This window comes from Lysinibacillus sp. UBA6686, from assembly GCF_002455205.1.
Classification (GTDB): Bacteria; Bacillota; Bacilli; order Bacillales_A; family Planococcaceae; genus Lysinibacillus; species Lysinibacillus pakistanensis.
Genome location: NZ_DKJS01000002.1, coordinates 1 through 51,286, shown reverse-complemented (window position 1 = coordinate 51,286; position 51,286 = coordinate 1). Strand labels below are relative to the sequence as shown.

Genomic DNA, 51,286 nt, shown 5'->3' with positions numbered 1-51,286 from the left:
TCCACTTTTTATACTAACCTCAAAAAGTCGCTCGGCTCGATAGAAAAACTGCTCAGATGAACCCAAAAGTCGCTCGGCACGACAGAAAAACTGCTCAGTTGAACCCAAAAATCGCTCGGCTCGACAGAAAAGTTGCTCAGATGAACCCAAAAGTCGCTCGGCACGATAGAAAAACTGCTCACGCAAACCCAAAAGTCGCTCAATTAATCAGATACATTTAAAAATTAAACAAGGGGTCACATCTAACTAGGTGTGGCTTTTTATCATGCATTTACTAAGATTAGGAGAATGATTAATGGTTTAAGGACCATGACAGTAATTAGAGAGGTGGTACTATGCAATTTACAGATGGTACATGGACATTCGATACTGAGATAATCGATGCAGTTGCTAAGAATCAGCAAAGAGATGAGCAGGAGCGCGAAATGCTGAATGCACTTGCTCGCTACGCTTACACTCGATACAAGCAAATTAGGGATCAAGTGAATCCACGGAAATGTAAATATATGAGAATCGATCAAGTGAAGGAACAATTAAAATCCCCTGCAAAACGACAAAGAGTTTCTAATTTGTTAAATATTACCGAAGAGGAAGTGTATTACATCGTAGATTTTGTTAAAAAGTATTTAAAATATGTTAAGTAAAAATTGAGTTAGGAATAGAAAAACTTCTAAAAGCAGGATTCCCCTTCCAAAGAGAATCCTGCTTTTTAGTATGAAGTGTTAAAGGGAGGGCATTATGCCGTTTCTTTAACGAGAAGAAGATAACCTTTTAAATAAAAAAGCCTGATCTAATGTCGCCAATCCTTGAGGCCAAGGCACCCATATTTGTACTCAAACTAATAGGAGATTGCTGTCGATAGGATGCCATTGCTTTTGTCTTTGTCGCAGCATTGTTCCCAATTTTTGAGGTAGCACTTTCATTTGCTACAGTGTTGCTAAGGGCAGTCAATAAAGCATTAGACGTGGATAGGGTGTTTGGATTCGAAAGCCCTAAACTGTTAAAAATCTGTTGTTGAATTGTCGATACATTGCTGCCATCCAATGTTGTTGGATTGAGACCATAAAGATAATTATTGAGACCATTTGATTTTTTTAGTTCATTGATGATGGATTGTTTCTGTATGTCAGAAATAGTATTAATGCCATTGCCTAAAAGAGCTTCAGTTAATACTTCCTTAAAGGCAATTTTTTGTTCTGCAGATAAATTTAATTTCTTATTATCAGAAACATCTTGTAATAGTTTTTGTGTAATCAATAAATTCTCACTAGATAATGAGCTTATCGTCAAGGAAATTCACCTCACTTTATGTAGATATATATCTTCTTCATAGTCTATTATCGTCTTTTTGGTTGAAATTTTCCATAGTTGAAACAAAATATGGAAGGCAATCGTATTATAGGTAATGGGGGTGTTTAGATGAAATATTTATTCATTGGCACAATTTTATCCATCATAGGTGTCTCGATATCGATGCTTCTATGGGGGATGGAAAGAGCCTATTTCATTTCAGGAATCATTGGCTGTGCGTTAATTGTAATTGCAATGGTTATGTCAGGCTCAATGGTGAGTGGCGATCGTATGCGTGCAAACTTAGCTACTGAAACAAGGGAGCATAGGGATGAGAGAAATAAATTTACTGCTAATTCATTTCTAATGGCTATCCCCAATATATTGATTGCTGTTATATTATACTATTATTTTGTAAAATAAGTTTGTTTAATCCAAACAATCAACTAAAAATCCCTCTAAAATTGGTTCATCCATTTTAGGGGATGAAATGTATATCTACAGTAATTGGTTTATCTAAGATGCCAACTTTTAATGTTTGTTGTCTAAGAAATTTGCAAATAATCAACCAAATTTTCATGTCCCCACTATCCACCAAAGGCTATCATTTCTCTTCTCAGCATTCTATATAGTATTATTATCTTTAGGATAAAGGAGTGTGAGATATGAGATTCATTAAATTCCTATTAATATTTCTAATTTTCCTTGGCGTTATTGGTTACGGAGTGTATCACTACGGTACGAAGTTTGCCTCCGATAAAATAGTGGAGACGGTTTCAACAGAATTAAAGAATAGTGGTGAAATCGAAGAAATTAAGAATACGATTGAAAGTGATCCTGAACTAAAATCGTTTATGGAGGAGGCAAAAACGGCTGACAGCAGTAAATTACCGTTTACAACAAAAGAAGAGGCTACCAAAGTCTTAATTCAAAAAGTGGGAATCTCGGAGCTGAACACTATTCGAGAAAAAGTGCAAAATGGTTCAATGACAAGGGATGAGGTTCTTCAGGAAGTTCAAGGAAAATTAACAGACGAAGAGATTATGGCTTTAAAAGTGATTGTTTATAAGGAATTGTATAAATAGATTGCGTAGATTGTAGACAAACACATGTTTGTTTACAGTCTTTTTTTGTGCAAAGATAATGTTGAAAACGGATGCTAGCTCCAAAAGGTAATAGAATGCTATTTATTGTATAATTGTAACGTAAATCTAGAATGGAAAAGAGGAAACGAATGCCTACTATACTTGTTGCTGACGATGATGCGAACATTCGCGAACTCGTCTGCTTATTTTTGCGCAAGGATGGATTCACAACAATCGAAGCAAAGGATGGTAAAGAGGCGCTGACCATTTATCACACAACGCAAATTGATCTTGTAGTACTTGATATAATGATGCCGACGATGGATGGTTGGGCTTTATGTAAGGAGCTACGTAGAGTAAATACTGAACTCCCGTTACTTATGCTGACTGCAAGAGGTGAAACGTGGGAGAAGGTGAAAGGTTTCGAACTAGGAACGGATGATTATTTGACAAAGCCCTTTGATCCGTTAGAGTTAACGGTGCGTATAAAAGCATTACTAAAGCGCTACAAAATTGGCACAACACAGACTATTAGGCTTGGTACTATTACACTTGATCGTCAAACGTATAAGGTTATGAGAGGAGCCGAGTCTATTTCGCTGCCGCTCAAAGAGTTTGAATTGCTATACAAGCTTGCTGAAACACCGGGGCAAGTCTATACACGGGAGCAGCTGATCGATCAGGTTTGGGGGCTTGATTTTACAGGAGATAATCGAACAATCGATGTACATATAAAGCGCCTACGGGAGAGATTCGCAACTTCAACAGAATTTCAAATAGAGACGGTACGTGGGCTTGGCTACCGACTCGAGGTTACTGGATGATTCGATCTTTATATACACGTGTCGTAGTAACGTTCTTAGTTGCCGTAATAGGTGGTACAATCATTTCCTTTTTCGTGGCAACATGGATATTTAAAGATAAATTGAACGAAAACTTGCAAATCCCCTTACTGAACTTTGGACAGGACATTGCGCTAATCTTTGATACATTACCGTATCATGAAGCGGAGAAATTCGTAAGCGAAATGAATCAGCTCAAATCTTATCATATACGCATTTATGAAGAAACGGGGCAGTTTCAAAGTTTCGGAGAGTCGGACGGCGATAAATTTGCAGATGTGACAAATGAAGAGGTCAGCAAAGTATTGTCTGGAGAGGTTGTTCAAGTGGAGTCAAGTGGTGTTTCATCTATTCTCTTAGGAATGCCTTTAACAACTGAAATGGGTACCAAAGCGATGTTTGTAGAACCAATCTCCTTACCTTCTACCTCGTTTGCAATAAAATTGATATTGAATTTTTCAACATACGCCCTTGTATTAGGAAGCCTAGTGTTTTTAGTAGCGGCGATGTTTTTTGTAAAGCCAATCAAAAAATTAACAAAAGCTACTAGGCATATAGCAGGAGGAGATTTCAATGTCGAGCTGAATATTAAGCAAACGGGTGAGCTAGGTACCTTGGCTCGGAGCTTTGAAGAAATGGCACACGATTTACAGCAGCTTGAGCAGATGCGAAGAGATTTTGTATCCAACGTCTCTCATGAAGTACAGTCGCCACTTACTTCAATATCCGGTTATGCTATAGCACTGAAGCAAGTCGACCTCTCTGAAGACGAGAAAAGCCGTTATCTCGATATTATCATTGCTGAAGCCAATCGAATGTCCAAGATGAGTGATAGCCTGCTAAAGCTGAGCTTGCTTGAATCGAAGGCCCAGCCATTACAGCTTGCCTCATTTAGTCTTGATGAACAAATTAGACGAGTTATCATCGCCATTCAGCCGCAATGGTCTGCTCGCAACATCCATTTTAATGTCAATTTACAGGCTGTCCGCCTAATGGCAGATTATAATCAATTAAATCAAGTATGGACAAATATTCTTACCAATAGCATCAAATTTTCAAGTGACGGTGACATAATTGATGTCAGCATAGAACAAGAGGCCAATCACGTAATAGTGCGAGTAGCTGATATGGGCATTGGAATTTCTTTAGAGGATCAAAAGCGTATATTCGAGCGGTTTTTTAAGGCTGATCGCTCCCATAGCCGTAAGTATGAGGGTAGTGGTATGGGATTGGCTATTGTGAAACAGATTGTATCACTTCATCAGGGAGACATCCAAGTGCAAAGCCAACTCGGGCAAGGAACAACTTTCATTGTCACATTACCAATTATAATACCAACAGCATAAAACCAATTCTAAATGTTACGACTTGTGCACATAGGTTGTAACATTTTTTTGCTGTTCATATTGCGTTCATATTGTTGTCATAGAGAATACATCTTCATCATATATACTTTCGTTAACAGCCCATAAAGAAGCTGGAATAAGCCACCAGGAATCATCATGGTGTTATGAAAAGGAGGGAAAGCACGAGTACAGGTGAAAAACGACCTCAACGGTTTTCTAACCTCTCGTGTCTACAGATGAATAAAGTATTAAAAATTATACTTAAATCAATTGGCATAATAGCTGTGGCAATTGTCCTTGTACTAGCGATTGTATTTATCGTAAATATTGTTTGCAACAAAATAGAACAAGGAAAAATAGAATCCTATGGTCAGCTTGTATCCGTAAACGGACAAAATATGAATGTCACAATTCAAGGAAATGGTGAAGAAACAGTGGTACTTCTACCAGGTTTTGGAACAGCGGCCCCGGCACTTGATTTTAAGCCGCTTGTGAAAGAGCTAGCTCCATATTATAAGGTCGTCATCATTGAGCCTTTTGGATACGGTTTAAGTGATGATACCGATACAGAACGAAGCACGGACAATATTGTAAGTGAAATTCATGAAGCCCTACAACAATTGAATATTGACCAATATATGCTTATGGGTCATTCCATTGCAGGTATTTACGGATTAGATTATGTTAATAAATATCCAAGCGAGGTCAGTGCATTTGTAGGTATTGACAGCAGTGTACCAACACAGGGTGGTATGGATACAAAGTTTCCTATAAAAACATTTCAATTTCTTAAAAAATCAGGTATAGGCAGATTGATGTTAAAACTAGAAGATACAGATCCATATGCAGGACTACCCTATGATGACGAAACAAAAGAGCAAACGAGAATGATTACGCTTAAAAACTTTTATAATACCAGCACCTCTAATGAAATGAAAAACTTTTATAAAAACTTTACTGCAGCTGAAAATCTAACATTCCCTAAAGAGCTACCGCTTATTTTATTTGTGACAGAAGACGAAACTGTTGAAAACTGGATAAATCTGCACAAAGAGCAGGTCAAACACTCAGTACATGGAAAAGTGATGACACTTGAGGGAGGACACTATTTACACCATACCAGATCTAAAGAAATAGTTGAAAATCTTAGAACGTTTATGGAAGAAGTAAAATAAGTGTACTGAAAGATCCCTTTAGACATCTAGAGTAACCTTTGAAAGCATTCAACGAATTCAATTTGTTGAATGCTTTATATTTTTTAATTGATAAATATTATAGCCAAAATCACAAATGGCTACTAGATAAAGTATTGCACCTAGCCAAAGTATGGATGATTCGTAATTAAACCAAATGATTTCTCTAATAGTAATTAGCCATATTGTCGTTGCAATAAAAAGTGTCGTATCATAAAACATTGAAAGCGGCCGTTTATGTGTTTTGAAAGCAAAATGGAAGAAAACAATTCTCAAAATAATTAATAGTATTAAATATGAAAAAAAGACAATGGTAGAAGTAATTGGATTTATCATATTTTTACCCCTCATTTATTAGTTTTATTAACACGATCCCCATTCGATGAAGTTTATGTTTGAATAATATGAATAGTATCAAGATTAAAGTAATTCCTTATTTTACATCTCCTAATATTTTAAAGCTATTCCTTTATTTTATTGGAAAATAAAGGGGATGTATAGTTTTAAAATATAATAATCCATAATTAAATGTAAAAATTAACATAAGGTAAAATGAATGGAGTTTAATCTGTTATTTCTATTGATAATCAAAAAGAGAGCTCGAAAATGAGCTCTCCTATTCTTAACGACGATGTTCAATAAGGTCTATTGCACCTAATACAATATGCGCTAAACCGAAACCGAATACAGTATTGGCAATCATTTTGTTAGAACCACTTTTTTGCTTTAATGCATAACCAGTAGCAGTAACAGCAGACCCTAAAATTGTTGGGATTAATCCTTCACGAATATTATTCATAAAATATCCCTCCATCGTAGTTAATAGGTGTGTTTGCACCACTATTACTATTCGCTACAGACTAAAAAGTTATACTAATAAATATGAAAAGCCCATAACATGATTGAGGCGCATATTCTCAAAGGCTAAATATGTCATGAGATTTCATCAAGAGGAATTATTTTACTACTTTCGCATCATTGAGTATTTAAACAGCTAAATTGGTAGTGATTTTTCGAAATGACAAAACATCCTATTTATCCTATGATATAGGTAGATTGGGGGATATTACATTGAATGACTATATAGAGCAGGTGAATGAAATATTAAAAGAAACTCTAGCGTTTTTTAGGAATTTGAATAGTGATAATACTGATGAAAATGATTTAACTACAAAGCGTTTAGAGGATGGTTTAGAAATTCTCCGAAACGCAGAAGGGAAATTAAATGAGCTAAATCCAGGAAGCATGATGAAAGACTATCATGACAAGATTACATTAGCATTTGACAATAAAATAAATGCAATAGAAAATATAATGAATTTGCTTCATATTAATAAAATAGGCTCAGAAGAATTAAAATTACTGCTAAAAGAGCTTCAAAAAAGTTAACAACCGTTATACAAATTTAGAATATTATCCCTATTATGTAAAAAGCATATATTATCATAAAGTCAAAGGCACATAATGAATTATATTTAGGACAGTCATATGAGATAATACTTGATAAATTTTACCTATTGCAAACAAGTATTGGATGAGAGAAAAATGTATTTTACAAATACTTCTCATGTTCAGAAATTGTTCAGGCCGCTACGTTATACTAGCAATGTCTTTTCAATTCCTATTTCTACAACCAAGCAAGTTGGGCCAGGTACTCAATTCGATTGAGCCTGGTCTTATTTATTTATACATAGTCGTAAATGATTATCTATTGGATAGGATGCAACAGAAGGGATAATTCAGATTAACATTTGGAGGATTTGTAGAGCATATGCCTCTGACGGGATTCGAACCCGCACTCCTTTCGTAAGCATAGGCTAGGGGGAACACGCTTCCCTACGGACTTTCACCGGCTAGGAATTTCACCTGCCTCAGCTCATTTGCTTTTCGGTGCTTCTGAAACCCTTGCCTTGCGACCCGGTATCTACAATGTTTTCCGGCGCTCTTCCCTTCTATAGCTACAGAGGCAACTAATTATATTTTAAGTATACATATTTTCCAGTAAAAGGGGAATGGGAATAACGTACAGTGGGAAGATTGTGTATGAATACGTAATAAGGGGAGGAGCATTTTTAAAAAGAGGGGTAGCTTTTGAAAATACAGTAAAGACTTCTGGGTATTTCCAAAGGCCTAACAAATTTCTATTTCTTCATTTTACGAATATATGCTAGTTGTCCAATATGGTAAGCATTATGAGTTGCAGCATTAGATATGATTGCCCACCATTCAGCCATCACAGGATATCCGTTTACAATCGATAAAAGTTGTTCTTCCTCAATAAACTCTTGCCATTGAAGTAGTATTTTTAACAGCTTTTCCTTTAATTCAAAGAAAGTATCCTCATCCCTAACATGAAAAGTATCAGCATTGTTATTGGTTTGTGAACAGGCATTAACATGATTTTCTTTATACCGTAATTGCCAAGTTTCATTCCAATAAATTAGATGTTGGACAATTTCAGCAATACTATGACTTGAATCATCAGGTTTCCAAAAAGCTTCTTCTTCCGTTAATCCATCAGTTACTTCATAGAATGAGATATACCAACTACGATCATTAGCATTAGCTAGAAGTTGATCTAACAATATAGTCTTAGCACCAATCATTCACTTTTCACCCCCTTAATCATATACTTTTTAGAATAGTATATCATTCAGTTTTAGGTTTGAAATAGAAGGAAAATGACAATTTGCGTTTTAGAGTTTTAACAATCGATTGTTAGAAAGTTTTTAGTACTAAGACTTGATTCATTTACTGAACACACAAAAAAGACCAGGTTCATAAATATGGTCCTGGTCTAACGTAAAAAATATTAAATGTATTTATTATTCTTTAATGTTAATGATTTCGTATTCATCTATTTCTTTTCTACTCGCTTCTCTATGCGATGACTCTATAGTGTCTTGCAAGTGTAAGGCGATTTTTATTAATACAAATGCTATAAAAAAGGCAGCAAATAATACAAAGTATGCAGTCGCTTGAGTACCGTTAATTATGTAATTATAAGCATCTCCACCAACCCAGGCATTGCGTGATTTAAGTACACTGGATTCAGGGTTTGAATAGAAAAATAATCTATAAAATCCCATGAAGAAAAAAATAATACTAAGTATAAGTGATGTAATTGAGAGACCTTTCATGACAACATCTCCTTTCTATATATGTAATTAATATACCAATAATACCTATTGTTGTCACTAAATAATAAATTTGTATGCTATTGATATTTAAAGTAAACTTATTGGATTTTAATAAAAATGCAAAATGATAAATAATAAAAATTCACATTTAAAAACACTCAGCATAACAGGTGGAGAGCTGAGTAAAAAAGTCTGTCCAAAATTAAGCAACAAGGTAGATGCTACAAATTAAGGTGGGGCCGATAAGCAAGCCGAGCGACTATTGTCCTTACCAGAGCGGTTCTTGCTGTCATCCGAGCGATTTTACTTCTGACCGGAGCGGTTCTTGCTGTCATCCGAGCGATTTTACTTCTGACCGGAGCGGTTCTTGCTACAAGCCGAGCGATTTCACTTCTTACCAGAGCGGTTTTTGCTGCAAGCCGAGCGATTTTACTTCTTACCGGAGCGGTTCTTGCTGTCATCCGAGCGATTTTACTTCTTACCGGAGCGGTTCTTGCTGCAAGCCGAGCGATTTCACTTCTTACCAGAGCGGTTTTTGCTGCAAGCCGAGCGATTTTACTTCTGACCGGAGCGGTTCTTGCTGCAAGCCGAGCGATTTCTCTTCTGACCAGAGCGATTCTTGCTTGGCATCGTAATTATTATTAAAGTATTAAATGTAGCAATGTTTTTTGATCAAACACTAGGGGGATCAAGTGAAGATGTTAAGAAGAAAGAAAATCTGATCAACAATTTCTTCACTCGCAATTGGTATTTTTTCAATCACTGAATTGCTAGAAAAATCACGGAAAATTAACTTTTAATCTTATTTTCTCCTAGAGCAGATTAGTTCGAATATATCGTTAAAAATTATTATAATATGTTAAATATTGTAATTTAACACTGTCGAATTTTCCTATTTAAGGGTATAATATCTGTAGAGATTTTTCTTAAAATAGTAAGTGATTTGGAGGAGAATTATGTATGGCTATTTACGGTATTGGAGCTTCATATAGTGGGAAATTTGATAAAACGAATGCATTTATTGAAAATAATTGTGCTTGTATAGGCTGGAGTGTAAATGATGCTCCTGCACTTCATCAAATCTTAAAGAAAATTAAGATAGGTGATTTTATTTATATTAAATCGATGTCCATAACTACGAAAGAGTTACATATTAAAGCAGTGGGTATTGTAATGGATGATAGTATAGAAGAAAAGTCAGATTTAGGACTTGGTATTACAGTTAAATGGCTCTGGAAGAATGAAGAAAAAGTACGTGTTTCATTGACAGAAGAAATGTATAAATATAATGTATATAACAATACTTTGTATGAAGAGTATTTCCATATAGTTCAACGTAAAGTACTTGAACTTGCATTAAAAAATAACTCATGAGCATTCCACAAAATATAACTCAAGAACATCTTTTACAAGCCATTGCATACATTCAAAAGCATCGCGTTCAGCCCCTGGATGATCAACAAAATATAGTATTTTTAAGTGGGTAAAGTATCCCCGAAAATAATTATGCCAATGGTGAGAAATAAGATCACACTAATTAAATGGGGTAGCATCAGAAAAAAGCGGATTAACAACGTTAAGTGAAAAATCTTCCAAAACAACGCTATGGGAACTTTAAATTTCAGCATTTTAATACGTTATTATGTAAAATTTTGGATTGATTATTATTTTCACAGGGTATTTTATAAACTAAAACGCACTTGAATTAACACAAGGTTTATTGTTATCTTTGTAGAATCTTTATATAATAAATTGCGGTGAAATTCAATTATATAAAGGGAGTGTAAAGGTGGACCTATTACTTTGGATAACTATTGGTTTCATTATAATTGGATTTGTTGTTCTCACTTCTATGAAAAAAGGTATGGAAAGTAAGGTCGCTTTTATAAAAGCAAATATGGAAGACGAGGGAAATTCATCAAAAGCCAAATCCGTAATTTGATGGTTATGGAGTACCACTGCTTGGGGGATAGTGAGTATGTTTCTTGTTGTTTGGTGTTTTCACAATCACTTTGGATAATTGTTGGCTTCAAATGTGCAAAAAAACAGGTATTTTTGTATTAATTGTCTGAAGTATTACTGTAATGTCTATTCTTGAATAACTCCTAAACAGTACAAAGAAATAACAAAACTAGATTTTGAAATGCAATCATAGGCTTAGCGTTATTTCTATTGTCTAAATCTGGAGGAAATCCTTTCCTTCTTGACGAAATGTAGTGAAATGAGAGGAGAGGATTTTATGGGAAATGTAAAATGGGATTATCAAACTTATACATGGGATTCTGAAAATGCAGAAATCTTAATTAATGAGCTAAACAGATTAGGTAAAGAATATTGGGAAGTAGTTACCTCTGTTCCTAAAGTGACTGGATAGAATGATAAAGTTGTATTTGTTTTAAAGAGAGTTATGTTTAAATTTTTTTAAATCCATGTGTCTTCCATAAAAAATGGAAGACATTTTTATATGCCATGAGAAAAGGAAGGTGTCAGATGAAACAAATCGAACGATTATTAATTTTAGGAGTGTCTAGCTTTGTTACGTATTTTTTAGGTGGTTGGTCCATATTACTAACTCCTCTGATTATTTTAAATGCTTTAGACTATGCAACAGGTTAACTGGCGCAAACGTTCATCTTATAAAGCTTTTCGAGAAAAAGTAATCTAATAAGTACTGTACCTGTTGAATGTAATCGAATAATTATCAATGACCAGCAAAGCTATTTTTAGCCGAACTGGTCTTTTGTGTGATATAGCATTTATTTGTGTTGAAATATAAAAAATAGAATACTTGTCAAGGGAATTTAAGGTAATTTGAAAATGTAAAAACATTATATATTATTACACTTACAAATATTATTAAACCGATAAGCAGTGTAATTTTTATTAAAGTATTAAATGTAGCAATGTTTTTCTCATCATACACTGGGGGGCGATCAAGTGAAGATTCAAATATCCTCGGTGAAGGAAAATCCTCATCAACAATATCTTCACTCAAAATTGGTATTTTTTCAACTACTGAATTGCAATATTCACAAACAGTTAAGCTATGTCCATCTTGTATATACTTTTTAAAAGAATTTTGGGCTAAGCAATTTGGGCAAGTATTCAATTTCATTCTCCTTTCTATCTAGTTTACTATTTATCATTCTAGGTATTTTATTTTTAATTGTATACAAAAATTAGATAACAGTATCTAAAATACCAATAAATGAAAATGTTAGTATCTGATTTTATTGTAAGTAAGAAGGTTATTCACCATGCTTTGTAGAAATATCTGTAAAAGGTTGTGGAGATCATAAGTTACGAAACAATAGTGCCAGTACGTTTTTTAGACCAGATGATTTAGCGATTATAGGTTTATCTAGTTTATTTTTGACTCATGAGGAACATGAGGCATTAACAGATGAAATTGCCCTAAATCTTTTACGAGAACAAGGTTATAACGTAATCAGGATGATTCATAATGATGAAAATATAATATGTGTTAATTTTGGTGAACAATTTTAGTGGCTATCTCATTAGGTAGCCTTTTTTGTTTCAATAAGAAAGATATTGAGAGTATTGTTAGAAAATTAATAGCTTTATTAATAATTTTCAAAAAGCAACCAAAGCAACAAAAAAGCAACCAAAATTCTGAATGCAAGTGAATAACGGTGAAATCGAAACATTATACAATGACGAAAAACCTTGCTATAATAACCTTTGCGAATACATATGAAAGAGGGTAAAAGCATGAACGCGTACGATGAATATATGAAGCAGGTTGTAAAGCCGATGCGTGAGGAGCTGGTTGGGGCTGGCTTTACGGAGCTGACGACGGCTGATGCGGTGAATGAATTTATGGCGGAGACGAAGGGGACTTCGTTGGTGGTGATTAACTCGGTTTGTGGTTGTGCGGCGGGGCTGGCACGTCCGGCAGCTCGTGAGGCTGTGACGGCGGTTAAGCCTGATCATCTGGTAACGGTTTTTGCAGGTCAGGATCCGGAGGCGACTGCAGCGATGCGTAGTTATTTTGAGGATGTCCCACCGAGCTCACCTTCAATGGCGATTTTAAAGGATGGAGAATTAGCATACTTTATTCCACGTGAACAAATTGAAGGGTTTCCAGTGGAACAAATCGTTACTCATTTAACAGGTGTTTTAGAGCAAACATGCGAGAAATAAAGACTATTGTTACGACAGCGGGCAGACCAGACGATGTATCGATGGCGCTCGCTGCTTTTGCTTGTAATGAATTAGGGGCTTTCTTTGAGCCACGAAAAAAACGCTCTATTCGTAAAATCTCGGAGGAACATCAGGCACATGTAATAGTTGCTGGAAAAAATCGCTTTGAATACTATGCTTTGGGCACAAATGAACCATTTTTCTTCCATCCCAATTCAGCAGCATTTCGCTTAAAGCGTGTAGCTCGTGGAGAAGAGGAGCCATTTTTAGAAGCGGCACAGCTGGAAATAGGCGATTCATTGCTTGATTGTACACTTGGACTTGCTGCGGATGCTATGCTTGCCGCATATACAGTTGGTGGAAAAGGGCGTGTCGTAGGGCTTGAGGCAAATCCAAATGTGGCGTTTATTGTCAAACAGGGGATGCAAGCCTATGATACAACAGAGCTACCATTAACGGCGTGTATGCGTCATATTGAGGTAGTTCAAGATGAAGCCATTCGTTACTTGAAAAAATTGCCGGACAAATCTTTTGATGTTGTCTATATGGACCCAATGTTTGAGGAGATTATTGATGAAGCTACTAATTTTGAGGCGCTCCGAATAGCTGGAGAGCATGCTTCATTAACAGATGAATGGGTATGTGAAGCAAAACGTGTGGCGAAAAAACGGGTTGTATTAAAAGCTCATTTTCGTTCAGAATGGTTTGCCAAGTATCAGTTTCAACGATATGAGCGATTGACGGCAAAATTTCATTATGGTGTGATGAACACCTCTAACTAATAAAGAAGGAGCATTTAGTAATATTTTTGCTAAAGCTCCTTCTTTTTATTTTATAATTCAAAATATGGTAATATATAAAGAATAAGAGAATCCCATTCTTTATAAAGAAATTGCTTGAAAATAAATACGGAGGTGATTTCTATAGATTCAAAAGATACACCACAAGAAAAAAGAGAACATTTAAGACAAAAAGAGTTAAAAAATAATCCTTTAGGCTCTTTAAATGAAGGATTAAACCGTGCAGAAAATGGAAATCTAGTGGATGTTTCTGGTGGCATGGGTTGGAAAGGTATGGTTTTTTTAATTGTAGTGCTGTTTATTGGTTATATTATTTATAGTTACTTCTATACGTAAAAAACTTCCTATTATAAAGATGAAAGGAGAAATTAACTATGACACCAGAGAAAATTCCTCGTTAAGCTCGTGGACCACCTTGGGCAATTATCATCGCCATCCTATACTACATTTAAAAGGAGAGACTTGATAATGGGTCCAAGTAAAATGACTAGAGAAGATAAAATGAATATTGTAATGACGATTGTTGATCAGCTTTTAATGAAATATGGTGAAAAGGTAAAAGCAATTGGATTGTATGGTTCTTTGGCTAGAAAAACAGATGGGCCATATTCTGATATTGAAATGAAATGTGTACTCCATTCTTTAAAGGAGAGTTTTTCCTATGAGTGGACAGCAGGGGATTGGAAAGCAGAAATCAACTTTGATGATGGGGAATCGATTTTAGCAGAAGCAGCGAGTGTAGATGAAGAATGGCCACTAACACATGGTCAATTTTTTGATATTCTTCCTCTCTATGACCCGGATTCATTTTTCCATAGCCTTAAAGATAACATAACGACCATAGATTCATCTGTTTTTAAAGAAGTGATTTGCCAGACATTAGTGGAAGAAATGTATGAGTACATGGGAAAAATCCGAAATATACAAGTTCAGGGCCCTGACTCATTTTTACCAATTTTAGCGATGAATCTAGCAATGGGTGGTGCCATGATTATTGGCTTACACCATCAACGATGCTATACTACCTCTGCCCAGGTTCTTCCGGAAGCCCTAACATTTACAGATAAGCCAAAAGAATTTGCTAGTTTATGCGAAATGGTGATGACCGGCAATCTTTCGAATCCACAGCATATTATTCTAGTCTGCGAAAGATTTTGGGAGTCACTCGTATCATGGTCTACACAGCACGGATATAAGATGAACGTTTCACAGGGAATACCCTGGTAATTTTAATTCTTTACTCTTTGGAAATAATATGTTATAATTAATACCGTGCTATTTTAGGTGGCATATTTCCGTAATCTGGCATTCTGCTTTTTGTTTTTGAGGATACTTATTCACACTGGCGCATGCTTTGGGGCTGCAAGGACGCAAAAGAAGGTTGGGTTTGCGTTGCTTAAGTTAGAAGGCACACAGTGGAATTTTACCGCGGTGATGAAACAATTATGTTTCAAGATAATATTCCCCAGATGATTGGGTTGAGACTTTTTACAATTTACGAAAATGTTACCTATTAAATACTAAAGGGGTGGCTTCGCAATCGCGAGGCTACCCCTTGTCCAATTTAGAAGCCTTTCGCTCAGATGAACGAAAGGTTTTTTGATGTTCATTGGTATATATTACCGTTTACTCCAATTCTACTTTACGTCATAATGTAGTTAGAATTTTAATAAAATTTTGATAAGGGTGAGGATGCAATGAGAGATGTAAACACAATATCAATGACTATTATTGAGCAATTAACAAAGAAGGCACAGGATCTAGAGGAAAGCATTGACACACTTATAGCACTATATTGTCAAGAAAGGATGATTTATCGATTATCGATTTCTTCCTATCAAGATCAATTTTGGCTTGCAGGAGATTCTTTATTGTTTGCTGTAACAGAAGGTTTTATAAAACCACCAAAAAATACTAAACTTGCAGCTAAACCAGTTGCTTATCAAATAGATATTATAAAGCAAGCATTCAAGGAGATTTGTTCAATGGAGGGGCAAGAAGATGGAATTGAATTTTTATGGGATGAAGTGACGATCTCTTCAGAAAATGGCGGTCTGTTTATTAAAATACCAGCGATCCTGGCTCATTTGAAAACATACATAACATTGCAGGTTTACTTTAGGGAAAATACTCCAGTGGCATTTAAAACAATGGCTTATCCAACATTGCTCCAAACGGCTTCCCCTATACTGATAATAGAAGCTCCTGAGCATGTGATTGCATCTAAATTTGTAGAAATTTATAAAACACCTACTTTAGATACGACAATTAATGCCATTCAGACAATTTTTGCATTGATTAATACACAGACAATAGAGGGGCGGGTCCTACAGGAATGTATTGCTACTTTATTTGATCAACAGCGACTCACTATAAAAAAGGACCATGCATTTTTTATGAGACAATACCTGCAACAAGCCACATCTGAAATAGTTACAAGGCAAGTACAGAAATTCCTAAGTCCCGTCTACGATGTGATTTTACAGGAAGAAGAATTTTTTAAGCATTGGGATTGTAAACAACTAAAATGGCATTAAAAAAGGTAAAGTCCGTGATTTTGCGGACTTTTTTGTATAAGAGATAATGAATTATTTTGTGTAACGTTAAATTTAAACAAAAAGCCTAATAGCCCCACCATTAATCGTTTCCAATACCAAAAGCCCCGGTACTTATAACCTAGCAATATGAATTTATTGGAATAATGAAGAAGTCCGATTTCTTGATTTTAATGTTGAGAAATTGGGCTTTTTTATTTAAAAAATAAATCCTGAAGTAACAACATTAATGCGAGCATTAAGAAAATGTTCATCTTCAGAGTTTTTGCTACTATGTTTTGATAGAATAGATTTACCAAACTTTTGAATTTTTGGAGCGAATACAATTGAAAATTAACAAAGGAAATGTCTAAAAGTTTTTAGATTGGACATATGATAAGGTCTTAATGTATTAGGTCATATCCTACTAAAGACAAAGTATCTGATCGTTTATTTTGTTATTGTTTTGATTTGCCCGTCCAAAACTATATGAATCTGACGTCAGAAGAGCCCGCATATGAAAGATAAAAAATAAGGAGCCTATATAATGAATGAGAAAATACTAATTATTGAAGATGAAAAAGAAATTACTGATTTAATAGAAATGTTCTTACAAAATGAAAATTTTCAAGTATTTAAGTGCTATTCTTTACGGGACGCTCTTATGCTTATTAAAAACGAAAGCTTTGATTTGGCAATTTTAGATGTGATGTTACCAGATGGAAATGGGTTTGAATTGTGTAAATTAATTCGTGAAAAACATACTTATCCTATCATTATGCTTACTTCTAAAACAGAGGGAATAGATCGTGTTACAGGATTATCATTGGGAGCAGATGATTACGTTACAAAACCTTTCTTGCCACTTGAATTAGTAGCAAGGGTAAAGGCTCAATTAAGAAGAGTGCATCATTATGATGGGAAAGAAAACAATACATCGGAAACCATTATGGTAATGGGCCTTTTTTTAAATAAAACTTCCCATGTATGTAATTTAAACGACAAAATAATTAAGTTGACACCGACAGAGTTTTCTATATTATGGCTTTTATGTAAGAACAGAGGAAAAGTTTTTAGCGCAGACGAAATCTTTCGTCAGGTATGGGGTGAGAAATATTTTAAAAACAGTAGAAATACAGTAATGGTTCAAATTAGGCATATAAGAGAGAAGCTAGATGATACTGGAAATAAGCCGAAATTTATAAAAACTATATGGGGAGTAGGATATATCATTGAATAAGAAGTTTTCAAAAAAATATAAACAAACATTATTGCTTCGGCATTTAATATGGGCAATTACTGTATTAGTTATTTTTGCAATTGGCTATTTCATCATAATGATTGCATGTTCAGACAATTTCTATATTCTTCTTGAAAAAATGATAGGCTACAATTTAGCGAATTTAATTCATCGCTATGAACCGGCATTTATTCTCTTTATTATTGTAACATCACAATTATTGGTATGGATTGGAGTTGAATGGAATTCCTCACGCAAGATTATGAAAATCATGGACAGTCTGGACTCTATATTAGATAATTCTGCAGACGATATCGTATTGCCTGTAGAATTTTCGGATTTGCAAAATTGGCTCAATCTTTTAAAAACTCGAAATAGAGAACAACAGCATTTAATGGAAATTGAGGTGCAGAAAAAATCTGATACTCTTACCTATCTTGCTCATGATATAAGAACCCCGCTTGCTTCTGTTGTCGGATATCTAAGCCTTTTATGTGAAGCACCAGATATGCCACCAGAAAACCGGAATAAGTTCATAAGAACAGCTTTTGAAAAAGCATTGAAATTTGAAAATTTGATAGATGAATTTTTTGATATCACACGTTACAGCCTATCAGACAAAGCATTAGTAAAAAAAGAGACTGATTTGTGCTTTTTAATTGAACAAATAGCTGATGAATTCTATCCGTTTCTACAACAAAAAGGACTATGCTTAGATTTAGATCTTGCTGACGATTTATTTATTGCTGTTGAGGCGGAAAAAATTGCAAGAGTCTTTAACAATGTGATAAAAAATGCAATCGCATATAGTTACCCGCAAACTGTTATCGAAGTAACAGCAAAGAAATCAAGCGAATGTATAATCGCAAAAATTAAAAATCATGGTGAAACTATTCCGAATGATAAATTAGAACGTATATTTGATAAATTTTATCGTACAGACGAATTTGAGAAATCTGATATAGGCGGTGCAGGACTTGGATTAGCAATTGCAAAGGAGATTATGAGAATACATAATGGAACAATTAACGCAGAAAGCTTTGAAGAAAATACTGTTTTTACGATTACTTTGCCTATCAATAATAATAGGCCAGAAGGATAAGAAAAAAATAAGATTTTCAAAAGAAATATAAAATCAACGGTTTATTTTTATGGAGTATGATTGTACCAAATAAAAGTAAACCGTTTCTATATGGTACTTTCATGTGGAGGAATTATGGGGAATAAGATTAGTAAAAAAGAAAGAATATTGAGGTATTGCATTTTTGCGCTTTTTATACTTTATATCATTATTTTGCTTCGTATTACGCTTTTTAAACAAGCAAGCATGTATAACTTATTCGCCGCCATTGGTGCAAGTGAGCGGACAATAAGTATCATTCCTTTCAAGTCAATTTTTGATATGATTAGTTCTGACATTTCATTAATACGAATTTTGGAAAATGTCCTTGGGAATATTATTATTTTCATTCCTTTTGGATTACTACTACCAATTATTTTGAAAAAGGAATATAAGATTATTGTTTTGTGCGGTGTTATTTTTAGTGTCTTTATCGAAATAATACAGTTTATTTTTGGATTAGGAAGCACAGATATCGATGATTTACTATTAAACACAATAGGAGTCATCATCGGATATCTGTTGTTTATAACGATAAAGAACAAAGCAAAATCAAATTTATCATTTCTTGTTTCCGTAACAGTGTTTGTATTTATATCAGGAAGTATTACCTTGGGCATTTTGTTTGTAAACAATACGGATTTATTTTTAATATCTCCAAAGGAAACTACTGTTGAAAACAGAGAACTCGTTCAAGATTTTATCGATACTCCAAATTATCTTAGCGGAAAGTTTGTTGAAGTAAAGGATACTGTGCTTACGGTTGAAAAAAGCATTCAAAATGCTACCGAACAGAGGGAATTCTTGGACATTGAAATAACGTCCGAAAGTCGGATATATGTTTGCTATGATAAAATAGACTACTTCTTCAATACAATTTCTGGAGAACATCAACGTTATGAGCAAATATCGTATTCTGATTTTCTTTCAAATGAAAGAGAAGCATTTAGCAAAGACAACAATGTTGTTATTTGGAGTTTAGATGGAAAAAAAGTTGACAGCTTAATTGTGATTGAATGGGTTGAATAACCAAATGGCTGCCGAATGCTGTAAAAATTCATGAATAATTTATTATACAATGAAAGAATTATATATTAGTTTAAAAAACGGATTTGAAGGATATTCAGTTTCCAAATCCGTTTCTTTTTATTTGATAAAAAATCGCTCCTGTTTGGAGTTACAAGACAGAATCCTACTGGAACTGACAATGATACTTCTTCATTCATTTCTGCTAAAGAAAAAGCAGGTAGTTTTCATCCCTTTCCTTCCCATACTATCTTTTTAGCTTCAGCAATAATATCTTTTATTAATAATTCAACGGTTTGACACTTGGCTAATCGTGGACTTTGACCAGACCAAAGTGACATGTAATCTTGATTGTTTTCTACACTAGAAATCTTTCTAATTTCCTGTGTTAAAGTATTTTGAATAGGGAAGTCTGGTAAAAATTGTTCGTGTTTTTGCATTTCTAAAATAAATTTATTTTCTAATCCTCTTGCCCATTTTCCTGAAAATGAACGAGTTAAAACGGTTTGATCTTCAGAAGCATTTAAGATGGCTTCTTTATGAACCTTATGTGCGCCACTTTCAAAGCAAGTCAAGAAAGCTGTACCCATCTGCACGCCCTGTGCTCCTAAGCAAAGAGAAGCATTTAACCCTCTTCCGTCCATAATTCCTCCAGCAGCAATAACAGGAATGCTTACATTATCAACTACCTGAGGAATCAATGACATTAAACCGATCAAACTTTCTGTAGGTTTATTGATAAAGTTTCCACGATGCCCACCAGCTTCACTGCCTTGAACAACAACAATATCCATTCCTGCTTTTTCATTTTCAATTGCTTCTCTAACAGTTGTAGCGGTTCCTATTAGAATAATGTTAGATTGTTTTAATTCAACAATTACTTCTTTAGAAGGAATACCAAAAGTAAAAGAGCAAATAGGAATCTTTTCTTTGATTATAACTTTAATTTGTTCAATAAATGTTTCAAAAATATCATTAAAACTAGGAATTTCAAAACTATCTTTTGGTTGTAGATTCAATTGCTGACGGAGAGGGTTTAAGCTACGGTTAGCGGTTTTAACTTCATTCTCTGTCACATTAAATTCATTAGGAACAAATAAATTAACCCCAAAAGGATTTGACGTTAATTCCTTTAATTCCTTTATTTGTGCTCCCATTTGAATTGGTGTCATATAACCAGCACCAATCATTCCTAAACACCCAGCATTTGAAACCCCAGCAACTAAGTTTGAAGTGGTTACTCCGCCAGCCATTGGAGCTTGTATAATCGGATACTCAACTTTCAAAAGTTCTGTTAAGTTATTATTTAACATGATTTCACACCTCGTTGTTATTTTCATTTAGTATTCTTTTAGATTTCTAAATTTCCTCTCAAATTGAATTCAATTTTGTATTAAGTATGTGTCTTTGTTAAAAATATTAACTTTCACAAAAGGGGAGGATATTTAAATCATATTACTTTTTTGTCAGAGGGTATAATCCTTAATAATGATATTTGATATCACAATTATTGATGGCTAAAGTTTCAAGGGATTTTTTCAACTACGATTCAGTAGCATAGACGTAAATAATAGGTAAGCCCAGGTGCTCATGAAATGTGGGTACCTGTTTTATTGTTTATTTAAATGAACGAAAATTGTTTTTGTTTACAAATTAGTAAACATATTATATATTGTTTATTAATAATGGGTGTGGAGGGATTTTGCTTGTGAATATAAATGATTTGACAATAGAGGAATTATCTAATGGATTTGTAAACAGGGGGGAAGCATATGAATGTTTATTTTGTAAAAAAACATTTGATGCTGAAGAAGTATTCAAAATAAATGATCGTTTTTTTACAGCTAAAAAAGCCTTACAGCTCCATATTGAGAAAGAACATGGCTCTGTGTTTGAAGCTTTAATTCAATTGGATAAGAAATATACGGGGTTATCAGATATTCAAACGGAATTACTTAAGCTATTTGCAACAGGGGCACCAGATAAAGAAATTATAAAAAACACTTCTGCAAATAGTATTTCAACGATTCGACAACATCGATTTAAATTAAAAGAAAAAGAAAGGCAAGCAAAAGTTTTTCTAGCGATTATACAGGCTCTTGAAACAACAAAGGTATACGAGCCTATTCATAAGGGGGCAACTCAGGTGGATGAGCGTTATGCAATTACAGTAGAAGAGAAAGAAAAAGTATTAGCAACGTATTTTAAAAATGGCTTAGATGGTCCTATTGAGAGCTTTCCAAGTAAGGAAAAAAGGAAAATAATTTTACTGAAACATATTGTAATAAAGTTTGAGGTAGGTCATAAATATAGCGAACAAGAAGTAAATGCAATTTTAAAGCCTATTTATAGTGATTATGTTTCCATTAGAAGATATTTAATCGAATATGGTTTTTTAGAGCGAAGCGACGATTGTACAATGTATTGGGTGAAAGAAGGTTAAAGGGTTTCTGAGGCAAGGTTGATAGATCTTGGGGTTTTGTGTGTTCTTTACTATAATAATTTGTTTCAAATAGCCATATAGGATGAAAGTAGAGTGATTATAGGCCAGGTTAGTGAAACAAATAGGTGTTTGAAAATATTCTGATTAATAGGAATGATGGAGGTATAACCAAATGATTACAGTACCAAAAGAACATTTTAATATTATAAAGAAGAAAATGAAAGAAGCGCCAACATTTGGATTTAGTGTATTAGATTCTACTATTAAAGGTACTGTACATGCAGATTCCACTAATTATAACTCTTTTTTTATTCAAACGGATTCAGGATTGTCTTATGTTGCAGGGCAATTAACTGATGAGCTATTTCTTAAGAATTTAGTTAGAGTTTTTGAGGCATCAGTAAATCAAGGGAAAAGATTTACATTATTTTCTACTACTCCGGCTTGGAGTTGTGCAATTGAAAATCTCCTCGACATGAAAGTAAGAAAAATACAACGTTATGCTTTTTCTTTTGATTTAATGACCTATAAAAATAGAAAAAGAAATGACATTAGCGAGTATGATATAACAATAATTAATCAAAATCAGATTGAACATTGTTTAGAATTTGATAAAAAATACTATGACGAATATTGGGATTCTATCGATAACTTCCTTGAAAATGGAATTGGTTTTTGCGTGAAGGATAAAGAGAGGGTTATTAGCGAAGGCGTTTCAATTTTTAAATCTAAAAATTATGCAGAAATAGATATAATCACCGACTTGAATTATAGAGGGAAAGGGTTAGCAAGTATTGTTGCTGAGCAATTTATAGATTATTGCCTATCCGAAAATATTCAACCACGCTGGGATTGTGATGTTGATAATAGTGCTTCAATTAATTTAGCTAGTAAATTAGGTTTTATAAATCCTGAAAAATATGATGTCTATACTATTAAAATATAGATCATTATAGTGGATATTTAATAAATAAGTAACTGAAATCCTTCTTCAACTTCCAAAAGAACTTCATCAACTTTCATTTTCTGTAGTGAAGTGCCGATTTTTAATGCATAAATGGTGCAGAGAAAGTAATGGGCGGGAATGGTGAATAGGTGATTTAATTATACTAATAACATAGGAGAGATAAGTATGTTTACCTTGATTAAAAACGATATAAAATTTATGGATATAGAAAAGGAAATTATGAACTCGAATATCGAATATAATTTAATTGCATATGATAAACAGGTTTTTGAGAATGAGGATATTTTAGAGACATTTAAAGAAGCTGATAAATTACAGATTAAGAGATACTTAGTAAAAAAAGATGAAGAATATATAGCCATTTTGGATTACGGTATGTCAAGTCCTCGTCATCAAAAACCGTGGTTAAGTTTACTGGCCCTACATAAAAAATATCAAGGTTTAGGATATGCTAAAAACATATATATGACTTATGAAGAATTAATGAAAGACCGACAAGTAGACTGTATTCAAATAGCGGTTCATTCCACGAATGTGAAAGCCTTAAACTTCTGGACTTCACTTGGTTTTATTAAATTTAATGAGAGAACTTATGAAAGTAAAGTAATCTTTAGTTTTGAGAAGAAATTAAGTTACAACCAGCGCAATTTGAAAGAAATGGTAAATGATTAAAAATTGAGAAGGGGGAATTAGTTTTTTCCTAATACTTATAGATCTTTTTATACTACGAGATAAGTGATAGATTATGAATTTTATATAGCTCTCTTATTTATTTGATAGGGGGCCATTTTCAAGGTAGATTGACATGGGGATAGGATGTTTGTCGATGGGCTTTGGTTGAATAAACAATAGCAGACTATGTTGTGGGGTAAATGGAAATAATGTTCAAATGAAAGTGGTAAGAGGGTATTATTGGAAACAAAGTAGATTAATGGAAGTGAAGTATGACCTGATAGGTGGCTTAAGTATGAAGCGTATAATTATAGTTGGTATAGCAGTAATTTGGTTGATTTTATTAGCTATGTGGTTTTTAACAACAGGATCACCAAGTTAAGTTATATTGTGCAAGTTAGTTCAATAATGACATTGAATAAATCAATAAAAACAATATTAAAAGAGGGATAATATGGAGCACTTTAAAATTGTAAAAGAAGTAATTGATAATTGGGATCCGAAGCAATTTTTACATCATACACCTGACGATGAGTATAACCCAGAAATAAGGCTTATTGTAGAACTATTACCAACAGCAACTTCTGTTGAAAAATTAGCTGTTGTGATACATGAGGTCTTTGTAAAAATGTTTTCGGTTGATGAAGTATATTCGATTAATAATTGCTATCCAAGTGCGGTGAAAATTTGGAACAAAATCAATAAAAGTTAATCTACAAAAAATGATTTTGCGCCAACTATGCAGGAGGAGTGATGAATGCGTTTTTGGTTCCACTTCGTGTCCAAACATCTACCGAATGAAGATAAAGCCTCTGACAGATGTTACGGATTTTTGAATTGAGCAGGCACAATTCAAAAATCCGTTTTTCACAAGGTTTAACAACTTGTTTTTAGGAAACGGCAATGTGTAGATAATAACAAAAAAAGATTGAAGCAATTTGCCCCAATCTCACTCATACATTTCTATGCACAACTTCGCCGTATTTTATGAGCCCCATTGCAGCCCCATAAGCACCAATTTGAAGCATTTTTACATCATATTGCGTTAAAAGAAATTCGGAAATAATAGCAAAAACCTTGATAATACGGTGTGCATAAGAACGGTTATCATTATGCATTTTAACTAAATTAGTTCGTGAAGCATAAAGATGATAAGTAACCTAACATTAATAAAAGACCAATACCCATTGCGATTTCCATGCTTGTACCTCCTTTTAAAAAACGACACTTTTATCTGAAATACTTCATCTTCCAGTAAGTGCAACATTGCTTTAACTTACATTCATAGGCGATTGAACATTCTACCAGTGCATGAAGTTTCACTTTATACATAAATATTGTACAATGAATTTTAGAAATATGAAACCTTTTATTAGCTTGTACGTATATATTAGTAGCAGAATTACCAATTTGTACATAAAGAGAGAAGGTGTTAATGAATGAAGAAGTGGGTTAAAAAGAGTATTGTCATCATGGTTGCGTTTTTAACATTTGGATTAATTACGCCAACACATGAGATATGGGAAGCATTTGATTATAACCCTTCAAATCGAGCTTCAATAGGACCAGATCAAGGGACAGGCACTGCCCTTGCAGCAGCACCAGATGACACCCAGATAGTGCAAACAGAGATACAGCAAGATCCAGTTGACTATAATGCGTTGCTTTTAGATGCTGCAAAAGAACAATCCTACATAAAGTTTGGCACAAAAATTGGACCAAAAATCAGCAATGAATTTGATGCTGTTATTTTTCCGAAAATGGAGGAAGCCATTGCGATGACAGTGGCTAGCTTAGATGATTCATCTTTAGCATCCTTAACAATCTCAGAAAGACCAAGTGGAAATTATGGAGAAAAAATCTTTAATATCATTAATAATGAAACGGGTAATGATTTAATTCGCTTCCATGTGCGAACTGAAAAAAGACCACAGGAAGGATATTATTATAACTTCCATTACCACAGTGCCGAGGATAACTTTATGGCACACTACAATTTAGGGGATATTTATTGGGAAAAAAATACTCCTCCAAAATGGTTGTCATAAAAAATAAGAAACACTCGTATTTTTTTCGAGTGTTTTTTTCTTTGTAAACGTTGATATATCAAGCTTTGAGGAAGATAACTAAGTTGTTGAATTATGACACCATTCCAACGGAGTAGGGGAGAGAAATACATGTACCCCAAAATGTACACCAATTTCATCATTTTTTGATTTCTTTAGTTTTTTCAAATGAACTCAGGTTAATAATTTCATCCATAAGATTAGGTGCATGTACCTCATCTTTTGCAAATGAATGCGCATAAACTTTGTAAATTGTTTCTGAAAGTATCACCAACCAGAGCAGCAACCGTAGAAACTGGAATATTATTAGATAATTGTATCGTCACAAATGTGTGCCGCAAGAAATGGGGCGTAAAGTAAGTTATATTTTCTCTTTCACACATCAAATCAATAATGCGTTTCAAATAACGTTCACCAATTGGCTCACCAGCATAGGTAATGATTACATGTCCTTCTGGATTCCTAAACTTATAGGTTTCCATTATCTCCTCATACCATTTTCGATAATCAAGTAAAATATTAAATCTGCCGGAAAAAATTAATTTAAGTTATTTCCAAAACCATAATTTGCTTTAGGGCCAGAAGCTCCTTGGAGGTACTCTGTTTCCGCATTTTTAATTTGTTGTCTTACTTGGTTCGCATCAGTCTCAGTTCCGAATTCTACATTGTTCGTTGAATTCATTAAATTTTGATTTGAAAAACGACCAGAAGCTTGAATTTTGTTAGCTTCAGCTTGCTGGATTTTTTGCCTAATTTGGTCAGCAGTTCGGTTCTTGTTTCGATTTTTTGACATGGATTTCACCTCCTCAAATTAGTCTGTTCATAAGAGGTTTTATTATCACTAGGAATTATTATGTAATACTCATTAAGTTACTGATCTTTACCAACAAGACTAGTAAGTGATCAAAAAAGAATCTAAACCTTACAAGGAGCCATGGGAAGTGCCGTATTAAAGGATTAGCTAAAGTATTTATCTCAAGCAATTTAAGGTACGGTTTATTCTATGTATTAAATAGCAATGGGATTATGTTTTTATACAAATAATAGAAAGATATTGTGAAGGTGGTTGTTATAAGTGAATGCTATTAAAAATTACGAATCCTAACCATTTAAGTTATGGGGAAATTGTAGAAGTTGAATGGCTTGATTTAAAAAACAAACGTATTACTTTCAATGGAGTTGCAACAGCATTAGGTTTTGGAATTGTTGAGCAAGCCAATGATGGAGAATTTAAATTACTAAAATACAGTGGACACAACGATTTAGATGATAACGAAATATATGCAGGGCATATTGTCCGTATTTATGATGATGAAGAAAATGATGACGGATGGAACGAAGAAGTTATTTTTCATCAGGGGGTATTTTGTGCAGGGGATGAAAATTTTATTGGTAACGTGCACTTTAGATCACGAATCATAGGTGATGTTTTTAAAGATAAAAAGCTATTATCCAATTGGAAGAAATTATTAAGTAGGATGAAAAATGAAAAAACAAAATTCTATAAATTGAAGGAATCGACTATAAAATTAAAAATTTTAATGAATTATTCTGGTGGATATTTATACGTCTTTAGATGAGTGTGATTTATCAATTTAACCTCAGGTCCAAAAGATATTTCATAAGTCATTTGATCCTTTCCTAATGAAATATTATGACCGCCATCAGTTGGTTCAATTTCAAAAGTAATTTGCAAATCAAAGCCTCGAAAATGATTTCTTTTAGTTTCAATCAATTCAATTTTCCACGGAGTTACATGAGGTGAAACATCCTTAAAAATCTTCGGGTAATAATAGTTAGTCAAATCTTTTTCGATATAAGGGGTAAGCATTAACATTAGCATATCCTGTAATCTAAGTTCGTTAGAATCCTGAGTGGGTCCAAACCCGAATCCTGTCCTTTATAAAATACACCTCTTTTATAATATTTTATAAATTTATTATTATCCATCCATTTAAAAGTATGTAGTTTTAAAAAGAGAAGATGGAAAAATACTCGAAATAATTCAACAGTAGTTTACTGCACAATATGTAAAAATAAACTGTTAAAGGGTCACTTTGGATAGGGTGACCCTTAGTAACTAAATTCGAAGGTTCTTAGTAATTTTGTGGTCTCTCGAAAATTAGTTCATAGTAAGTACCCATCCCAGGTGCAGTAGTAAAGTCAGGAGTTAAGATTTGAATAAATCTCCAACCTTCTTTTGCGTGATTTTTAATTACTGGGTGCAAAGCTTAATATGGGTCATACAAGCGTACAACGAGTGCGTGAACGGGTAATTGATATGATCATGAAGTAAACAAAAATAACCCTGTCCTCAATGTAAGACAGGGTTATTAACAAAATATTTTACACTCTCCGAACAATGGCCAAATAAATAGATGATGATATACTTTGAATGAAAAACACAAGCATTACATAATAAATAAAATATTCTTTATCTATTAATTTAAACATTGCTACTAGTGCTACTCCAATTAATATACCAACAGTTAGAACAGAATAAGAAAATGACTTGATTTTAAAGATGAGCATTTGACCTCTCTCATCTTGCGACTCCATCTTACGTTCAAATGTAGATTTATAAAATTCTGCAATAATTACTAACACTGCTAAAATACAAATACTAATCGTAGCTAGGTTGACCATTATTCATCCTCCACATAATTAAATACATCCGTTATTTCTTTCTCAAATGAATTAGCAATTTTAAAAGCTAGAATCAAAGACGGATTATATTTATTTTTCTCTAAAGCTGCTATAGTTTGTCGACTGACACCAACCACATCAGCTAATTGTTGTTGTGTCCATCCTTTTTCCGCCCTGCAAATTACTAATTTGTTATTTAACAATAGCACCACCTCTTATACCAATTGTAATTTATTTTTTACAAATTGTAAACTATTTCTTACATATAATCTAGTTACATATGTTCCAAATGTTCCAAACGTATCATTTTAATCAATATGCAGTGTAAAATGAAGAGGAGGTTAGACAGGTAAATATTTCTTCCCTTGGTATTTTTCAAAACAATAAATCACCAGGACAGGCAGACCGACGACCGACCAGCGCTGGTAAAACTAACAGCGAAGAAATGACAATGTGGGCGGCCCATAAAGTAGGAGGGGTATTAAAATGGTCAATCAAATCGTTGTAAGAATTGCAGCAGAACGCATCATGACGGGTGGTTTAAATCCAAAGACCGAAAAAACTTATGTCATTGATGACATCACAAATCAGGATTACAGACAAGCCGTAGAGGATTACATTTTAACTGCTATCGAGGGTATTTAATAAAATAGCTGGAATAAATATTGGGATTTAGTCTTTTAAAAAACAAAAACCCCGAATAGGTTTACTTTTTCTAAAATGCTATCTATTCGGGGTTCAGTTTATTTCCCTTTTAACTTTCCATGCTTACTTAGTCTGTGTGTGCTACTGCGCTTATTTCGATTAGTTGCTCTGGGGATGCCAAATAATTCACACCAATGAGGCTACCCGCTGGTCGATGCTGTTCCATGTATTCCTTGAAAAGTCGGATGACTGGCTCGGTGTGTTCTTTTGCATTTGTTAAATAGATTTCCAGATAAGCGAGGTTGGACTTCGTTGCACCAAACCCTTCTAGAACGCTATCTAGATTTTCAAGAGTTTGTCGTGTCTGTGCTTCGATATCACCATCTCCAACGAATGCACCCTCCATATCATGGGAAAATTGCCCCGAAATGTAGATAGTGCCGTTGACACTGTAACCTTGGGAAATACCGTGATCCCAAAGATCATGATTGTAGATTTTAACATTTTTCATTTTTTTCTCTCCTTTACTTCAAAGTAATGTCAGTATAAAATGAACGCAAACAAAAAAATAGTACGCACTTTTTTGAAAGGTACTACCAGAAAGGATAGTGTGAAAATGGGTATGGCTGACTATAAAGAGAAGGAGAATATTCAAGAAACACCTTTTGGATATACATTGTCAGTGATTGGTGGTAAATGGAAAATGCTTATTATTTATATTCTTGCAGAAAACCAAACAGTTCGGTTTAATGATTTAAAAAGAAAAATAGGAGCTATTACCTTTAAAACATTAAGTTCACAACTTAAAGAATTGGAAGCAGATGGAATGATTAATCGGAAAGAGTATCCTCAAATTCCTCCTAAAGTTGAGTACAGTCTCACACATAAAGCAGAATCTCTATTACCTGTTTTGGAACAACTATGTGAGTGGGGAGAAAAAAACTCTAATAATTAAGTACCTTTTGTATAGCTGATTAATAAATAAATGTTCCATATTGTTCAGTAACGTCACTAAAAGAGTGGCGTATTTTTATTAGAAAGAAGGTGGTTGCTTGCTTACTATTACAGACGGATCACAGGTAGAGCCTTTAATAAAAATTGGTACAGACTTTAAAATAGAACAAATAGTAGACGGTACTTTTACAGTATCGTTTTCTTGTTTTCCGAGCGAAAATAATCCTGGTTACGAACTACTAAAGTCTGAATCAATCATCACTGTGGATGGTAACGATTTTCGTGTGAAGGTTTTTGCTGACAATGTTTATAGTAAATCAGTAACGGCATTAAGTATTTTTTATGACCATTTGAAAACGTATAGGCATGGCAAATTTGAGGGTAGTCACACTTTAAATAATCACATTAATTTTGCTTTGCAAGGCACAGGATGGACATTTACAGCAGATGCAAATATCGCAAATGTCACTAATTATATACGATCATTCGGTAATGATAACGTCATTAAATTAGTGCAAAAAATATGCAAGTACCATGAGTGTGAATTTCAAATTTTGCCGAACAAGCAACAATATTTTGCAAAAGAAATTGGTGGCGACAATGACTACCAGTATCGCTATAAACACAATATATCGTCAATTGTGTTACAAGAAGATACGACCAACCTTGCTACTTATATTAAAGGTTTTGGTAAGAATGATTTAACTGTTGAATATACGTCACCTAACATCGATATTTTCGGTCGGAGGGAAGAAGAGCCTGTTAAAGGTGAGCGTTTTACTGATGCTACAGCTTTGCTAAATTACATCAAAAGCAAGCTACAGGATGAGCCACAGCTAGCGATTGAAACAACAATCCCAGAGCTTGTTGCAAGAGAAAACGGTGAACGAGTTTGGCTTATCTATGAGCCGCTAGGTGTTGAAATGTCAACTCGGATATTAAAGCAAACGAAAGTTTTGTATAACGGTAATTTAATAACATCTAGTGTTGTTTTCGGAAATTCACTTCCAAAATCAATAGAAGATACACTTGCTGACCAAGAAGAAAAAATAGGCGACACTAATGAGTATATTGACGATACAAAAGAAGAATTAAAAGAAGAAATCGAAGAAACTAAAGATAAGTTGCAAGGTGAATTTAGAAGTGAAATCAAGAAAACAGATGATCGTATAACGTTAGAGGTAGAACATATCAATATTAATTTTTCTGTAAATAATCGTATCACAAATGAAATGGCGGCTATCAACTTAAAAGCTGATAACATCAATTTAAGCTTCAACAATCGTATTACCAATGAAGTATCTGCAATTGATGTGAGAGCCGGAAGAATTGAAATAGCTGTTTCTAATTTAGATAGAGACACTAAATCTTCTATAAATGTAATGCAAAATAGCATCAACTTAAAAGTAGACAAAGGCGGTTCTATTACTGATATTAATTTGAGCCCAGGTGTTGCGACAATTAAGGCTGATAAGATAAACCTTAATGGTGCTGTGATAGTCAGCGGTGACATAAGCGGAGCTACAAATATTAATGTTAGTAAAAACATAACCGTTGAACAAACGCTCAATATAGGTGAAGTCTGGACAGGTAATTATAATATTAATTTTGGTGGAGAGTACGGGGCAATGCAAATAAAAGCTCAAGGCGATATGATTACCTTATCTGCTATGAGTGGTGTTAAAATCCCACAAGGTCCTCTATGGATAGAAAACAATACTGCTGTCACTTCTTCTGTCCTTGGAATGAATCTGGTGTGGAATGGTTCCCAAGCAGGAGCAGGAGGACGATTGTATGTACGTTCATACAGTGGTGAAATTGGATATTTAGAATTGAAAAAATAAGGAGAATGATAACTATGAATTATCAAGTACAATTAAACAATGGACAGGTGATTAACTTAAAAAATGCGGAGTTTGATGCAGGTGTATTCACGACAACATTAAACGATCAAAAAATCAACTTCGTTAATATTGGCGGGGCGATTATTAATAAACATATCATCATTAGTGTATTACCAGTAGATGACGCAGAAACGCAAGCAGAGGCTTAGTGTTATTTTTTATGTAATTTTTAAAGCTATGAGAGCAATCGAGGTGGGCAACGGTACATGTTACCGAACCTCGATGCTTCTCATGGCTTTTTATTTTCACTAAAAAGGGCAAAGGACGTGGATAAATTGAACAAACATTTAAATATTCAATTAGTGCAGTAGGAGGAGTCGTTTCTTGGCTCGTTGGAGGTTGGAGCTTATTAATGACGGTTCTACTAATTTTAAATGCAACCGACTTCTCAGATATGGCCGCAAACTGGGGAACGATCAACAGTAAATGAGGTTATCAAGGCATCATCAAAAAAGGCATGATGTGGGTTTGGATTGTAGTAGCAAACCTTATTTATTTAGTTTCATTAGACCAAGGATTTTCGATTGGTCAGATTATTCCAGATGCAGTGGTATTGATGTTTATTTTAAATGAACTTGTGAGCTTAGGAGAAAATTCAGCAAAGTTAGGCGTGGACATGCCTGCACCAGTTAAAAAGGCTTTAGAAATCTTTGATACAAAGGAGGAAAAGGCAAAATGAGCTTAAGCGTAACAACAACATGTCGAGATCTTGCTGAGTTATTACCAGCTGCACAAACTGCCTGCCGATTGTTATTTCAGGAGTGTTTTAAAGCTGGAATTAAAAATATCTTCATCACTGAAACGTACCGTAGCCAAGAACGACAAAATTACTTATACGCTCAGGGTCGTACTAGACCTGGGCAAATTGTTACTTGGACATTAGATAGCAATCACAAATCACGCCTAGCTTGGGATATTGCTGTAGGTCCTCCACAGTCTTTATATGATGTAACGACACTTACTCGAGTAGGTGCCATAGCACGTAAGCTTGGCATTACATGGGGTGGCGATTGGGTAGGTAGTATCGATCGGCCGCATTTAGAGGTTAAAGCAAACTGGAAAATGCCTGCAGGTTATAAGCTAGAGGGCAAATTGAACGTGCCTACTAATAGCAAAGGACAAGTACAACTAATCGTAGAGGATAAAAAGGAGGAAATCAAAATGGCTCAAACATGGAACCCTGGTTCACCAGCTATGAAAACTGAAACGGAAAACTTTATTGCACAGGCGGTTAAAGATGGAATTATTCAGGAATCTCATTTGAAGGATTTACAGAATGGTGCAATGACCACTGATCGTTTAATAGGGTTGTACATTACGATACAGCAGCGTAGAAATAAGTAATCTATAATTATTGGAATGCTGAATTAATTTTTTACAAAAATGTTAGCTTTATTTTCAGGACAGTATACACTATAGATATACTGATTTTAAAGGAGAATATGTAGTATGAAAAAGATATTGATGACAGGAATCATTTCATTAGGTGTATTATTTGTAGGAAATAAAGTTGCAGATGCTGAATTAATTGACACAAAGGTTGATACTACTTATAACAAGTACATTGAAGAATATTTAGTCGAAAATTACGAAAAAAATACAATATTTACTAAAATTTATATCAAAAGTAATGATATAGACAAAGTGAATAAAGTAGATGGTAATGTTGATTGTTACGTTTTTATTGATGATACTATAAATCACAATGGAGAAAAAAGAACTAATGAAAGACCTGTTCCAGTAAGTTTATGGGAAAGTAAGTTTACTGGTAAACCTAAAGTCAATACAGAATATATACTTGTAGTGAAAAGAAATTATTTTAGTGGAGGTGGGTATCTTAAATCATTTGAACCTATAGATATTATTGAAATTGAAAAACCTAAGAAAACGTTCAAAATAAAAAAGTAATTAATGGGCTATCTCTTAATTGATGTAGATTCTTTTTTTATAATTAATATGGGATATAGTTTTTAAATTAAATTATTGTAGATAGTATTAATGACCAGGACTCACTTAAAAATGAGTACCTGGTATTTTTTCGTTATAAAGGATTAAATATTTTATATTTCATATATTGATAGCCTTGAGATGTCTCTTAGGTAGGTACGATTGAGTTGCGTTGAGGAGAACTGTTGCTAAATTTTATGGGTATGACCAAGTTGTATGAGTAAAATTCCTAAAAAATTAAGTAATCATCATGTCAAAAATTTTTTCACAATAAACCTGTCGAGCGTACGCAAGAGTTTCTTCTTCAAACAAGGCATCTTCATCCCAACCTTGAAATACACATCTGTTAAGTTTTTTAGCCATTGTAATTAAAACAAATGACTTCAATTTGAGTGTTCCATCTATTCCTGTAAATTTAAATAGATTGACACCTTGCTTTTTAAGACGTTTATATAGATAGGAATCAGAACCAAAAATATCCAAAGAAAGGTTATTCATTTCTTTAAGAATTTCACCTTCAATTGACTTTCTATTTGGAAGATCACTGGCTGTTAATATGGCATTTACATCTAAAATTTCTTTGTCAACTAGTTTCAAAATATCAATATTTGATTCAACTAAATTCTCTAATAACGCAAGAAAAACGGTGGTCGGTGTAAGATTTTTATTACTGTTTAGTAAATCGTTTACAATCCCTTTAAATAAAGTCCCTTTTGTTTTCTTTATTTTTTTGTAATACTTTAATGGTAAATTTAAACTAATACTTGAAATAGCTTTACTTAATTTAAATGCATGGAAAATATCCCCTAGGTTACAAAAAGATGATGTTAAATGAGCAGCTATTGAATAAACGAATAAATCAGGATTATATAAATATGCTTTATAATGGGCATCAATATTAGATATTTCAACAATTCCTTGTTCTTCATCCAATAATCTAACCCTATCATAGTGATATTCTATTTCAGACCACATAGCGCTAGTTTCCCATAAAGACTCAACTGTAAATGGCACTTTAGCAAAGGCAGTTCCGAGATTTTCAAAAGTTACAATTAATATTTTTTCAGTAGCAGAATGATCAAATACCTCTCTTGCATGGACTGTTTCAAATGCGAATTTCCAATCTTGGTAATGTTTGGTATAAGCCTTTGTATTATAAACAGAACTATGTTGTGATTGTTTCCATTTTGCAAATGAAGTTAAAAAATCCATAATATATGGAAAATATTTCCTTTTACATTCGTCATTTTTATTGAAATGTTCATATTCGTTGAGTGCATTAAACACTTTCAAAAGTAGATGTTGTCCAGATAATGTAGCATGATGATCAAAAAAATGAGTTACTTCATGAACAATTAATTTTCCACTATTAATAGTAATATAATCATATGAATGTGAATTAATTTCTTTTAACAGTAAATCTAAGTGTTTTTTAGTTAAATTATTAAAATTCATAGTTTGGCTCATAATATTATATGAAGCAGCTGTAGACACGTTTGCAAATGTAGCTTTAATATAAATTCCCTCTTTTCCTATTTTAATATATATAGTACATTAATATACTTATAATTGTGAATATAGAAAAAATGACCACTCCGTAATGAGTGCTTGATAGATAATATTATAAAAAGTAGTAAAACCCAGGTACTCATTTAATTTTGAGGCTGGTCTTTTTGTGTTTACCAAGAACCGATTGTTTTTCCGAAAATCTTCACATCATCTGTCATAAATTCAATCTCGGATGCCGCAATCACAGCGTCAGACATCGGCTCATTGTCATTTGGCACGAATTTCTCCGTATAAACAGTGAATTGTGCAATTTTATTAGCGCCTTGTTTAACGTTTATTCCGATAGTTTTGGCGCCCTTTACATCGACTTGTTGTACGAAATCATACATTTGGTTCACGACGTGCTGTGTAGCTAAGCCAGGACTAATAGCTTCGCTCATACTGATAATCAGTGTAACATGATTGTTCAAGTCAATGGCATTTGTCACATCAACGGCTTGCGCGTATTCAAAAACAGATGTATCAATTATGTGTTTCGATTTTTCAGCGGTAGTAGGCTCTTCCTTTTCAACTTCTTCCTCTTTCGATTTTTGCTCAGCAAGAGCCTTTTCCTCGGCTTCTTTAGCTTTTCGTTCTTCCTCTTCTTTCGCCTTTAACTCAGCATCTTTTTTAGCTTGTTCAGCCTCTTTTTCTTTAGCTTTATCTAATTCTTCCTGAGCTGCATCTGTTTCTTCCGCTTTTTCCTCACCACAAGCAGCAAGTAGTAATGCTGACATAGCTCCTATGTATAATAAGTTATTCATTAGCTAATTCCTCCCTCTATATTTCCATTTTAGGTAATCAGAATCCAAATGAACATAATAAAAAACAGACAACTTTATTAGTTATCTGTCTCACGATCTGTATTGGGCTGTTTAGCTTGTTCAATTACTACCTCAAAGGCTGCTTTAATTTCCTCGATAGTATAACCAGCTTCCAGTAATTCTTGGGTTGTTTGTTCATTTAATTATCGCCATTTAAATTTTATCTAACTCCGACATTTATAATATTGAAATTTGCTAGAAATATCAAAAAGGCGTATTTGTAGAGGCATAGGTAAGGCTATATAGCGTTTGAGTAGTAAGTCGACTTAATCATCATCAGTGAAGGGTAAAGTTCACAGAGAGTGTCCAGTACCTTTAGCTAATTAGTAATCAAATGATTTAAAATCATCTAAATATTTTCTCCAACCAAAATCAGTAATTTTGAAATCATTATACTTTAATAGAGCATATTCTCGACGATATTTATTTCTTTCTAATTCATTATAAGCAGGATCCATGTTAACTCCAATATTTTTAGCATAATCTTCGGGCTTGTCAAACCAAACGTGTTTAGTACTAATTGGTTCATAATTCGTCCAACTCATTTTTGTTTCTATTCTCAGATCCATTTTTAAATTTGGATAACGATACCAGCTATTATAGTCTTGCCCCAATATCTTTTTATTTGGTAGTTTTCCTATTACATCTTTAGCCATAGTTTCAATATAATCATTAAGTTGCTTTTTAGCTTTAGTAACATCCTCTTTGGCTGTATCTTTATGCTTAATAGAATTTAAATGTTCAGTCATCGCAGCTTCGAAAGACATGTTATAAGGTGTAAGAGACATATTGAAATCAATAAAAAAATCATATGGTCTATTTAAATCATCGTTTTCAGTCACAATATAATTAAAATTTACTTTAACAATGTCAGTTTTTAATTCTGAATAATTTTTTTCTAAATAGTTTTTTAACTGACTAGCTGAACTAATTTCAGTTTTATCTTCTTTAGCTCTGCCATTTGTATGTTGCTTCTTTAAACCAACCATGTATGTGCTCGAATTCACCTTGTTTTCGACTTCTTTAGCGTGTACAGTTTCAGTATGTACAGGTGTTAATAACATTAATAAAAGAATACTACTAGTAACCAATGATAATGATAGTTTTTTCATTAATAATCCTCCTTTTGTTCTAAATTCTACCACTTTATGAATTATATAAAAAGCGGATAATTATTTTCTATTTGACTACTACAGAGAAAAGACATTCCATGATGGGTGGTTAATCTTTTGTATTTTCAAGTTAGTAAATAATAGTAATGGGAACAGGTTAGTGTAATTAAAAATTTTTAATTAATTGGATAATATTAGTTAAAAATGTATATTATCCAATGCTATGTGATTATATTTCTTTTTAAACCATTTGTTGGATATTTACCGAATACTTAAATTGATATAATAATTCAGGTGCAACTTTTCCCTTCTGCACAAAGGGTTAAGATGCACCATTCCTCAACTATACACAAATGCCCAGGCTCTCAATTAATATAGAGACTGGGCTATTTATTTGTTATTGAATAGTTTTTTTAGTGTACTTCTTGAGTTTTCTCCATTATTTTCTCTATAAAAATACCTTTTTTATTTTGAGAAAATTGATACATTTATACCAATTAAATGCTAATTATGTATAATGATTTTGAAGGAGGTACAATATTACTAACATATTTGACCCTTATTCTAGTAATTGCATTTGCTTTAACAAAAAACTAAGGGAAACAATGAGTTACAAATTAAGAGGTGTACCAATGATCCCTAATGACAAGTAAATTGAACGTGACTGGGATGGTTGGTCTTGTGAGAAATAGACACTATTCAAGGAGATTAAGACATGAAATTAAAAACAATCGTAATATTAATGATGACACTGTTATTAGCATTTTCATTCAAATTTGATATAGCTAATGCAAATAGTTTTAAAGAAGTTAAAATCGTCAATTCTTCTTCAACTGTATATGAAAAATCAGATACTAATTCTAAGGTGTTAGGAACTGTAGAAAAAGGAACTTTTGTTACATTAATCAGCAAAGAACAAAATGCCTTTTCACGTATTACTTATCTAAATAGCGAATCGAAAATCATAGATGGGTTTATTTCCGATTCTGTCCTTGAAGATGCAAAGTATACTATTAAAATAGCAAGTTCAAAAAGTGGACTAGTTGTTAAAGAAATGCCTTCATTAAAAGCAAAAACAGTTGCAACATTGCAAAATAAAATGGTTGTAAAAGACTTTGGCTCTGTTGGAGATGGCTGGTCATTTGTACAGTATGGTAATGTAATTGGTTATGCAGCGACTAACTTTATGAGTACTTCAAAGCCAACAACTAAATACGTAGTATCAAACCTTGTTGTGAGAAATATAGCAAGTCCATCAGGAGCTAATGTAGGAGAACTTAGTAAAAATGAAGCAGTATCTGTTCATTCTACAATCGCTGGTTGGTCATATATTTCGACTTTATCTTATGAAGGCTATGTAGTAGATTCTTATTTAAGTACAAAAAATCCGAAAGCAACGACAAATAATAAACCAAGCAGTTCATCAAACTCTAATTCTTCAAGTAGTAGTAACAGTGGTAAATCATATTATAAAAACTGTACAGAATTACGAAAAGATTATCCAAACGGTGTAGGTGTTGGTCATCCAGCTTATGATTCGAAGCATGATCGTGATAAAGATGGATGGGCTTGTGAAAGATAGTTAAATGTTGTTGTATAGTTCGGTACCCCAGAAGTACCCCAAAATGGCATACGTGAATATACAATAATACTAAAATTAGAAATTATGATATAATATGAATGCTTGATATTGTTGTAGTCTACTTATAGGAAAGCAACCATTACGAAGTGGTTTGAACTCAGGGAAAAAAATACTCCTCCAAAATGGTTGTCATAACAATATGAAAAGCCATTCACGCTAGGCCGTGAATGGCTTTTTCTCAGACTATACTGTGTGAATTTTAAAATAATGGTTTTAATATACAAAAATAGTAGGGTAGCTTTACTATTTTTGTTTTACATATATAGTATTAATTAGTTTGATTTTAGGAGGGAATGCATCCTCGGATGTGAAAAGCATGAAACAATTTTTTAGAAAATTAAATAAAATCGATACATTTTCACCGTATTTCTTTTTACCCTTTATTTTAGTACTCTATTTTTTCACAAGTATGTTTGATTGGCATAAGTTTGAACAATTTAATATAACTGTATCGATTTGGCCACCCGTTATTTTAGCGGTGATTTGCTATTACATAGGTGTTTACGTTATTGACAAACTCCAATGGACGATTCCTTCATTTGGTCTGTCATTTTTAAGCAAATATGTGATTCATTTTATTGTGTTTCTTACTATTCTTGGTTTAGGTGCTTATATATTAATGACTTTTGAAGGTGGATTTGGGATTTCAGATGAGTCTAATCGACGGAATTTAAATCCAAAGCTGAACTTCTTTAGTCAGTTACTATGGTTTGGCGTTTTATTGCTATTGTCGTACAAAATGATATTAGAAAAGCATATGAACTGGAAAAAGGCTTGTATATATGGTGCTATTTTTGCGGCTGTTATGTTCTTGTTTTTATTAATGGCTTACCGAACACCATTGATTATTATGTTGTTTACGGGCATTATTATTTTCCACTACGTAGTGAAACGCGTGAAGCTAACATGGTTTTTAACAACGTTGTTCGTTGTTGGTTTTGCATTCTCCATGTTTAGTTTTTTACGGGTAATAATGGAGGACCAATCATTAGCATTCAATAATCGAGATCAGCCAGATATAGCGTTGTTGGAGGAAGAAGCAAGGGAAAAGCTATTAACGGCTGAACAAAAGGTGAACTTAACCCCAAAATGGATACGTGCCATTAATGCAGAAAGTGTAACAAGTCATATTGTGCTAAGTACAATTATTGAATATACACAACAGGAAGGCTATTTACACGGTCAAATCCATAAAGGAATTTTTAGTACAGTATTACCCGGCGAGCAAATTTCACCTCGTATGAAGGTATCAGAGGTTGTCAATTCGATTAGTGTAGAGAAGGGAAAAGTTATCACTCGTGAAAACCGCACGACTACGCCGACCTTTATTGGTCAATTGTTTTTAGATGGTGGTTATTTATTAGTAGCGATTGGTTTCTTCCTTTACGGTGCCTTAATCTCACTTATTTATAATAAGGTAAAGCAAGAGGGGATTCGTAGTTTCCACTCAGTTGCTTATGCGTTTATCATTACGCTCTTCACAGTTTCGATGCATACAGGATTACTTGATTTAATCTTAGTTTTGATGCTAGGCTTTGTTATCATCGCATCGTCCGTTATCAAAATGGATAAACAGACTGTCCGTTATTAAAAGCAAAAAGACTATCCCAACTGGCGATAGTCTTTTTACGTTTCAATATTTATTGAGTAATGCGCTCAAAAAATGCCTGTGTCTTTTCTATATCTGTTACATGCTGATTACAAGCTTGGCTATCTGCGCAAATATAATTACTATGATTGGTAAACGTCCCGACGATATTTCCTTTGACAGTGGTTGTCAATAGCCCTACATCAGAATGCCGATTGCAAAGGGCACAGATACCTCGAATGGTTGTGTTGGAGAATGTGCCTTTGATTGCTTTTAGTTGTCCCCCTTGCTCGATTACGATGTATTTTCGATGTGTACCAGGGTCATCCCAAGCTAAATAACTAATGTGCTGAAAATCCATCTCTTCAAGCTTTGGTAGCTTTAATTTCTTCTCTTTTTTAAATAGGTTTTTCAGTGTGCTTGCTGTAACAGCTTTAAAGGGAATAACATAGGGCATTAATTGTGCTAAAAACTCTTCGCCCTGTGCACGGTCCGTCACAGAAAAGACCTTTTCTATTAGCCGTGTTTGTACCTCAGTTAGCGATAATTTTGTCGTAATTTCGCTATCGACAATGCCACGTACGGCAAGGATAACATTTTTATCTTTTGTTGTAGCTAGTGCTTGCAATAATTTATTCATTTGTTGTTCAAGTAAATGGTAGTTAGCGACCGTTAAAAACGGCTGTAAAGTTTGATTATTCATATGAAATCACTCCTGTGTATTAGGCTTTTGATAAAATGATGGCCTAAAGAGATCATTCAAATCATGTATTTTATTTAGACCTCTTTGACCTGTAATAGGGATGGTCTAGAGCATGCATTACAATAGAATGCTTTCATTTTGATACCTCCTTTAATAGAAACGTTGGTATATATGAGGTTTTGAGGTAGGTTAAATTAAACAAGCGACAAAGGAACGACCAATCTACGTTAATTTGTTAAATATCTTCAAAAATCCTTGGCTTTATCTTCATCAGTTAACTGACCATAGGTACCTATAGATATATTAACATGAGCATGACTTAATTGCTTTTGTATTGTTTTAAAATTTACTCCGTTAACAATTGCATCAGAAGCGAAGGTGTGTCTAAGGTCGTGTAAATTTATATATTTCAACTTATTCAATTTAACAAATTTTGACCTACTTGAGATTATCGAAATTCCAGAAAAATAATTGTTAATGACCAGGCAATCACAATAATTTGTGAGCCTGGTCTTTTTTTATTTCCACAAATCACACTTGATAAAACATGAACGTTTGTTCTAATGTGTATACAAACTTTTACTTCTTGCTCAGTAATCGTGCCCTTTAATGGAATAACTAAACTTCATTTTGTGGCTTTAAAGTGTGTTTCCAAACTTTCATTTGGGAACTTTATTTCGCTTAACGTTGTAAATCCGCATAAATCTGACGGGACCCCGTAAAGAAATAAGTTTCATGCTTATTGGAAATTAACCTTATTGTAGTGGTAGTAGAAATATAAAAAGTCCCCAAACCGTCATTGGTAAATTATTCAATTTTTCAGAGGTAGGGCATGGCTTGATAGTAAGGCGCCGAAACGGTTGTTTCCGGCACCAGGAAAAAATTACGAGATGGCGAGCGTGGGGGAATTTATTTTTTAGGATACATATTGTTCTCTCATTCATTCATATATTTGCATGTGTAACGAATTGTGTGTGCACCTGGTACAGGAAATCCATGCCGCAGTATGCATACCGTAATCTTTAAAAAACGTTTCGACTGGTTTTGAATAGACGCCTGTCGCTTCAAATTCCCATTGACGATAGCCGTCATAAATTGCAATGATACTTTTCCCTTTACTTAAATCTAACGCAATCACATGTTTTATTTTAACCTTCGCCATATTACAGATTATAGAAGCCTTCACAATACCTTATCGATTCCACTTTCTTATACACAATTTCTTTGGCCCCAACTTACTAAACTGATTCATATAAGGGCGTGAAGTTCGCCAGTTTTATATACGGACTCACAAATGGTCCCAGAGGCTGGTCGGCTTTACTTCACTTCTACTATAAAAAAATAGTAGCACAAACCATGCCTTGGTTTGTACTACTAATGTTAGTATGTTTTTTATATACATAAGCTATTGTAATGCTAAACTCGTAGTAAATTCAAAACGATTTTCCTCTTTTAAATGATTAACATAGCCAACAATATAAATATTCGCTATCCTTACTTCGGATTCTGTAAATTTTTTATAGAAAGTAGGTGGAAAGGAGACCGACAGCTCCACACTTTCGCCGGGCTTAATATTTAGTTGATTGCCTGCCGCAAGCACTCTAAACGGATTAGTTGTTTCTCCCTGCTCTTCAGGATCATTGATAAAGCCAAATAACACACTATTTTGGACAATTGTGTAATCACTGTTATTAGTTAGTTTAATTATATATTCTATCCTAGTGGTTGGATTAATGTTTTTTGAAATTAATTCAAATGTAATATCATCCATAATGCCAGATTCAGTCTGATCAAATTTAGGGATGCATCCTGATAATATAAAGCAAAATAGGACTATGATAAATATTTTTTTCATAAATTAGTAAAGCGAATATTCTCGTTGGATCGTCATAGGATCTGAAACATAAGTAATACTAGTACTAGTTGTAACACTTACATTAAAGCCAGGAAGTCCACCACTAATACCAGCTGAGTTGTTATAAACTGTATAAAAATTACCAGTTACTCCAACTGTGGCTTTAGAAACAGGATAAACTGTAGTTTTCCAAGAATTACTTTGTTGCCATGTCGGCGAGTATTCTCCAGCAGCAAGAGAAGAACCACAAGTAGCACTATTAATTTGTCTGAACGAACCACTAGAGAAAATTTCAAAAGATGCCACTAAAGTAGCTTTATAATTAGAGTTTTTAGAATATGCTTGTGTCCATGAAGCTTGTCTCCAACTAATGCCATCGTCTTGTGCCAGAGTACCTCTTTTATTATTTATAGACTGCAATCCTTGAGCAGTCCTTGTCGAAACTAACTGATCTGCCTCATCGTAAGTAATATTTTCATTTTCTGCAACGTTCTTTACATACTCTTCTCTAGTGATATCTTTAATAATAACACCCGGTATAGGATTATCTTCTAGAAGATTAATAGGTGCATTTAATTGATCTTGACTTAGTTCAAACACTTCTTTTGAGTTACTTACTTGAGCAGAGACTGGTGAAAATAATGGAACCGATAACATTGTTGTACATAAAGTGGTTACTGTAATTAAACGTATTTTACTCTTCATTTTTACCACTCCTATATTATATATTTATTTACTACATTTATATATTAACATTAAAAACCATATATTTAAACCACAAATTGTAAAAAAAGGGTTATTAACCATGATTAGGGGTTTATTTCCGATCTACCAGTGTGCTTTGCCGCTGACGCTTCGCTTTCGCGCAGAGCAGAGCTTCCTGGGGACGTCAACTTCAGTTACCTCATCATTCGACTCCTTAATAATATCCTTCAATATAAATTGCCTAGCCTTTACCGAGATTGTGTTAACCACATCTCAGCTAAGAACGTGTCGCACCAACAATATGGCCCGATTGTTGAAGAAGGAAAACAACGTTCTTGTATTGATTATAACTTTTTGTAAACATTAGCTTAAGCTACTTTCAGTTGTTCTCTTAATTGCTTGATTTCATTTTCCAATTTCTTGTTTTTCCTTTTAAGTGATGAAATAAGGGCATCTTTCTCCTTTCATTCATTTCACGCTTTACTTGTTTGGATGTAGGTACTTTAATATCTAGAAAAAACTAATTCCAGAAGGTTACGAATTGTATCGTTTAAAGAGTTTAGTTTTTGATAAAGACCATTCAAATAATTGACCAGGACTCATTTTAAATTAGTACCTGGTCTTTTTGTGTTAACATCCAATTGCTAAAGATACATACTATAGTTTAAATTATTGCTTTTAAATTAAAGAAAGAGGGGCTGTTCAATAAGTCAACAACTTATCGGACAGTCCCACTTTTAGGAATGTTATTTTATTTATTCTTTCTGAATTAAGTCTATAGTGAATCATCACTTAAATAATATAAAAAACACATCTCAAATTATGTTTAAGACAATTGCTAAATAAAGTGGTCTTAAAAAATAAGCGACCAACTTAATAATTTTAAACAGAATTAAACAACCTTTAATAAGTAAAAAACTAAATAAAATGTCTTGCCGCAAGGAATAATTAACCTAGAAAAATTTCGAAAAACCTCAAACAACTACTAATGAGCATTACAATAGAATGCTTTCATTTTGATACCTTTAATAGAAACGTTAGTATATATGAGGTTTTTGAGGTAGGTTAAATTAAACGAGCGACAAAGAAGCAACCAAGCTACATTAATTTATTAAATATCTTCAAAAATCCTTGGCTTTATCTTTATCAGTTAAGTGACCATAAGTACCTATAGATATTTTAACATGAGCATGACCTAATTGCTTTTGTATTGTTTTAAAATTTACTCCATTAATAATGCATCAGAAGCGAAGGTATGTCTAAGGCTGTGTAAATTTATATATTTCAATTTCTTTTACAGGAAGGAGTCAATGAACGGAATTCCTAATACTGCTTACATGAAAGTGAAAAACGGAAGAGTCTATTTTGTGGATGATTACACATAAGCCAATATATGCGTATCCAAGTTACTCAAATCAAAATGGCCGATTTCACATGAATGTTCATTAGGGGCATTCGTTTGTGAATATGCTTATTTTATTCGTACGGGTATCCCTTGCAATGGCAAATATGGCTATGGAGGCTTAAACAGCGGAGGTAGGGGACTGTAATAAAATCCAGCAAGAAATTCATAGCTATGCAAAAGAAATAAGTTATCTGAAGCGCTATTTAATTGAAAGATATTGTACAGGAAGGGAATTGTTAAAATACGAAAAGCCTTATAACTGAGTATAAGGCTTCTGCGATTTGAAAATCTGTATATAAAATTAAAGAATCGGAGTTAATTCTGAGTTCACAAATCGTTGGGCATTGATGATTACACCTGAAGCTGTTCGACCGTAAACGCTGTATAATCCGCCTGTTTGATTAGGAACAATTTCAACTTCATACTGAGCTGCACTTACACTTGGAGTTACAAAAGTAGAAGCATTAGCATTAGCAGCAAAAGGAGTTGTTGATAATAATTGTCTTGAGCCGTTGAGTCTGAAAACCCTTACTACTCCTGTTAGTAAACCTCCAGTGAGATTGAGAACTTTGATACGAACGCTAGTGGCATTAGCTGGTAGATTTCCTGTATTTTCAATTGGACCAGTAGTTAATGGCATGTAATTTTCACCTCCTCAAAAATAAAGATTAATAATCTGCAGATTACATTCTCATAATATGCATTACTCTTTTACTTTCACTAGTCTTATTAATCAAGTATCTTTGAACATTACTGTAAATATGATGATAATAATTTTACTGAAGGTTGGATTTTTTATTAATTAATGAAATCTTGAGGAACACATTCGCGAACACCAGAATTTCTTAATGAGTTAAATAAAGCTGCACTGATTCTTAATAAAACATTGTTATCAGTGCCATTTTCTAAATCATAGATGACAAAGTATGAATTATCGACTGTGAAAATACATTTTCGTTCTAATTTAAATCCAGGTGGTACAGGAGGAAGGTTAAAACGTGGTACAACTATAGGCGTATCTCCTTCATCTCTGATAAAATTGAAAGTTTGTTGGTCAATCTCATAGATATTCACTGGATCAATCTCCACACCTTTATCTGGAATTGTAATTTCATCTTCAACTAATAGGAAAAAGCGTTCGTTTCGAAAGTTGAAAAGACTTCTCGCTCCAATTTCAAATGATGCCATTTTATATTCACCTCCTATTCTATTTAATATTTTATTCATATCGAATACAGATGTTTGGACAATTAGGAAGGTAGAGTGAAGATATATAAATATTATTTTTTCAATACTTATAATTAGCCATTGTGTTTCTAGACCAAAGTCAATCCTATAGGGTACTTTTGAGTAAAGAAACTATAAAAGGGTCACTTGGGATAGAAGTGACCCTCAGTAACAAGATTCGGAGGTGTAAGGCTAAATTAGCTTTACATTACTATTAATATGTCATGATAGCTATATATGTATAGTGAATTGCCTGTGAAATAAATTAATAAAAAAGCCGTAGCATCGTAGCACGCTACAGAAAACTAATGAACAATATAAGGGGAATATTTGAAACTAAAAGAATTAAGGGGATGGTGTAGTGAGCAAAATAGATAAACGAAACAGATTAAGCAAAGAACCGTTTGATTATGAAATAACGAAAAAAGGAACTGTTGTTATACATTACAAAGGGAAACAAATTAAAATTGTAAAGGATAGGGAAGCCGAGCGTCTTATCACAAGGATCAAAGAAGTTGAAGATAATATAACAGCAATACAGTTAGTATTAGCTAAAATTACGGGTAATTTTAAACGTGGTAACGAAAAATTTAGAAAAAATAAAAGAAAGTAAAACAAAGGCTTTTACTCCCAAAATTTCTGAGGGCGATAAGCGAATATTTGAAAGACATTGTGCCGTAAAAAAGCCGGTTTATTTGGCTAGAACAGAAGGTAAGTATTACTTTGTAGATCAAAATCAACTTTGTAAAAAAGAACAAATTTGGTTTGAAACCACATGATGATAAAAAAGCGTGGAGGCTATGAGGATTAGTCGAAAGAAATTTGAAACGAAGGAGGGAAAAAACGAACACCGTGAGATATTCGTTTAAGCGTTATTATTTTTCAGTTACTGTATTCCCCATTGCAATAGAAATTCTATTCCAATTGTTGATCTGATTAATGATTAGAACAAGGTCAATATACTGTTTCTCGTCATAGTATTCACATACACGCTTATATAGTTCATCTGGAACTCTTTTAGTAGGAATTAAAGTTATATGCTCAGATAATTCTAGAGCAACTTTCTCTTCAGGTGTATAAAAAGTACATTCATTCCAAGCAGTTAAACAATAAATACGCTGTTCTGTTTCACCCATCTTACGAGCATCGGATGTATGCAAGTCTAAGCAGAACGCGCATCCATTGATTTGGGAGACCCTTATTTTGATAAGTTCCCTAGTTACTCGATTAATTGTAGACTTCTTTGTGTATTTTTCCATATCCATCATAATTTTCATACCATCAGGTGCAACATCATAGTAAGCAACTCTTTGGCTCATACGGCAAGACTCCTTTTGTATATAAGATAAGTTTATTATAACACTATTACGAACGTTTGTACTGATTTTTAGCTTTGTGAAATTCGATTTAAATGGAATTTAAGAAAGAACAGATGAGTTTATTTGGAAAAGGTCAAACGGTCTATTTTATAGAGTGTATTTTTTACATATTTATCTACATTCAGCAAATGTATTTTGTATCGAAAGCATTGCGGCAGATACAGAAGACTCCCACCTCTACAGATGGTGGGATGAATGCGGTTTTGGTTTCTTTTCAGTGGGTGTCCAAACTGAATGAAGATAAAGCCTCCAGTCGCAATTACGCCAAGACGAAATTAATTCTATCTAGTTAATATTAAAGCGTCATTAATGATATTTAGACCATGTGTAATTATTTCTTATATGTTAGGTAAGGTGTTACGAATATTAGAGATATTTAGTTGATAATTTTTTTTACTTGTTTTAATTCGTAAATAAGATAATTGATTTGTTTTTGCATATTATCTTTCTTCATGGATTGTTCCATATCATTTTGAGAATTTGAGGTATTGGATTTTCTTAACGCTTCTAACGCTAGACCAGCAGCTATTGTTTGAATTCCATTTCCTAGTGTAGTAATAACTAAGCCGACATAGGCCAACTTGGCAGCATAAATCTCAAGAGAATCATTTGATTGACTTGAATTACTTTTACTGTTATTTATTTTCCATCCCTCCTTTTGTATAAGTCCATTATTGTATCATATGTTTCACTTTAAAAAATGAAATGAAAAAACTTATTAAAGCGAGGCAAGAAGTGATTAATTCTATTGCAATTAAACGGAGATAGCACAGCATATACGCTATGAATAATTATAACCATGTACTTCATAATTCTTGGGAAGATGCGTTGACTTTTTATACAGAGCTTGTAGGATAAGACACTTTCGTTGAGCAAAGAGATGAATCTACTACTGATGAAATTGAGCCATCAGATTACACAGCAGTACTTTAGAGTGAAGAAGGTGAAATCTAAAGGTACAGTTAAAGAAGTAATTGAAAAAGGGTTTTTCACGGGAGAAGACTATTTTGCAATCCATACTGAACATTTTGAAGAACAGGTAATCGAAAACTTTGTTGGATTCATACATTGTTCGGAAATGAAAGAAAATGTGCAGCTTAAAATGCAAAAACAACCGTCATTTTTTACGGTTGTTAAGAGTTACTATTTACTTACTTTAGCAATAGTACCTTGATTGATTTTTAATAAATCCTGAACATTAATTTTAACTAATGAGTTTTCGGAACCACCACCAGTATATATGTAATCCATATTTGTCACTTTTGGATCAACTAAAAAATTGGCTTGAAAACCAAAAGAAGGAACTCCACCTGGTGGGAAACCTGTGCGTTCAATAATTTCATTTCCATTAGCAAGTCTAGGCTTTTCTATATTTAATGATTTTGCAACACGGGTTGTACTAGCTCTATTGTTTCCTTTTACAATGGCCACTATTAAATCATTATTTGAGTCAATCATGCAAATGTTTTTTACAAAATCGTCTTCCGAGCCATTAACTGCTTCAGCGGCTTCTTTTACGGAGTGGCAAGATTGATTAAATACGAAGTGTTCGGCTTTTACATTATTGGTGCTTAAAAATTCCTTTACTTTGTTTTCATGCGAATTCATAAAGGGTCGCCTCCTAATACTTTTATTTATGTAAATATTAGCACAATAAAGTAAATCTTAAAAACATTATAGAACAATATGAGGAGCATGTTAGAAAGAAAATGTTCAGCAAGCAAATCGTTTATTAGCAATAAAGGTAAATTTATATTTTCAGTCAAATCACTAGTGCTATGTCTATTTCATTATTTCTAATAACAATATTATAAAAAAAGGGGAGGTGATCTAATGAGATTTAGTTTTCAAAGAGGGTTAAACGGAGAAACAGGTGTAACTGGGGAGATAGACTATCAAGGAATAACAGGAGTAACTGGTTCGACAGATCTCCAAGAGCTAGTAGAAAAGATAGTTTCACCTGGCTTACAAATAATAGAGGGTAAAATTGGAGCAACAGGTCCAACAGGTCCAACAGGTCTGCAAGGAATAGCAGGAGCAACAGGAGCAACAGGTCTCCAAGGAATAACGGGAGCAACAGGGGCAACAGGGGCAACAGGTCTGCAAGGAATAGCAGGAGTAACCGGCTCCACTGGTCCAGGACAAATGGAAGTTTTCCTAAGCACAGATCAATCAGTTGCAAACAATGATTTTCTTGGAATCGGGAGTTCCTCAGCTTCTTTCATCAAAAATACATTTGTAGTCCCTCAAAATGCAGTTATAACAAGTTTAACTCTTAATATTAGAGATCATAATTTAACTGTTGGAGATATCGCCTCTGCACAAATATATTTAAGTACCAATTGTGGTTTTACTGCTCCAATAGCTACGGGTATTCTTGTAACTATTACTGGACCAAGTACATCTACTTCACCAAATTGTTGTGCAACTACAACGTCAAATTTCTCAGTAAATAGTTGTACTCTTCTGTCGGTAGAAATAAAAACATCTGGTGGTTCTTTTGCAAACGGTGTATCAGCTACTATTCGATATAATTTACCTTAAAATGTTTTTACTAACTGAAACTTTTGAGGAAAGAACAAATAAACAAAGAAGGTGGGTACTGTAAAATATGAAGATACTGTGCAGTAAAACAGCCGATTAGCATATTCCAATCAGCTTCTGTTTTTTAGTTTTTTTCCGTTTCAATACCTACACTGAAAACAGCAAATATCATACCAAAGAAAAATATGATTTGAACGAATCTGTCTGCTGTCCAATACCCTAAAAAATTCATGAAAACAAAGACGATAGCTAAAATTGTTGAAACAATTTGCGTATAGAAACGTAAATTACTAAGCATTTTATACCTCCTATTACTCAATATTTTGTTATTTCTTTTCATATTTTTTGCTATCCAATACCCAATCTAAGAAAGCAAAAATAATGACAGCCCATAAAGAAAAGAAGAAGTTACTAAGCAAATCCCAATTACCATATTTGATAATCCCGAATCAAAAAAATAAAAAACAGAGATAAAAACTGGAAAATATAAATATATTTCCTGACAAATTCTATTATTTCACCTCATTAGGTATTTTTAACATATAAATATTATTTGGATTCCTCTTCGCAGTGTCATAAGGAATGGTGACTCAAATGCCATCATTGATCCTATAGGTCTTAAATTACCGTGACTATTATTACCACCAACTTGTCCGGTTATAAAAGAATCCTTACCACAATTTTTTTATTTTCCATTATTTACACTACTTGAATCAATTTCATAAATCAT

Annotated in this window: 65 protein-coding genes and 3 pseudogenes; 38 read left to right on the top strand and 30 right to left on the bottom strand. The window is 33.5% G+C overall.

What is annotated here, in order from left to right; genetic code table 11:
* Positions 1-335: 335 nt before the first annotated feature.
* Complete coding sequence (locus B2R82_RS00780; RefSeq protein ID WP_286923051.1) at positions 336-644, top strand: hypothetical protein; 309 nt, start codon at positions 336-338, stop codon at positions 642-644.
* A gap of 127 nt (positions 645-771) precedes the next feature.
* Here B2R82_RS00780 and B2R82_RS00775 read toward each other — a convergent pair whose 3' ends face one another.
* Positions 772-1,290, bottom strand: a complete 519-nt coding sequence (locus B2R82_RS00775) for a hypothetical protein (protein ID WP_286923050.1) — start codon at positions 1,288-1,290, stop codon at positions 772-774.
* A 129-nt stretch (positions 1,291-1,419) separates the two neighbouring features.
* Here B2R82_RS00775 and B2R82_RS00770 point away from each other — a divergent pair, with 129 nt between their 5' ends.
* The 5 genes from B2R82_RS00770 to B2R82_RS00750 all read left to right on the top strand — a co-directional run bounded on the left by B2R82_RS00770 (position 1,420) and on the right by B2R82_RS00750 (position 5,738).
* Complete coding sequence (locus tag B2R82_RS00770) at positions 1,420-1,713, top strand: DUF5316 domain-containing protein (RefSeq protein ID WP_286923049.1); 294 nt, start codon at positions 1,420-1,422, stop codon at positions 1,711-1,713.
* A 242-nt stretch (positions 1,714-1,955) separates the two neighbouring features.
* Positions 1,956-2,375 (top strand): hypothetical protein, encoded by a 420-nt coding sequence (locus B2R82_RS00765; protein WP_286923048.1) that lies wholly within the window; start codon positions 1,956-1,958, stop codon positions 2,373-2,375.
* A 149-nt stretch (positions 2,376-2,524) separates the two neighbouring features.
* On the top strand, positions 2,525-3,199 hold the full coding sequence (locus B2R82_RS00760) for a response regulator transcription factor (protein ID WP_286923047.1): 675 nt from the start codon (positions 2,525-2,527) through the stop codon (positions 3,197-3,199).
* A complete protein-coding gene (locus B2R82_RS00755; RefSeq protein WP_286923046.1) occupies positions 3,196-4,563 on the top strand; it encodes a sensor histidine kinase in 1,368 nt (455 codons plus the stop codon). Before B2R82_RS00760 ends, B2R82_RS00755 begins: the two co-directional genes overlap by 4 nt.
* Before the next feature lie 236 nt (positions 4,564-4,799).
* Positions 4,800-5,738, top strand: a complete 939-nt coding sequence (locus tag B2R82_RS00750; RefSeq protein WP_286923045.1) for an alpha/beta hydrolase — start codon at positions 4,800-4,802, stop codon at positions 5,736-5,738.
* A gap of 57 nt (positions 5,739-5,795) precedes the next feature.
* Here B2R82_RS00750 and B2R82_RS00745 read toward each other — a convergent pair whose 3' ends face one another.
* Positions 5,796-6,092, bottom strand: coding sequence for a hypothetical protein (locus B2R82_RS00745; RefSeq protein WP_286923044.1), 297 nt, complete (start codon positions 6,090-6,092; stop codon positions 5,796-5,798).
* Positions 6,093-6,378: 286 nt separating this feature from the next.
* Positions 6,379-6,555 (bottom strand): asparagine synthase, encoded by a 177-nt coding sequence (locus B2R82_RS00740; RefSeq protein WP_283872278.1) that lies wholly within the window; start codon positions 6,553-6,555, stop codon positions 6,379-6,381.
* A gap of 272 nt (positions 6,556-6,827) precedes the next feature.
* Between B2R82_RS00740 and B2R82_RS00735 the strand changes: the two genes are divergently transcribed.
* Entirely contained in the window at positions 6,828-7,145 is a 318-nt protein-coding gene (locus tag B2R82_RS00735; RefSeq protein ID WP_286923043.1) for a hypothetical protein, read from the top strand.
* Between the two features lie 752 nt (positions 7,146-7,897).
* Here B2R82_RS00735 and B2R82_RS00730 read toward each other — a convergent pair.
* Positions 7,898-8,362, bottom strand: coding sequence for a DinB family protein (locus B2R82_RS00730; protein WP_286923042.1), 465 nt, complete (start codon positions 8,360-8,362; stop codon positions 7,898-7,900).
* Between the two features lie 219 nt (positions 8,363-8,581).
* Positions 8,582-8,896, bottom strand: a complete 315-nt coding sequence (locus B2R82_RS00725) for a hypothetical protein (protein ID WP_286923041.1) — start codon at positions 8,894-8,896, stop codon at positions 8,582-8,584.
* A gap of 960 nt (positions 8,897-9,856) precedes the next feature.
* Between B2R82_RS00725 and B2R82_RS00720 the strand changes: the two genes are divergently transcribed.
* The 4 genes and pseudogenes from B2R82_RS00720 to B2R82_RS00705 all read left to right on the top strand — a co-directional run bounded on the left by B2R82_RS00720 (position 9,857) and on the right by B2R82_RS00705 (position 11,512).
* Positions 9,857-10,270 carry a hypothetical protein gene (locus B2R82_RS00720; protein ID WP_286923040.1) on the top strand — a complete coding sequence of 138 codons (414 nt, stop codon included), beginning with the start codon at positions 9,857-9,859 and terminating at the stop codon, positions 10,268-10,270.
* A 415-nt stretch (positions 10,271-10,685) separates the two neighbouring features.
* Positions 10,686-10,916 (top strand): annotated as a pseudogene (locus B2R82_RS00715) (hypothetical protein).
* 219 nt (positions 10,917-11,135) lie between these two features.
* Positions 11,136-11,270, top strand: coding sequence for a hypothetical protein (locus tag B2R82_RS00710; RefSeq protein WP_286923039.1), 135 nt, complete (start codon positions 11,136-11,138; stop codon positions 11,268-11,270).
* A gap of 116 nt (positions 11,271-11,386) precedes the next feature.
* A complete protein-coding gene (locus tag B2R82_RS00705) occupies positions 11,387-11,512 on the top strand; it encodes a phage holin family protein (protein ID WP_286923038.1) in 126 nt (41 codons plus the stop codon).
* 175 nt (positions 11,513-11,687) lie between these two features.
* Here B2R82_RS00705 and B2R82_RS00700 read toward each other — a convergent pair whose 3' ends face one another.
* Positions 11,688-12,005 carry a hypothetical protein gene (locus tag B2R82_RS00700; RefSeq protein WP_286923037.1) on the bottom strand — a complete coding sequence of 106 codons (318 nt, stop codon included), beginning with the start codon at positions 12,003-12,005 and terminating at the stop codon, positions 11,688-11,690.
* A gap of 623 nt (positions 12,006-12,628) precedes the next feature.
* On the opposite strand from B2R82_RS00700, the gene B2R82_RS00695 reads away from it, so the two are divergent.
* From B2R82_RS00695 to B2R82_RS00660, 8 genes are all read left to right on the top strand, one after another.
* The gene (locus tag B2R82_RS00695; protein WP_054771455.1) at positions 12,629-13,060 is read left to right on the top strand and encodes a BrxA/BrxB family bacilliredoxin; all 432 of its coding nucleotides are present in this window, start codon (positions 12,629-12,631) and stop codon (positions 13,058-13,060) included.
* On the top strand, positions 13,048-13,842 hold the full coding sequence (locus B2R82_RS00690) for a class I SAM-dependent methyltransferase (protein ID WP_286923036.1): 795 nt from the start codon (positions 13,048-13,050) through the stop codon (positions 13,840-13,842). Before B2R82_RS00695 ends, B2R82_RS00690 begins: the two co-directional genes overlap by 13 nt.
* 141 nt (positions 13,843-13,983) lie before the next feature.
* The gene (locus B2R82_RS00685; protein ID WP_286923055.1) at positions 13,984-14,196 is read left to right on the top strand and encodes a DUF6366 family protein; all 213 of its coding nucleotides are present in this window, start codon (positions 13,984-13,986) and stop codon (positions 14,194-14,196) included.
* A gap of 132 nt (positions 14,197-14,328) precedes the next feature.
* Positions 14,329-15,087 (top strand): ANT(4')-I family aminoglycoside nucleotidyltransferase, encoded by a 759-nt coding sequence (locus tag B2R82_RS00680; RefSeq protein WP_286923035.1) that lies wholly within the window; start codon positions 14,329-14,331, stop codon positions 15,085-15,087.
* 470 nt (positions 15,088-15,557) lie between these two features.
* The gene (locus tag B2R82_RS00675; protein WP_286923034.1) at positions 15,558-16,397 is read left to right on the top strand and encodes a hypothetical protein; all 840 of its coding nucleotides are present in this window, start codon (positions 15,558-15,560) and stop codon (positions 16,395-16,397) included.
* Positions 16,398-16,941: 544 nt separating this feature from the next.
* Positions 16,942-17,634 (top strand): response regulator transcription factor, encoded by a 693-nt coding sequence (locus tag B2R82_RS00670; RefSeq protein ID WP_286923033.1) that lies wholly within the window; start codon positions 16,942-16,944, stop codon positions 17,632-17,634.
* Complete coding sequence (locus tag B2R82_RS00665; RefSeq protein ID WP_286923032.1) at positions 17,627-18,736, top strand: sensor histidine kinase; 1,110 nt, start codon at positions 17,627-17,629, stop codon at positions 18,734-18,736. Before B2R82_RS00670 ends, B2R82_RS00665 begins: the two co-directional genes overlap by 8 nt.
* A gap of 114 nt (positions 18,737-18,850) precedes the next feature.
* Entirely contained in the window at positions 18,851-19,783 is a 933-nt protein-coding gene (locus B2R82_RS00660; protein WP_286923031.1) for a VanZ family protein, read from the top strand.
* Positions 19,784-20,007: 224 nt separating this feature from the next.
* On the opposite strand, the gene B2R82_RS00655 is transcribed toward B2R82_RS00660, so the two are convergent.
* On the bottom strand, positions 20,008-21,093 hold the full coding sequence (locus B2R82_RS00655; protein ID WP_286923054.1) for an NAD(P)H-dependent flavin oxidoreductase: 1,086 nt from the start codon (positions 21,091-21,093) through the stop codon (positions 20,008-20,010).
* Between the two features lie 395 nt (positions 21,094-21,488).
* On the opposite strand from B2R82_RS00655, the gene B2R82_RS00650 reads away from it, so the two are divergent.
* The 5 genes from B2R82_RS00650 to B2R82_RS00630 all read left to right on the top strand — a co-directional run bounded on the left by B2R82_RS00650 (position 21,489) and on the right by B2R82_RS00630 (position 24,574).
* Positions 21,489-22,223: a DUF2087 domain-containing protein gene (locus B2R82_RS00650; RefSeq protein WP_286923030.1), complete on the top strand. Its 735-nt coding sequence runs from the start codon at positions 21,489-21,491 to the stop codon at positions 22,221-22,223.
* 172 nt (positions 22,224-22,395) lie between these two features.
* Entirely contained in the window at positions 22,396-23,169 is a 774-nt protein-coding gene (locus tag B2R82_RS00645; RefSeq protein WP_286923029.1) for a GNAT family N-acetyltransferase, read from the top strand.
* 186 nt (positions 23,170-23,355) lie between these two features.
* Positions 23,356-23,862: a GNAT family N-acetyltransferase gene (locus tag B2R82_RS00640; RefSeq protein ID WP_286923028.1), complete on the top strand. Its 507-nt coding sequence runs from the start codon at positions 23,356-23,358 to the stop codon at positions 23,860-23,862.
* A gap of 217 nt (positions 23,863-24,079) precedes the next feature.
* Positions 24,080-24,244, top strand: a complete 165-nt coding sequence (locus B2R82_RS00635) for a hypothetical protein (RefSeq protein WP_286923027.1) — start codon at positions 24,080-24,082, stop codon at positions 24,242-24,244.
* 72 nt (positions 24,245-24,316) lie between these two features.
* A complete protein-coding gene (locus tag B2R82_RS00630) occupies positions 24,317-24,574 on the top strand; it encodes a DUF1871 family protein (RefSeq protein WP_286923026.1) in 258 nt (85 codons plus the stop codon).
* 241 nt (positions 24,575-24,815) lie between these two features.
* Here B2R82_RS00630 and B2R82_RS00625 read toward each other — a convergent pair whose 3' ends face one another.
* The gene (locus tag B2R82_RS00625; RefSeq protein WP_286923025.1) at positions 24,816-24,980 is read right to left on the bottom strand and encodes a hypothetical protein; all 165 of its coding nucleotides are present in this window, start codon (positions 24,978-24,980) and stop codon (positions 24,816-24,818) included.
* Between the two features lie 321 nt (positions 24,981-25,301).
* Between B2R82_RS00625 and B2R82_RS00620 the strand changes: the two genes are divergently transcribed.
* Complete coding sequence (locus tag B2R82_RS00620; RefSeq protein WP_286923024.1) at positions 25,302-25,910, top strand: YpjP family protein; 609 nt, start codon at positions 25,302-25,304, stop codon at positions 25,908-25,910.
* Between the two features lie 233 nt (positions 25,911-26,143).
* Here B2R82_RS00620 and B2R82_RS00615 read toward each other — a convergent pair whose 3' ends face one another.
* The gene (locus tag B2R82_RS00615; protein ID WP_286923053.1) at positions 26,144-26,446 is read right to left on the bottom strand and encodes a tyrosine-type recombinase/integrase; all 303 of its coding nucleotides are present in this window, start codon (positions 26,444-26,446) and stop codon (positions 26,144-26,146) included.
* Positions 26,447-26,466: 20 nt separating this feature from the next.
* Complete coding sequence (locus B2R82_RS00610; RefSeq protein ID WP_286923023.1) at positions 26,467-26,721, bottom strand: hypothetical protein; 255 nt, start codon at positions 26,719-26,721, stop codon at positions 26,467-26,469.
* 286 nt (positions 26,722-27,007) lie between these two features.
* Between B2R82_RS00610 and B2R82_RS00605 the strand changes: the two genes are divergently transcribed.
* Positions 27,008-27,508, top strand: a complete 501-nt coding sequence (locus tag B2R82_RS00605; protein WP_286923022.1) for a hypothetical protein — start codon at positions 27,008-27,010, stop codon at positions 27,506-27,508.
* On the opposite strand, the pseudogene B2R82_RS00600 reads toward B2R82_RS00605, so the two are convergent.
* The 4 genes and pseudogenes from B2R82_RS00600 to B2R82_RS00585 all read right to left on the bottom strand — a co-directional run.
* Positions 27,475-27,807 (bottom strand): annotated as a pseudogene (locus B2R82_RS00600) (DUF3888 domain-containing protein); the annotation flags it as partial. The gene B2R82_RS00605 and the pseudogene B2R82_RS00600 sit on opposite strands and share 34 nt — an antisense overlap.
* Positions 27,808-28,024: 217 nt before the next feature.
* Positions 28,025-28,156, bottom strand: a complete 132-nt coding sequence (locus B2R82_RS00595) for a DUF4177 domain-containing protein (RefSeq protein ID WP_286923020.1) — start codon at positions 28,154-28,156, stop codon at positions 28,025-28,027.
* Between the two features lie 118 nt (positions 28,157-28,274).
* On the bottom strand, positions 28,275-28,574 hold the full coding sequence (locus tag B2R82_RS00590) for a hypothetical protein (RefSeq protein ID WP_286923019.1): 300 nt from the start codon (positions 28,572-28,574) through the stop codon (positions 28,275-28,277).
* Positions 28,574-28,777, bottom strand: a complete 204-nt coding sequence (locus B2R82_RS00585) for a helix-turn-helix transcriptional regulator (RefSeq protein ID WP_054550329.1) — start codon at positions 28,775-28,777, stop codon at positions 28,574-28,576. The genes B2R82_RS00590 and B2R82_RS00585 overlap by 1 nt, the downstream gene beginning before the upstream one ends.
* A 283-nt stretch (positions 28,778-29,060) precedes the next feature.
* Here B2R82_RS00585 and B2R82_RS00580 point away from each other — a divergent pair, with 283 nt between their 5' ends.
* Positions 29,061-29,219, top strand: a complete 159-nt coding sequence (locus tag B2R82_RS00580; RefSeq protein WP_286923018.1) for a hypothetical protein — start codon at positions 29,061-29,063, stop codon at positions 29,217-29,219.
* 127 nt (positions 29,220-29,346) lie between these two features.
* Here the strand turns inward: B2R82_RS00580 and B2R82_RS00575 are convergent, their stop codons facing one another.
* Entirely contained in the window at positions 29,347-29,730 is a 384-nt protein-coding gene (locus tag B2R82_RS00575; RefSeq protein WP_286923017.1) for a RidA family protein, read from the bottom strand.
* A gap of 105 nt (positions 29,731-29,835) precedes the next feature.
* Here B2R82_RS00575 and B2R82_RS00570 point away from each other — a divergent pair, with 105 nt between their 5' ends.
* The 6 genes from B2R82_RS00570 (at position 29,836) to B2R82_RS00545 (ending at position 33,985) form a co-directional block, all read left to right on the top strand.
* Positions 29,836-30,174 (top strand): winged helix-turn-helix transcriptional regulator, encoded by a 339-nt coding sequence (locus B2R82_RS00570; protein ID WP_286923016.1) that lies wholly within the window; start codon positions 29,836-29,838, stop codon positions 30,172-30,174.
* A gap of 97 nt (positions 30,175-30,271) precedes the next feature.
* Positions 30,272-32,017 carry a phage tail protein gene (locus B2R82_RS00565; protein ID WP_286923015.1) on the top strand — a complete coding sequence of 582 codons (1,746 nt, stop codon included), beginning with the start codon at positions 30,272-30,274 and terminating at the stop codon, positions 32,015-32,017.
* Positions 32,018-32,031: 14 nt separating this feature from the next.
* Positions 32,032-32,226: a hypothetical protein gene (locus B2R82_RS00560; RefSeq protein ID WP_286923014.1), complete on the top strand. Its 195-nt coding sequence runs from the start codon at positions 32,032-32,034 to the stop codon at positions 32,224-32,226.
* A gap of 293 nt (positions 32,227-32,519) precedes the next feature.
* Positions 32,520-32,756 (top strand): phage holin family protein, encoded by a 237-nt coding sequence (locus B2R82_RS00555; protein WP_286923052.1) that lies wholly within the window; start codon positions 32,520-32,522, stop codon positions 32,754-32,756.
* On the top strand, positions 32,753-33,421 hold the full coding sequence (locus B2R82_RS00550; protein WP_286923013.1) for a M15 family metallopeptidase: 669 nt from the start codon (positions 32,753-32,755) through the stop codon (positions 33,419-33,421). The genes B2R82_RS00555 and B2R82_RS00550 overlap by 4 nt, the downstream gene beginning before the upstream one ends.
* A gap of 105 nt (positions 33,422-33,526) precedes the next feature.
* The gene (locus tag B2R82_RS00545; RefSeq protein ID WP_286923012.1) at positions 33,527-33,985 is read left to right on the top strand and encodes a hypothetical protein; all 459 of its coding nucleotides are present in this window, start codon (positions 33,527-33,529) and stop codon (positions 33,983-33,985) included.
* Positions 33,986-34,261: 276 nt separating this feature from the next.
* Here the strand turns inward: B2R82_RS00545 and B2R82_RS00540 are convergent, their stop codons facing one another.
* The 3 genes from B2R82_RS00540 to B2R82_RS00530 form a co-directional block, all read right to left on the bottom strand.
* Positions 34,262-35,518: a hypothetical protein gene (locus B2R82_RS00540; protein WP_286923011.1), complete on the bottom strand. Its 1,257-nt coding sequence runs from the start codon at positions 35,516-35,518 to the stop codon at positions 34,262-34,264.
* A 185-nt stretch (positions 35,519-35,703) separates the two neighbouring features.
* Positions 35,704-36,336: a hypothetical protein gene (locus tag B2R82_RS00535; protein WP_286923010.1), complete on the bottom strand. Its 633-nt coding sequence runs from the start codon at positions 36,334-36,336 to the stop codon at positions 35,704-35,706.
* Between the two features lie 383 nt (positions 36,337-36,719).
* Entirely contained in the window at positions 36,720-37,508 is a 789-nt protein-coding gene (locus tag B2R82_RS00530) for a hypothetical protein (protein ID WP_286923009.1), read from the bottom strand.
* A gap of 715 nt (positions 37,509-38,223) precedes the next feature.
* Between B2R82_RS00530 and B2R82_RS00525 the strand changes: the two genes are divergently transcribed.
* Together B2R82_RS00525 and B2R82_RS00520 are read left to right on the top strand one after the other, a co-directional pair.
* On the top strand, positions 38,224-39,090 hold the full coding sequence (locus tag B2R82_RS00525) for an excalibur calcium-binding domain-containing protein (RefSeq protein ID WP_286923008.1): 867 nt from the start codon (positions 38,224-38,226) through the stop codon (positions 39,088-39,090).
* 376 nt (positions 39,091-39,466) lie between these two features.
* Positions 39,467-40,741 (top strand): oligosaccharide repeat unit polymerase, encoded by a 1,275-nt coding sequence (locus B2R82_RS00520; protein ID WP_286923007.1) that lies wholly within the window; start codon positions 39,467-39,469, stop codon positions 40,739-40,741.
* 49 nt (positions 40,742-40,790) lie between these two features.
* Here the strand turns inward: B2R82_RS00520 and B2R82_RS00515 are convergent, their stop codons facing one another.
* The 8 genes and pseudogenes from B2R82_RS00515 to B2R82_RS00485 form a co-directional block, all read right to left on the bottom strand.
* The gene (locus B2R82_RS00515; protein ID WP_286923006.1) at positions 40,791-41,441 is read right to left on the bottom strand and encodes a FusB/FusC family EF-G-binding protein; all 651 of its coding nucleotides are present in this window, start codon (positions 41,439-41,441) and stop codon (positions 40,791-40,793) included.
* A gap of 245 nt (positions 41,442-41,686) precedes the next feature.
* Complete coding sequence (locus B2R82_RS24075) at positions 41,687-41,863, bottom strand: tyrosine-type recombinase/integrase (RefSeq protein ID WP_376781240.1); 177 nt, start codon at positions 41,861-41,863, stop codon at positions 41,687-41,689.
* 518 nt (positions 41,864-42,381) lie between these two features.
* The gene (locus B2R82_RS00510) at positions 42,382-42,603 is read right to left on the bottom strand and encodes a hypothetical protein (RefSeq protein ID WP_286923005.1); all 222 of its coding nucleotides are present in this window, start codon (positions 42,601-42,603) and stop codon (positions 42,382-42,384) included.
* Between the two features lie 243 nt (positions 42,604-42,846).
* Positions 42,847-43,296 carry a hypothetical protein gene (locus tag B2R82_RS00505; protein WP_286923004.1) on the bottom strand — a complete coding sequence of 150 codons (450 nt, stop codon included), beginning with the start codon at positions 43,294-43,296 and terminating at the stop codon, positions 42,847-42,849.
* 3 nt (positions 43,297-43,299) lie between these two features.
* Positions 43,300-44,001, bottom strand: coding sequence for a hypothetical protein (locus tag B2R82_RS00500; protein WP_286923003.1), 702 nt, complete (start codon positions 43,999-44,001; stop codon positions 43,300-43,302).
* Between the two features lie 368 nt (positions 44,002-44,369).
* Positions 44,370-44,506: pseudogene (locus B2R82_RS00495) on the bottom strand (DUF6262 family protein); the annotation flags it as partial.
* 1,201 nt (positions 44,507-45,707) lie between these two features.
* Positions 45,708-46,046 carry an ATPase gene (locus B2R82_RS00490; protein WP_286923002.1) on the bottom strand — a complete coding sequence of 113 codons (339 nt, stop codon included), beginning with the start codon at positions 46,044-46,046 and terminating at the stop codon, positions 45,708-45,710.
* Positions 46,047-46,204: 158 nt separating this feature from the next.
* Positions 46,205-46,594 carry a spore coat protein gene (locus tag B2R82_RS00485; RefSeq protein ID WP_286923001.1) on the bottom strand — a complete coding sequence of 130 codons (390 nt, stop codon included), beginning with the start codon at positions 46,592-46,594 and terminating at the stop codon, positions 46,205-46,207.
* Positions 46,595-46,994: 400 nt separating this feature from the next.
* Here B2R82_RS00485 and B2R82_RS00480 point away from each other — a divergent pair, with 400 nt between their 5' ends.
* Positions 46,995-47,246 (top strand): hypothetical protein, encoded by a 252-nt coding sequence (locus B2R82_RS00480; RefSeq protein ID WP_286923000.1) that lies wholly within the window; start codon positions 46,995-46,997, stop codon positions 47,244-47,246.
* A 262-nt stretch (positions 47,247-47,508) separates the two neighbouring features.
* On the opposite strand, the gene B2R82_RS00475 is transcribed toward B2R82_RS00480, so the two are convergent.
* Together B2R82_RS00475 and B2R82_RS00470 are read right to left on the bottom strand one after the other, a co-directional pair.
* On the bottom strand, positions 47,509-47,952 hold the full coding sequence (locus tag B2R82_RS00475; RefSeq protein WP_286922999.1) for a carboxymuconolactone decarboxylase family protein: 444 nt from the start codon (positions 47,950-47,952) through the stop codon (positions 47,509-47,511).
* A gap of 436 nt (positions 47,953-48,388) precedes the next feature.
* Positions 48,389-48,592: a translation initiation factor 2 gene (locus B2R82_RS00470; protein ID WP_286922998.1), complete on the bottom strand. Its 204-nt coding sequence runs from the start codon at positions 48,590-48,592 to the stop codon at positions 48,389-48,391.
* Between the two features lie 288 nt (positions 48,593-48,880).
* On the opposite strand from B2R82_RS00470, the gene B2R82_RS00465 reads away from it, so the two are divergent.
* On the top strand, positions 48,881-49,186 hold the full coding sequence (locus tag B2R82_RS00465; protein ID WP_286922997.1) for a hypothetical protein: 306 nt from the start codon (positions 48,881-48,883) through the stop codon (positions 49,184-49,186).
* Here B2R82_RS00465 and B2R82_RS00460 read toward each other — a convergent pair.
* Positions 49,156-49,620 (bottom strand): aminoacyl-tRNA deacylase, encoded by a 465-nt coding sequence (locus B2R82_RS00460; protein ID WP_286922996.1) that lies wholly within the window; start codon positions 49,618-49,620, stop codon positions 49,156-49,158. The genes B2R82_RS00465 and B2R82_RS00460 overlap by 31 nt on opposite strands.
* Before the next feature lie 225 nt (positions 49,621-49,845).
* Here B2R82_RS00460 and B2R82_RS00455 point away from each other — a divergent pair, with 225 nt between their 5' ends.
* Positions 49,846-50,556 (top strand): hypothetical protein, encoded by a 711-nt coding sequence (locus B2R82_RS00455; RefSeq protein ID WP_286922995.1) that lies wholly within the window; start codon positions 49,846-49,848, stop codon positions 50,554-50,556.
* A 124-nt stretch (positions 50,557-50,680) separates the two neighbouring features.
* Here B2R82_RS00455 and B2R82_RS00450 read toward each other — a convergent pair whose 3' ends face one another.
* Entirely contained in the window at positions 50,681-50,854 is a 174-nt protein-coding gene (locus B2R82_RS00450; protein WP_286922994.1) for a hypothetical protein, read from the bottom strand.
* Between the last annotated feature and the right edge of the window lie 432 nt (positions 50,855-51,286).

Coding starts and splice junctions, on each gene's coding strand:
- B2R82_RS00550 (WP_286923013.1), top strand. CDS start 32,753: ATGAGCTTAAGCGTAACAACAACATGTCGAGATCTTGCTGAGTTATTA.
- B2R82_RS00490 (WP_286923002.1), bottom strand. CDS start 46,046: ATGCCATTAACTACTGGTCCAATTGAAAATACAGGAAATCTACCAGCT.
- B2R82_RS00690 (WP_286923036.1), top strand. CDS start 13,048: ATGCGAGAAATAAAGACTATTGTTACGACAGCGGGCAGACCAGACGAT.
- B2R82_RS00680 (WP_286923035.1), top strand. CDS start 14,329: ATGGGTCCAAGTAAAATGACTAGAGAAGATAAAATGAATATTGTAATG.
- B2R82_RS00510 (WP_286923005.1), bottom strand. CDS start 42,603: ATGGCGAAGGTTAAAATAAAACATGTGATTGCGTTAGATTTAAGTAAA.
- B2R82_RS00725 (WP_286923041.1), bottom strand. CDS start 8,896: ATGAAAGGTCTCTCAATTACATCACTTATACTTAGTATTATTTTTTTC.
- B2R82_RS00525 (WP_286923008.1), top strand. CDS start 38,224: ATGAAATTAAAAACAATCGTAATATTAATGATGACACTGTTATTAGCA.
- B2R82_RS00670 (WP_286923033.1), top strand. CDS start 16,942: ATGAATGAGAAAATACTAATTATTGAAGATGAAAAAGAAATTACTGAT.
- B2R82_RS00695 (WP_054771455.1), top strand. CDS start 12,629: ATGAACGCGTACGATGAATATATGAAGCAGGTTGTAAAGCCGATGCGT.
- B2R82_RS00705 (WP_286923038.1), top strand. CDS start 11,387: ATGAAACAAATCGAACGATTATTAATTTTAGGAGTGTCTAGCTTTGTT.
- B2R82_RS00745 (WP_286923044.1), bottom strand. CDS start 6,092: ATGATAAATCCAATTACTTCTACCATTGTCTTTTTTTCATATTTAATA.
- B2R82_RS00760 (WP_286923047.1), top strand. CDS start 2,525: ATGCCTACTATACTTGTTGCTGACGATGATGCGAACATTCGCGAACTC.
- B2R82_RS00545 (WP_286923012.1), top strand. CDS start 33,527: ATGAAAAAGATATTGATGACAGGAATCATTTCATTAGGTGTATTATTT.
- B2R82_RS00450 (WP_286922994.1), bottom strand. CDS start 50,854: ATGCTTAGTAATTTACGTTTCTATACGCAAATTGTTTCAACAATTTTA.
- B2R82_RS00740 (WP_283872278.1), bottom strand. CDS start 6,555: ATGAATAATATTCGTGAAGGATTAATCCCAACAATTTTAGGGTCTGCT.
- B2R82_RS00515 (WP_286923006.1), bottom strand. CDS start 41,441: ATGAATAATCAAACTTTACAGCCGTTTTTAACGGTCGCTAACTACCAT.
- B2R82_RS00500 (WP_286923003.1), bottom strand. CDS start 44,001: ATGAAGAGTAAAATACGTTTAATTACAGTAACCACTTTATGTACAACA.
- B2R82_RS00635 (WP_286923027.1), top strand. CDS start 24,080: ATGAAAGTGGTAAGAGGGTATTATTGGAAACAAAGTAGATTAATGGAA.
- B2R82_RS00620 (WP_286923024.1), top strand. CDS start 25,302: ATGAAGAAGTGGGTTAAAAAGAGTATTGTCATCATGGTTGCGTTTTTA.
- B2R82_RS00750 (WP_286923045.1), top strand. CDS start 4,800: ATGAATAAAGTATTAAAAATTATACTTAAATCAATTGGCATAATAGCT.
- B2R82_RS00530 (WP_286923009.1), bottom strand. CDS start 37,508: ATGAAAAAACTATCATTATCATTGGTTACTAGTAGTATTCTTTTATTA.
- B2R82_RS00730 (WP_286923042.1), bottom strand. CDS start 8,362: ATGATTGGTGCTAAGACTATATTGTTAGATCAACTTCTAGCTAATGCT.
- B2R82_RS00675 (WP_286923034.1), top strand. CDS start 15,558: ATGAGAGATGTAAACACAATATCAATGACTATTATTGAGCAATTAACA.
- B2R82_RS00655 (WP_286923054.1), bottom strand. CDS start 21,093: ATGTTAAATAATAACTTAACAGAACTTTTGAAAGTTGAGTATCCGATT.
- B2R82_RS00590 (WP_286923019.1), bottom strand. CDS start 28,574: ATGGTCAACCTAGCTACGATTAGTATTTGTATTTTAGCAGTGTTAGTA.
- B2R82_RS00610 (WP_286923023.1), bottom strand. CDS start 26,721: ATGTCAAAAAATCGAAACAAGAACCGAACTGCTGACCAAATTAGGCAA.
- B2R82_RS00505 (WP_286923004.1), bottom strand. CDS start 43,296: ATGAAAAAAATATTTATCATAGTCCTATTTTGCTTTATATTATCAGGA.
- B2R82_RS00535 (WP_286923010.1), bottom strand. CDS start 36,336: ATGAATAACTTATTATACATAGGAGCTATGTCAGCATTACTACTTGCT.
- B2R82_RS00520 (WP_286923007.1), top strand. CDS start 39,467: ATGAAACAATTTTTTAGAAAATTAAATAAAATCGATACATTTTCACCG.
- B2R82_RS00455 (WP_286922995.1), top strand. CDS start 49,846: ATGAGATTTAGTTTTCAAAGAGGGTTAAACGGAGAAACAGGTGTAACT.
- B2R82_RS00570 (WP_286923016.1), top strand. CDS start 29,836: ATGGGTATGGCTGACTATAAAGAGAAGGAGAATATTCAAGAAACACCT.
- B2R82_RS00755 (WP_286923046.1), top strand. CDS start 3,196: ATGATTCGATCTTTATATACACGTGTCGTAGTAACGTTCTTAGTTGCC.
- B2R82_RS00460 (WP_286922996.1), bottom strand. CDS start 49,620: ATGAATTCGCATGAAAACAAAGTAAAGGAATTTTTAAGCACCAATAAT.
- B2R82_RS00640 (WP_286923028.1), top strand. CDS start 23,356: ATGTTTACCTTGATTAAAAACGATATAAAATTTATGGATATAGAAAAG.
- B2R82_RS00765 (WP_286923048.1), top strand. CDS start 1,956: ATGAGATTCATTAAATTCCTATTAATATTTCTAATTTTCCTTGGCGTT.
- B2R82_RS00770 (WP_286923049.1), top strand. CDS start 1,420: ATGAAATATTTATTCATTGGCACAATTTTATCCATCATAGGTGTCTCG.
- B2R82_RS00660 (WP_286923031.1), top strand. CDS start 18,851: ATGGGGAATAAGATTAGTAAAAAAGAAAGAATATTGAGGTATTGCATT.
- B2R82_RS00485 (WP_286923001.1), bottom strand. CDS start 46,594: ATGGCATCATTTGAAATTGGAGCGAGAAGTCTTTTCAACTTTCGAAAC.
- B2R82_RS00575 (WP_286923017.1), bottom strand. CDS start 29,730: ATGAAAAATGTTAAAATCTACAATCATGATCTTTGGGATCACGGTATT.
- B2R82_RS00605 (WP_286923022.1), top strand. CDS start 27,008: ATGCTATTAAAAATTACGAATCCTAACCATTTAAGTTATGGGGAAATT.
- B2R82_RS00645 (WP_286923029.1), top strand. CDS start 22,396: ATGATTACAGTACCAAAAGAACATTTTAATATTATAAAGAAGAAAATG.
- B2R82_RS00625 (WP_286923025.1), bottom strand. CDS start 24,980: ATGCATAATGATAACCGTTCTTATGCACACCGTATTATCAAGGTTTTT.
- B2R82_RS00720 (WP_286923040.1), top strand. CDS start 9,857: ATGGCTATTTACGGTATTGGAGCTTCATATAGTGGGAAATTTGATAAA.
- B2R82_RS00710 (WP_286923039.1), top strand. CDS start 11,136: ATGGGAAATGTAAAATGGGATTATCAAACTTATACATGGGATTCTGAA.
- B2R82_RS00580 (WP_286923018.1), top strand. CDS start 29,061: ATGGTCAATCAAATCGTTGTAAGAATTGCAGCAGAACGCATCATGACG.
- B2R82_RS00780 (WP_286923051.1), top strand. CDS start 336: ATGCAATTTACAGATGGTACATGGACATTCGATACTGAGATAATCGAT.
- B2R82_RS00560 (WP_286923014.1), top strand. CDS start 32,032: ATGAATTATCAAGTACAATTAAACAATGGACAGGTGATTAACTTAAAA.
- B2R82_RS00630 (WP_286923026.1), top strand. CDS start 24,317: ATGGAGCACTTTAAAATTGTAAAAGAAGTAATTGATAATTGGGATCCG.
- B2R82_RS00475 (WP_286922999.1), bottom strand. CDS start 47,952: ATGAGCCAAAGAGTTGCTTACTATGATGTTGCACCTGATGGTATGAAA.